The following is a 54,358-nucleotide window of genomic DNA, read 5'->3' on the forward strand; positions in this document are numbered from 1 at the left end:
ACCGCCAAAAAGCACGGCTTCACCTGCCTGCTCCACGAAAAGCCCTTCGCCGGCATCAACGGCTCCGGCAAGCACGTCAACTGGTCCATCGGCAACGCCACCCAGGGCAACCTCCTCGACCCCGGCCAGACACCCCACGACAACCTCCAGTTCCTCCTCTTCTGCGCCGCCGTCATCCGCGGCGTCCACTGCTACGGGCCATTGCTGCGTTCGGTGGTGGCCACGGCCGGCAACGACCATCGCCTCGGCGCCAATGAGGCCCCGCCAGCGATCATCTCGGTGTACCTCGGCAGCCAGCTCGAGGACGTGTTCAACCAGATCCGCGAGGGCAACCTGCAGAGTTCCGCCAAGGGCGGCGTGATGACCCTGGGGGTCGACACCCTGCCGGAATTCACCAAGGATCCAGGCGACCGCAACCGCACCTCACCCTTCGCCTTCACCGGCAACCGCTTTGAGTTCCGCGCCGTTGGCTCCGGCCAGTCGGTGGCCGGGCCTCTGGTGGCGATGAACACCGTGCTGGCCGACTCGATCGGCTGGATCGCCGACCGGCTGCAGAGCCAGCTGGACAGCGGCACATCCCTGGGCGAGGCGGCGTTCAACGTGCTGCAGCAGGTGATGCGCGAGCACGGCGCCGTGGTGTTCGGCGGCGATGGCTACTCCAGTGAATGGCACCGCCTGGCCGTCGAAGAGCGGGGCCTGGAAAACCTGCGCAGCTGCGCCGATGCCCTGCCGGTGCTGCAGCGCCAGGACGTGCGGGAGCTGTTCGAGCGCCAGGGCGTGCTGAGTCTGGTGGAGCTGGAGAGCCGTTTCGAGGTGTACAGCGAGCAATACGTGCTGGCCATCGAGGTGGAGGCGAAGCTGGCCCTCCAGATCGCCCGCACCCAGGTGTACCCGGCGGCGGTTCGCTACCTGGGCGACCTAGGCAAGGCGCTGCAGGAGCAACAGGCGATGGGGCTCCACCCCAACCTCAGCCTGCGCAACCAGCTGGGCGAACTGCTCGAGCAGCTCAACAACGGCTGCGAGGCCCTGGAGCAGGGCCTCGGCAACGCTCCCCACGGCACCGAAGCCCACATGCGCCACTGCGCCGACACCCTGATGCCCCTGATCGGATCGCTGCGCGCCGCGGTGGATGGCCTCGAGCGCGTGGTGGACGACGAGCTCTGGCCCCTGCCCAGCTACCAGGAGATGCTGTTCATGCGCTGAGCTGTCACTGCGGGAACACATCAATACTCGCCCGTTCGATGTAGCTGGGGTCGGCCATGGTGTCGACCTCAAACCAGGTCCAATTGGCACTCGGCTCCGGGATGCGGCTCCCCAGCGGCCACTCGATCCGACGGCGCTGGTAGGTGAGACCAACGCAGGTGAGGGCCTCGTCATCCGCCATCAGCGACCACAGCACGTGCACCTCACCCCGGTCGTAGCTGATCGGGCTCTGCTGCACTCCGTGCTCTGGCAGCCAGCCCGGCAAAAGGGTGACGTGGGTGCGGTTCTCCCAGCAGAGGTAGGTGCCGTTATCCGTGGGATAGAACCAGCAGGTTTCGTTGGCCGCTTCCGCCAGGGGGAAACGATCCAGCAACTGCACGTCCTGCACCTGCAGGGGAGGTCCATCGACCGGGCGCGGGGCCTGGCCCTCAGGCCAGGCTGGGCCCCTCAGGGCATACACCCCGATCCACAGGGAGGGAACCTCCAGCAGGGGCACCACCGCATCGCAGATCAGGGAGCGATGCTCCGAAGCAGCAGGTAGGGGGTCCTCGCCCCGGATGGTGGCGCAACCCGTGGCCACCAGGTCATCCAGGTTGCCCTGCCAATGATCAGGAAGACGGAACAGGCGCAGAGCGCGGCCCCTGTCGGGCCCCTGTCCCTGGGCAGCGACCAGATCGGACCAACCGAGACCGTCGCCGGGAAGCTGCCCGTCCCGAGCGAGCACAAAGGCGAGGGAGTGGAGCATCGGACCGAGTTGGTGCAAAACGGCAATGTCATCGGACCCTAGAAGCGCTGGGTCGCTGCAGTGGTGCGCTCCGATGCCAGCCGGGACCGATGACTCCGATCAGACCCGCAACACCAGCTCGATGATCAGGAATCCCACCAGGGCCGCAAGAGCGAGCAGGGACGGCACCCGCATGGGTCTGGACAGCCCGAACTTCTTAAGCAAATCCTAAGGGGGATCGCCCGGGGTTGGTCCGTCCCAGGCCTGAGAGACTGCTCCAGACAGATCTTGTAACCCTTCTGCTGATGTCCAGCCGTGACGGCAGCCACAGCACAGCCCTCAGCCTGCTGCTTCTGCTGGGCCTGGCCATCGGCCTGCACGTGTATGCCATACGGGTGAAGGACGTTCAGCCCTCGCGCCGGCTGCCGGTGACAAGCTTGAGCCCGGATGGATCCAATCCCGTTGCCGGCTCCCAGTCGAGCCGCATCGAGCGGTTGATTGAGCAGTAAGGCCCCGGGAGGGCACCCGTGACCGTTCAACGCTCGAAGGCGAGCCCCACCAAGGATCGGGCGTCTCCCCTCACCTGCCAACAGCCCTTGACGGGCCGGTAGCCACACCCCCGGCCATGGGCTTGGGTGATCAGCACACCATGGCTTCCCGGCGCCAGGTTCAGACGGGGGTCAACCCAAACGGCCACGCCCCCGGCACTGAAATTGGCGATCTCCACAGGAATGGCGGGCAACACCCGGCCTTCCCACTGCAGCCAACCCTCCATGGGCTGCTCCACGGGCCAGCGCTGTCCCTCCCGCTCGTTGGCGGGAACAACCCTGTAGCGCCTGCGCCGAGCCCCCGCTTGCAGACCAGGCCGTAGACGAAATCGTGCCCAAGACCCCATACAGCCTCCTCAGCGACGGACGGCCGGAGCGCACCCGGATGGACTTTTCTCAACCTTAGACCCACTCGAGCCCAAGAGGGTCGAGCGAAGCGCGCTGAAGACCGGATGGTCCGCCAGCTCGCGGCGCACAACCAAAAAGCCCCCCTGCAGCTCGCAAGCCGCCAAACCATCCCATTCACCCATCGCCGCCGGTTGATGCTTGGTGAGCCAGCCATCGATGACGCGCGATTCCACCAACCTCCACGACCGCTCCTGCGGAGCCGTCTCGGCAGGGACGGCAATCCAGCCACTGGACGCCAGGCGAGGCAGAAGGCCTTCGAAGCCTGGAGCGAGCTCCAACCGCAGCTCCGAGCCCCGCAACAGCCGGTGCAACTGGTGAACCTCCCGCTCCAGATCGAGCAACACGGTGGAACCGCCCAGTCGCCAGCCTGCTGGATCCCGAGCCAGGGTCACCCCAAAGGCCTCAGCGGCCTCTTGGGCACGACGCGAAATCGAAGACTGATGGCAACCACAGAATTCAGCCGCCCGATAGCCACTGTTGAGCCATATCAGAAAATCGAGGGCATCCAAAGCCTCCGGGGTAACCAAGAATGAAGAAGTCGAGCTGCATCACTATAAACAGATAGAGAAAATTGGCGCCTAAATGTATCGAGAGATGCCCAAGTTGCTAATATAGTTATTCGCCAAGTGAATACACGCTTGCCTTTGCCGGATAACGAGCCGCCTGGGCTGGAGGGTGGCGGGTGGCGGGGCCCGCCCCGCGGGTTTGCGATACTGCGCCCGAGTCAAGAGACACCGTGCCGCAGTCGCGGACCGGAGGATACGGACCCCCATGGCCAAGGACAGCCAGCCTCCCTTCCGGGCCCCAGGTCGGGATCGCCGTGGAGAGGCGGATCGACGCGCAAGCCGCCGGGACGACAGCAAGGGCTCAGACCGCCGGGGAACGCCTCGACGGGCCTATCTCCGTCGCCCCGCTCCCATGGGGAGCGGGGCCATGCAGGGTGAGCTCGTCGATGCGGCGGGGGGTCGCTGGATCTTCAAGGTCTGGGACCTGGGAGAAGGAGGCGTGTGCGTCTTCACCCAGACCAGCATCGACAACCTGGACGGCAGCAGCATCCAGCTGACCATTTTTGATCGCTTCGAACGGATCGATCACCGGATGGAAGCCCGGCTGGCCTGGCAAGCCCAGGAAGGCATTACCTATTTTCTCGGCCTGGCCTTCGAAACACCGATCGAGTCCGGGCTCTTCTACGACCGCTACCTGGCCCCCACCAAAAGCTGAGTTCTTGGCCTGGCACGCCATGGCCGAAAGTGGGGGAATTGCCTCTCGCATCCCATGGGTCTCGTCGCCACCGCCCCGTCCGTCCGTCAGACCCCGACGGCCGCGGATCCGGATGCTGAGCACAAGGGATTCGGGGGATCCGGCCCAGCCCGCTCCGGCCGCCGCAAGGGGGGGCGCAAACGCAGTCCAGCCCTCAGCAAGGCCGACTGGGGCCCCCTCGGCAAACATCCGGATCTCGACTCCATCGTGGCGCGGCAACGGCTGGAGCTCCCCCTGGCCGGACGCCTCAGCTCCAGCGAGGTGAACCGAGCCTGGAAACGGGCGGCGGCGGCACACCATCCCGACCGCGGCGGCAGCCACGACACGATGCAGCGGGTGAACGGGGCGCGGGACCAACTGCTGGGGCGCCAGGAGGACTGATCCCCAGAACACCCCGGAGCGGATCAGATTGGGATTGAACCTCCCAGCACCACCCCATCAGCCCCCCAACCCCAGGCACCGCGCCCCCCCGAGACCCCACGCCCCTGGTGCTCGTGCACGGGCTGCTGGATAGCCCCCGGGTGTTCAACGCGCTGAAACAGCGCCTGGGCGAGCAGCGCCAGCCCCTGCTGATCCCCGATCTACCGCTGCGCCTGGGGCTCACGCCCGTGCCGGAGGCCGCCGAACTGCTGGGCAGTCACATCGAGGCGGCGTTTGGGCTGGAGCAACCCGTCGACCTGCTGGGCTTCTCCATCGGCGGGGTGATCGCCCGCACCTGGATCCAGCTGCTGGGCGGCCATCGGCGCACCCGTCGCTTCATCAGCGTGGGCAGCCCCCAACAGGGCACGCTTACAGCCCAGCCCTGGCCTGGGAGGCTGCTGGCGGGCATCGCCGATCTGAAGTGGGGCAGTCCCCTGCTGGAGCAGCTCAACGGCAACCTCGACACCCTGGCGGGCGTGGAGTGCTGCAGCTTCTATTCCGCCATCGACCTGGCGGTGCTGCCGGGCTGGCGGGCGGTGCTGCCACTCGGGCGCACCCAGATGTTGCCGGTGTGGGCCCATCCCCAGCTGCTGCGTGCTCCCCAATCGGTGCAACTGCTGGCCGAAGAACTCCTGCGGCCATGACCACTCCCCTGTCACCCCTGATGGCCCTGCTCACCAGCATCCTGGGCTGGCTGCTGTGGAGTGGGGTGGTGGGGGCGCTGGCCAATCGCCTGCCGCTCCCCTGGCTGGCGCGGAGCCGGGTGCTGTGGCAACGGCCCTGGCCGGAATCCCTGCAGAGCTATGAACGGCGCTGGGCGATCCGCCGCTGGAAACCCTGGCTGCCCGATGCCGGCAACGCGCTGCCCAATGGGGTGGCCAAGGCCAGCTTGGTGGGCCGCGATCGCCGCAACCTGGAACGGCTCGTGCTCGAAACCCGGCGGGCCGAGTTGGTGCACCTGGCCCTGTGGCCGTTCTGGATCGCCACAGCCCTGTGGCTGCCGCCGCTGGGGGTGCTGATCAATCTGGGCTTCGCCACCCTGTTCAACCTGCCCTGCCTGTGGGTGCAGCGCTACAACCGCCTGCGGCTGCAGCAGCTGCTCGGCCGCCCCTGAGCTGGATCCAGCCATCAGGGGCCCAGATCGGTGGCCGCCAAGGCCAGTTCCACCACCAGGCCGGCGTCTTCACTGTGCTGGCCAAGCCGCAGCCGGTGGGGCCCCGCCTCGAGCCAGAAGCGGCTGGTGGCCTCATCGAAATAGGCCAACCGGCGCAGGGGAATCGCCAGGCTGAGCCGCTGGCACCCGCCAGGCTCAAGGCTCACCCGGCCAAAACCCACCAGGGTGCGCCGGGGGCGTTCCAGCACAAGCCCCGGTGGTTCGACGTAGACCTGCACCACCCCCTCACTGGCCATGGCCCCGTCGTTGTGCAGCGTCACCCCAACCCGCAGCGCCGGGTGGGGACCACCGGGGCTGAGCTCGGCCTCCGCAGCGCTGAGGCGCAGGGCGGCGTAGGAGAGGCCGAAGCCAAAGGGAAAGGCGGCCGGATGGCCGTCGCGCTGGAGCCGGCGGTAGCCGTGCCAGAGGTCGTAGTGCACCTGGGGGGCCCGGGGCTCGAACGGGGGCAGGTGGTTGGCGCTGGTGGGGATGGCGAAGGGCAGGCGCCCGGAGGGCGACACCGCACCAAACACCACATCAGCCAGGGCCTCGCCGCCCCGCTCGCCCGGATACCAGAGCAGCAAAATCGCCGGCACGGCGCGGCGCCAGGCCTCCATCAGGATCGCGCCGCCGCCCATCAGCACCACCACCGTGCGGGGGTTGGCCGCCACCACCGCCTCGATCAGGGCCACCTGCGCGGCGGGGAGCTCCAGCTGGGTGCGGTCGCCGGCGGCGAAGTCTCCCCCCTGGCGGGCAGAGCCGTAGCTGGTGAGGGCCGCAATCGCCCGGGCCACCGGCGGCCACCAACGGCGCAGCAGGGGGTGGGGGGCCGGCATCTGGCGCAGGATCGGGGCGATGTCGCCGGGGTGGATGTGCTCCCCCTCCAGGCGCCAGTCCAGGCCGAGCACCAGCAGGGCCGTGTCACAGCGAGCCGCCAGGGCAATGGCCTCCTGGAGATGCTCGCCGCTGGCGTGGTGCACCGCTCCCGGCGCAGCGACCGCCCGCAGCCCCTCCAAGGGCGTCACCACCACCCCCGGCTCGGGCCGGGTGTCGGAGGAGCCCCGGTCGCCCAGGTTGGCCACCGCGGCGAGGGGGCCGATCACCGCCAGGGAGCGGGCCGGATCGAGCGGGAGCAGGGCCGGCGCGCCATGGGGAGCACGTTCTGGAGCCTCGTTTTGGAGCAGCACGATCGCCTTGGTGGCCGCCTCCCGCGCCAGGGCGCGGTGCTCGGGGCAGCCCCGCAGGCTGACGGGGTAGGTCCCCTGCGGCACCGCCAACTGCACCCGCAGCTGGCGCAGCACGGCGTCGTCAATCCGATCCAGGCAGAGGCGTCCATCGGCCAGGGCCTGCTCCAGGCCGCCGGCAAAGATCATCCGGAACGGCATCTCCAGGTCCTGGCCGGCCCGCACCGCCGCCACGCCATCGCGCACCCCGAAGATGAAGTCGGTCACGACGAAACCGCGGAACCCCCAGCGCTGCTTGAGGATCGCCGTGAGCAGCTCCGGGTGCTGGCCGCACCATTCGCCATTCACCCGGTTGTAGGCGCTCATCACCGAGCCCGCCCCCGCCTCGACGCAGTCGCGGAAATGGGGCAGATACAACTCATGCAGCACCCGCTCACTCACCTGCACGTCCACCAGGAAGCGGGAGCTGTCGATCGAGTTGAGGGCCAGGTGTTTGACGCAGGCCACGGCATGGCGCTGGATGCCGCGGGTGCAGGCTGCCCCCAGATCGCCGAGCAGCACCGGATCTTCACCGTAGGTCTCCTGGGCCCGGCCCCAGCCGGGGTGGCGCAGCAGGTTGACGCACACCGCCGCCAACCAGTTGGCGCCGAAGCTACGGGCCTCCCGCGCCATGGCCTCGCCGATCCGCTCCTCCAGGTCGACGTCCCAGCAGGCACCGCGGGCGATCGGCGGCGGGAAGGTGGTGGCGCCACCCTGGAGCACCACCCCCCGCGGGCCATCGACGAACTGCAACCCGGCCAGACCCAGGCGGGGCACGGCCCCGGCGGGCCAGGGATGGACGTGGGAGGCATCGCGGCTGGCGATGTCCACCATGCCGGGCCAGAAGTCGGTGTCGCCCTCGAGCAGGGCGAGCTTCTCGGCACTGCTGAGCTGAGCCAGCACTGCTTCGGCCCGGCGCTCGGCCGCTTCAGCCCCAACCTCGGGCGACACCGCCATGGGGGCTCCCTGCTGCCCTGAGGCTAGGAAGGCCGGATCTCGCCGGCCAGGACACAACAACGCCCGGAGCGCGAGCCCCGGGCGTTTGTCTGCTCAGCTGGAGTGCCGACCCTCGGGGGTGCGGGCGCAGCTGCGCGAGGTTTGTGCTTGGTAATCAGATCGTGGGATCTGAGGGTCTTCAGTTGTGGGTCGGAGCTGCCGGCGCTGGCACCTGGGGCCAGGTGACAAGTGGGACTTCCCATTTCGGTCCGGGGCACCTAGGGCGGTGCAGTGGACGGGTGGACGCGAGGACGTCAAACCCAGAGAAGCCAGAGATCCGTCGAGAGTGTTGGAGCAGGGGCCGGATCGTCAGCGCGCTCCTGTCTGATGCTCAGGGGGGGTGTCTTCCATCAATGGAGCCTCCGAATCCCGATGCACAAACAATCGCGCCGGCGGACCGAAGAGGCAAGGCCGCCGACCCCAGCGGCAATGGGTCTTCACGAGCGCACATGGGACTTCATGAAGAGAGCTTCACCGAGTGGGAGCGCCCAGCCCGGCTGGGTCTCGCCAAGGGCCTCAGGACTGGCCGGATCGTTCTATGGGTCGCCTGAGATTCGAACTCAGGACCAATCGGTTAAAAGCCGAGTGCTCTACCGCTGAGCTAGCGACCCGCGCCCGTTGGGCACGTAGGGAACGTATCACCCAGGGGCGACCTCCTCCAAGGGGGCGGGGACGCCGGGAGAATGGGGAGCCCTGGTGCCACAGCGGATGAGCAGCGTTGCCTGGGCCGCTCACTGGCCCGAACCCCGGATCCACCCCGAAGCCTGGGTGGCCGCGTCAGCGGTGGTGATTGGCGATGTGCAGCTGGCGGCCGGCGCCAGCCTCTGGCCCACGGCCGTGGCCCGCGGGGATGTGTGTCCGATCGTGGTGGGGGAGGGCAGCAACGTGCAGGACGGCGCCGTGCTCCACGGCGATCCAGGCCAGCCCGTGCGCATCGGCACCGATGTGACCATCGGCCACCGGGCCGTGATCCACGGTGCCACCCTCGAAGACGGCTGCCTGATCGGCATCGGCGCCATCGTGCTCAACGGCGTCACGGTGGGGGCCGGCGCCCTGGTGGCGGCGGGTTCGGTGGTAACCCGCGATGTGCCCGCCGGCGCCCTGGTGATGGGGGCCCCGGCCCAGGTGAAACGCGAGCTCAGCGCCGAGGCCCAGGCCGATCAGCGCCAGCACGCCCGCCGCTACAGGGAGTTGGCCCGGGCCCATGCCGCCCGGGTCCAGGGATGACAGCCGATCAGGCACGGCAACGCAGATGACGACAAATCCCCAGGCGGGCGGGCCGCAGACACGGCGCAGTCCTTAAGATCTCCCCATCTCGTTTCCCTGCCTTCCATGGACGCTCGGCTGGTGCTGGTTGCCGCTCCCATCCTCCTGGCCGCCGGTTGGGCCGTGTTCCACATCGGCCGCGCCGCCGTGGGCCAGCTGCAGCTGATGCTCAAGCGCGCCCGCGCCTGATCGTTTGCGTCCAGAACTGCTCGTCATCGGCGCCGGTCTGGCGGGCACGGAAGCGGCCTGGCAGATCGCCAGTGCCGGTTTGCCGGTGCGGCTGGTGGAGATGCGGCCGTTGCGCCGTTCCCCCGCCCACCACAGCGCTGAATTCGCCGAGTTGGTGTGCAGCAACAGCTTCGGCGCCCTGAGCAGCGACCGCGCCGCCGGCCTGCTGCAGGAGGAGCTGCGCCGGCTGGGCTCCCTGGTGATCCGCACCGCCGATGCCCATGCCGTGCCCGCCGGCGGCGCCCTGGCGGTGGATCGGGGCCGCTACAGCGCCGCCCTCACCGCCGCCCTCGAGCAGCACCCCCTGGTGACGGTGGATCGGCGGGAACACACCGAGCTGCCCGGCCCCGGCGAGATCGCCGTGCTGGCCACCGGCCCGCTCACCAGTGAGCCCCTGGCCGAGCAGCTGCGGGCCTTCACCGGCCGGGCCGACTGCCACTTCTTCGATGCCGCCAGCCCGATCGTGGAGGGCGAGAGCATCGATCTCTCCGTGGCCTTCCGGGCCTCCCGCTACGACAAGGGCGACGCCGACTACATCAACTGCCCGATGGACCGGGAGCAGTTTCTGGCCTTCCGCGAGGCGCTGTTGGCGGCGGAGCAGGCCGAGCTCAAGGACTTCGAAAAAGAGAGTGCGACGTTCTTCGAGGGCTGCCTGCCGATCGAGGAGCTGGCCCGCCGCGGCGAAGACACGATGCGCTACGGCCCGCTCAAACCGATCGGCCTCTGGGATCCCCGCTGGGGCGATCTGAACGACCGCGACGTGCGCCGGGCCAAGCGCGCCTACGCCGTGGTGCAACTGCGCCAGGAAGACAAGGACGGCCGCCTCTGGAACCTGGTGGGCTTCCAGACCAACCTCAAATGGGGCGAGCAGAAGCGGGTGCTGCGGCTGATCCCGGGACTGGAGAACGCCGAGTTCGTGCGCTTCGGCGTGATGCACCGCAACACCTTTCTGGAGTCGCCCCAGCTGCTCGATCCGAGCCTGCAGTTCCGCCAGCGGCCCAGCCTGCTGGCCGCTGGCCAGATCACCGGCACCGAGGGCTACGCGGCGGCGGTGGCCGGCGGCTGGCTGGCCGGCACCAATGCCGCCCTGCTGGCCCAAGGCCTGGAGCCGATCCAGCTGCCGCCCACCACCATGATCGGCGCCCTCACCCACTTCATCGCCGAAGCCCCCAGCGCGAAGTTCCAGCCCATGCCCCCTAACTTCGGCCTGCTGCCGGAGCTGCCCACACGGATCCGCGAGAAGCGCGCCCGCTATGGCGCCTACCGCGACCGCGCCTTGGCGGATCTGGCCCCCTTCCTAGGGTCGGCCACACCTGCCGCTGCCCTCCGGTGACCACCAGCCCCGCTCCCACCTGGGATGTGATCGTGATTGGCGCCGGCATTGGTGGCCTCGTCACCGCATCACAGCTGGCCGCCAAGGGGGCCAAGGTGCTGGTGCTGGAGCGCTACCTGATCCCCGGCGGCTCGGGCGGCAGCTTCAAACGCGAGGGCTACACCTTTGATGTGGGTGCCTCGATGATCTTCGGCTTCGGCGAGAAGGGACACACCAACCTCCTCACCCGGGCCCTCGCCGATGTGGGCCAGCACTGCGCCACGGTGCCCGATCCGGCCCAGCTCGAGTACCACCTGCCCGGCGGCCTGAACGTGGCCGTGGACCGCGACTACGAGCGCTTCCTGGCCGACCTCACCGCCCTGTTCCCCCACGAGGCCCAGGGCATCCGCGCCTTCTACGACGCCTGCTGGCAGGTGTTCCGCTGCCTGGACGCGATGCCGCTGCTCTCGCTCGAAGACCCCGCCTACCTGGCGAAGGTATTCTTCCGGGCGCCCTTGGCCTGTCTGGGCCTGGCCCGCTGGCTGCCGGTGAACGTGGGCGACGTGGCGCGGAAGCACATCAGCGATCCGGCCCTGCTCAAGTTCATCGACATGGAGTGCTTCTGCTGGAGCGTGATGCCGGCCGACCTCACGCCGATGATCAACGCGGGGATGGTGTTCTCCGATCGCCATGCCGGCGGCATCAACTACCCCCAAGGCGGCGTGGGTGTGATCGCCGAGAAGCTGGTGGCCGGCTTGGAGAGCCATGGTGGCGCGATCCGCTACAAGGCCCGCGTCACCAAAGTGGTGATCGACAACGGCGCGGCCGTGGGCGTGCAGCTGGCCAGCGGCGAAACGATCCGCGCCCGCCGCGTGGTGAGCAACGCCACCCGCTGGGACACGTTTGCCGGCAGCCCCGGCAGCGAGGGCGCCGTGGCCCAGCCCCTGGTGGATGCCGCCCACACGCCCGCGGCGGAAACCACTTGGCGGCGGCGCTACAAACCCTCCCCCTCCTTTCTCTCCCTGCACCTGGGCATCGATGCGGCGGTGGTGCCGGAGGGCTTCCATTGCCACCACCTGCTGCTGGAGCGCTGGGAGGAGATGGAGGCGGAGCAGGGGGTGGTGTTCGTGTCGATGCCGACCCTGCTGGATCCCGGGCTAGCGCCGGCCGGGCGCCACATCCTGCACAGCTTCACCCCCAGCTCCATGGAGCCCTGGCAGGGGCTGAGCCCAGGGGCCTACCGGGCCAAGAAGCAGGCCGACGCCGACCGGCTGATTGAGCGCCTTGAGGCGATCCTGCCGGGCCTGAAGGGCGCCATCCGCCACCGCGAGGTGGGCACCCCCCGCAGCCACCGGCGCTTTCTCGGCCGCATGGGCGGTAGCTACGGCCCGATCCCGGCCCTGCGGCTGCCAGGCCTGCTGCCCATGCCCTTCAACCGCACCGGCATCACGGGGCTCTACGCCGTGGGCGACTCCTGCTTCCCCGGCCAGGGGCTCAATGCGGTGGCCTTCAGCGGCTTTGCCTGCGCCCACCGCATCGGCGCCGACCTGGGGCTCAACCCCTGGCGCCTGCCTGCCTAGGCTGAGCCCATGGGGCAATCGGGTGGCCCGGTGGTGGGCGGCACAACCAAGGCGATCGCGCAGCCGTCTACGGGCGCAAGGTGCCAGTCCCCGCGAAGGCTATGGCGTTCATGGATCAAGGAAGAGCAGATCAGCTGGCGCCAGCGCGGCCCTTCACGCACTGCCGTGATCCTGTTGGTGATGGTCACCCTGGCTGGGGTTGAAGGGCTCCGCAGGATCCAGCTGACCAAAGACCGAAGCGTCACCAGCCAGACGATCGGCCTGGAAAAACTCGAAGCCGAATTCCGGGACGCCGAGCGAACGGCCCGGGATTGGGGCTGGTGGGATGACAGCTATGCCTTCATTGAGGGGAGAAACCCCTCCTTCCCCTCCGAAGACCTGGCCACCAGCAGCCTCTTTGACGACGGGGCTGCCATGGCGCTCTACGACGCCCAATCCCAACGCCAAGCGCTTCGGGTGGGCCTGAGCAGCCCGAACCGGCCCCCTGATCCACGGCTGGTGGGCTGCATGGACTCCACGGCCCGCACCCGGCGCCACCTGGGACTCCCCGGCATCCGGGTGATCTGCTCCGGCGAAGCCAACAACCTCTACGTCGGCTATGCGAGCACGATCAGCACCAGCGACAACAGCCGATCCAGCGCAGCCACCCTGGTTTACCTCAACCCGCTGGTTGAAGCCCAGTTCGGCAGCCACCTGAAAAACGAGCTCAACCGGATCCAAGCCCAGCTGCAGCCCCTGCCGCCAGCTGGAGCGATCGCCACGGGAGTGGCCTTGACGCCGCTCCAACCCCAGACCTTCAGCAACAACGGCCGCCTGATGGGGGTCAGACCCGCCAATAGCCAGGCGGAGCTGCGCCGGGAACTGACCGATCTGCTGCTCCTGCTAACCGGCGGAGGAGTGATTGCCCTGGCCCTGCGGGTTCGCTGGAAATTGGCCGAACGACGGCAGAAATTGCTGCTGCGCCAACAGGAACGCTGGGGCACCCAACGCATCCGACGCACGCACCGCGCCCTGATTGAAATCCTTGATTTCAAGGCCTCCCCGTCAGAGCCTGCCGCAGATCCCAGCCCAACCAGCCCACTTCCTGACAGCACCTTGATCTTCAGGGGGATGCTGCAAGGGGAACGGCGCCACCCTGCCTCGCCCCGCGCCAGCCAACCGGTCGATGGGTCGTCCGCAACCAGCAAGGAAACCGCTGGTCGCCAAGGCGTAAACATCCAGATGATTGCCAATCGGTTTGAACAGATTCTGGGCTCCGCCCGAGATCTGGCCATGCACGATGCGCTCACCGGCCTGGCCAACCGCCGCTACTGCATCGAACACCTGGAAAGAGAACTTGTTCGTCTCAAAGAACAACACGTCCTGCTGAGCTTGCTGTTTATCGATATCGACAAATTCAAAAGCATCAACGACACCTATGGCCATCGCATCGGCGATCAAGCCCTCTGCAAGGTGGCCAACCAACTCCAGGCCCTCTGCCGCCAGGGTGACTTTCTGGCGCGCTACGGCGGCGACGAGTTCATTCTCATTCTCAATCCGGGCGACACTCCCAATACAAACCACGAATCCCTGGGTCTGCAGGCCCAACAGACAGCCCACCGGATCCTCGAAGCCTTTGAGAAGGGTCAAGTGGATTCCGTCTCGCCCTACCGACTCAGCCTCAGCATTGGGATCACGATCAGCGACCCACACCAGTTCAGCAGTGAAGACATCATTCGAAAAGCAGACCTGGCGATGTACAAGGCAAAGGCATCCCAAGGGGAACATATTCACCTGTTCACAGCAGAAAATGAGTCCAATCCCCTCAGCGACCATCGCCTATTTACCGCACTGCAACTGGCCTCAGGAGCCTCCTATGAATCGTCGAGGCCAGACTCCTTCCACATTTTGTTCCAACCGATCGTCAACGCCGCAGGCGAAGTGCTAGCGGTTGAGGCGCTAGCCCGCTGGGACCACCCAGACCTGGGAGAAATCCCCCCAACTCTGTTTATCCCGGTCGCCGAACATTATCGCATCATGGGTCGCGTCGGCCGCCAGTTAATCGAAGCCTCATTAGGGACCTTCAAGCAGCTGATCCAGGCCCTGCAGATCACTCCAAAACAGCTCAAGCTGGCAATCAACGTCAGCCCATCCCAACTGACGGATGCATCCTTTTCAGGCCACTTGATCAACGCCATTTCGGCCCAAGGACTATCTTGCCACCACATCATTCTCGAACTCACTGAAACCGCCATCTTCAACTCCACAGCCGCGGTTGAGACCAATCTGCGCCAGTGCCGTGAAGCGGGGATGCGGATTTCCCTCGATGACTTTGGAACGGGATTCTCCTCGATGGGTTTGTTGCTGTCTCTGAAGCCCGACGAGCTGAAGATCGATCGCAGTTTTGTGATCGGAGTACTCAACGATTCCTATGCGGAACAAATCGTGGAACTGCTCCCCAAGCTCACGAACTCCGTCTCCATGGCCCTCATCGCGGAAGGAGTGGATACAGACGAGAGCTTTCAACGGCTGCAGCAACTGGGTGTGGACCGATTCCAGGGCTATCTCTTCTCGGAGCCCCTGGACGTCGCCTCCCTGGTGGCGCGCATGGGGGGAAACCGACTCACAATCTCCCTTCCCGCTCCATAGCCTGGGCCATCTCGTCTCCATGCAAGGCATGCCCGGCATCCCGACCCCCAGTTCTGAGGAGCTCGCCCGCTACCTGGAGCAACGGGGCGAACTTGGCAAGCCCTGGATGCTGCAACTGCTGCGGCTCACCAAGCTCAAGGAGGCCAAAGACAGCATGGATCCCGATGCCTACCTGGCGAGCCTGCAGGAAGCCCATGCCGACCTGATGCGCCTCGGGGAGTTCTGGAAAGGCCGGGAGCAGGAGGTTTTCAGCGGCCGGTACCAGCCCCCCGAGCTGATCGAACCCCTGCCCGGATCCCCCGAGGATCGATGACCACCCCGCAGGTGGAGGGGGAGGAGCGCTACCCGATGGCGCCCCTGATCCGCTTCACCCTGATCAGCCTCTACCTGGCCCTGGTGGCCCCCCTCCCCGTGCTCGCCAGCGGAGCCCTGCAGGCCGCCCTCTGGCTGGCCCTGCCCCTGGGGCTTGCACTGGTGGTGGCCGCCACCAGTGAACGGGTGGAGCTCAGCGGCAGCACCATCCGGGTGGGCCACCCCCGCTGGTGCGCCTGGTTGCTGCGCCGCGGCTGGAGCCTGCCCTGGAGTGCGATCCAGGGGCTCACGCCAGTGGCCACCAGCCAGGGAGGCCGGGTGTTCTACGTGCGGGCGGCAGACGGATCGGCCTACCTGCTCCCCCAGCGGGTTGCCGCCTTCGAAGAGTTTCTGGGCCGCTTCGGCCAGGAAACGGGCCTCGACGTCAGTTCCATCGGCCGGATCAGCCCGCCCTGGACCTACCAGCTGCTGGCAGTGCTGAGCGGCGCCATGCTGCTCGGGGAACTGGTCTGGCTGGCTTGGGCTGCTGGAGCGCCAAGCTGATCAAGCCAGGCCCCGATCAGGCCAGGCTGTTCTGGGGCTGCCGCACCGAAGACTCTTCCTCGGCCTGGGCTTCAGGCAGGGTTTCAAGGCTGAAGCGATAGCCCTGCTGGCGCATCGTTTCGATACCACCCCCCTCTCCCAGCCCGGCCTGCTCCAGCTTGCGCCGCAGGGTGAGCACCTGGGTATCCACGGAGCGAGGGCCCCCGCTGAAGGGAGGCCAGGCCATGCGCAGCAGCTCCTGACGGCTGCGCACCACGCCAGGAGGCATCAACAGGGCGCAGAGCAGGGCGAATTCCCGGGGGCTGAGCTCCACCGGTTGGTCGCGCAGGGTCACCTGGCGCAGCAACACATGCACCTCAAGGGGACCCACACACACCCGCTCCTGCAGGCCAGTGCCGCTGCGGCGCAGCAGGGTGCGGCAGCGGGCTGCGAGTTCCTCGAGGCCGAAGGGCTTGCGCAGCACGTCGTCGGCGCCGGCATCGAGCAGGGTCACCACGGGCTCGGAACCGGTGCGGGCCGTCAACACCATCACCGGGCAACGCAGCTGGGCCGCCAACCGCAGGGCCGAGCTTTCATCCAGTAGCTCAGCGCTGATCAGCAGATCGGGAGACTGGTCGTGGCAGACCTCGAGGGCTTCACGGGCTGTGGCCACCGCGGCCGCCAGATGTCCGTCCTGTCGCAGGCGTTGGGCCAGAACGGTCCGGAGGGTCGCGTGGGGGTCTACCACCAGAACCCGCTGGGGCTGACCTCCGGCCTGGGATGGGGACAGGCTGGCTGAAATTGGCGGGGACGTTGAGCTGATGGGATCCAGTGAAGTAGTCCCCTCAGGCTAACGGGGTGGGCCAGACCAATCGCGTATCAGCCGATGCGCTTGCTCAGACCCTGACGATCGCACCCCCTAGCCCGGAGGGTCAGAATGGGTGGAGGGTTGTTGACCCCATGACCGCGCTGCACCATCCGGACGCCATCCGCCACTTCCAATCGCTGTGTGATGCCTGCCAGGAACTGGCCCATCGCTTCCACAGCCCCGCGGAACTGCGCCTGTACGCCGACGGCTACCTGCACGCCCTGCGGCGCACGGCCGTGCTGGATCCCCTCACCCAGCGCCGGCTCGAGGAGCTGATTGACCGCTGGATTCAGGATCCGTCCAGCTTCATCGGACCGGACGGGGACCCGCGCAGCCTGTACGAAAGCGAGCGCTACTGATCTGGGGCCTCAGCTGGCCAGGGCCACCTCGAGCTTCTCGCGCAGCTCGCCCGAGTTGTACATCTCGATCAGGATGTCGGATCCACCAATGAATTCCCCTTTCACATACACCTGGGGAATGGTGGGCCACTCGGAAAACTCCTTGATGCCCTGACGAATCTCCGGATCGGAAAGCACATCGAAGGTTTCAAACGGCACCCCCACCGAGTGCAGGATCTGCACCACGTTGTTGGAAAAGCCGCACTGGGGCATCAGCTTGCTGCCCTTCATGAAGACGAACACCGGGCTGGTCGCCAGCAGCTCTTCAATGCGTTGACGGGTGGTGGCTTCCATGAACTCAGGCAGGAGTGGAGGTTTGCAAGGCCAGGGCGTGGATCGCTTCGCTGGCCAGTTCCTGGCGCAGGGCGCCATACACAAGCTGGTGCTGCTTGACCCGGGTGAGGCCGTTGAAGGCTGACGACACCACCGTCACCTGCAGGTGGTCGCCCCCGCCGGTGAGGTCTTCAACCTCTACGGAGGCATCGGGCATGGCCAGGGTGATGGCCGCCTTCACCTGGTCGGGATGCACCATCGGGGAGAGCATGCGGCGAACGACGGGAATCTAGAGCTCACTTCCCGGGAGCGGCCGCATCCCCGGCGGTGTAAGGCGTGGCCGCGAAGCCGATCTCCACCAGGTTTTGGTAGGCCTTGCGGCCTTCGGGGTTGGCCGGGGTCATCACCTTGACGACCTCCACCAGCAGCGGAACGGCCACCTCGGGCTGGTTCTGGCGGCGGAACACCGCCGCCAGCCGCAGGTTGGCCTGGGCCATGGTTTCCAGGGCCTCACGGCCCTTCTGGTCCATCTCCCGGGGAATGCGGGCATCCAGGCCCCGGAAGGAGCCACTCAAATCGCGGTAGAAGCCCAGCAGCCGGCGACAGGCATCGCGGGCCTGGTCGTAGAGCTTGCGGGCTTCGGCGAGGTTGCCGTTGGCGGCGGCGGCATCGCCCCGAGCCAACAGGGCTCGCACCGCATCGAGGTTGAACGGACTACCCGAGGACTCCAGGGCCCGTTGGGGATCCTGTTGGGCCTGAACAGCACCCGGGACCAGCGGTGCCGCGAGGGCCAGCGCGGCCAACAGGGAGCCGCAGAACAGGCGGGACGACCTCAGCACTGGGAGCAAACACATGCCGCCAAACTCTAGGGGGACAGCCCAAGGGCGCCGCGGGCCCGGGCCTCTGCGGCGGCCATCGCCAGCGCCAGGTGGTCGGTGAACGCGACGGCTGCCTCGCGTCCTTGCCCCTCCAGGGTGAGCGGCGGGCCGAAGCAAAGTGCCGCCCCATCCCCCCAGCGGGGCGGCCGATGGCCATAGGCAAGGCCCACCGGTACCACGGGCACCGTGACCCCCCGGCCGGCAGCCAGCAGGGCCAAACGGGCCAGGCCCTGGTGCAGTCGCAGGGGCGCCTGCTCCCGCACGATGCGACCCTCGGGAAACACCACCAGCTGCTCACCGGCCGCCAGCAGGTCGACCGGATAGCGGAGGCTGGCCATCGATGGACGGCCCTGGTTGACGGGGAAGCAGCCCAACCGATGCAGAAACCAGCCCTGCAGGCCGCGCATTTCGTCCACCGTCACCATGAAGCGGCAATCGCGGCCGGTGACGCGACGGCCTGCGGCGTGGGGCAGCAGCAGGGCATCCCAGCGGGCCCGGTGGGTGGGGGCCAGCAGCACGGGGCCCGCATCGGGGAGGTGCTCCCGGCCCAGCACCCGCACCGAGCGGAAGAAGAGGCGCAGGGCGATGTCCTGGCTGGCCACCATGGCCAACGGCGACAACCAGGGGCTGATGCCGTTGCACAGACCCCGCTCCCGCACCTGGGGAAGGAAAGCCGTGGAGCCGGTCTGCGCCGCCAACAACCGCATCAAAAGGAGGTTTTCTGACGCTAGGGGCCACGGTCGCCGTCCAGCTCGGAGCACGGGCAGTTGGGGCACCGCCCAGGGAAGCTCCATAGGATTTCGGCCACACCCTTCCCCCGCCATGGCCAGCCTCGGCGTCAACATCGACCACCTCGCCAACGTGCGCCAGGCCCGCCGCAGCGTGGAACCCGACCCGGTGACCCATGCCCTCCTGGCGGAGCTGGGCGGCGCTGACGGCATCACCGTGCACCTGCGCGAAGACCGCCGCCACATCCAGGACCGGGATGTGGAGTTGCTGCGGCAGACGGTGCGCAGCCGGCTCAACCTGGAGATGGCCGCCACCGCCGAGATGGAGGCGATCGCCCTGCGGATCCGGCCCGACATGGTGACCCTGGTGCCCGAGAAGCGCCAGGAAGTGACCACCGAGGGCGGCCTGGATGTGGCCGGCCAGCAGCAGGCCCTCACCGGCCTGGTGGGCCGGCTGCAGGACAGCGGCATCGGCGTGAGCCTGTTTGTCGATGCCGACCCCGCCCAACTCGAGGCCAGCCGGGCCACGGGAGCCCGCTGGGTGGAACTGCACACCGGCCGCTACGCCGAAGCCGATGGGCAGCAGCAACCCGGGGAGCTAGCCCGGCTCACCGAGGGCAGCTTCATCGCCCGCAGCCTCGGGTTGCGGGTGAATGCCGGCCACGGCCTCACCTACCAAAACGTGGAGCCGGTGGCCGCCATCGAGGGAATGGAGGAGCTCAACATCGGCCACACGATCGTGGCCCGCGCCCTGGCCGTGGGCCTGGAGGCGGCAGTGCGGCAGATGAAGGCGCTGATTCAGAATCCCCGCCGCGACCCCCTGTTCGGCAGCCGCCAGCCATGAGCACCTATCACTTCATTGCCGCCAGCGAGGCGTTCCTCACCGTGGAGGAGCCCCTGGAGGAGGTGCTGCGGGAGCGGGTGCGCCACTACGGCGAACAGGGCAAGGCGATTGATTTCTGGCTGGTGAAACGTCCTGCCTTCCTCGAGGCCCCCGAACTCGAGCCCATCGGCAGTGCGGTGCCCAGGCCGGCCGCTGCGGTGGTGTCCACCGATGAGAAGTTCATCACCTTCCTGAAACTGCGCCTGGAATTCGTGGCCTGCGGCCGCTTCGAGGCACCCAGCACCGCGATTCCCGACGCCCTGGCCAGCGCGGCCTAAAACAGCCCCAAGAAGCGCTTGCGCGGAGCCTCCTCACCGGGTTGGGCCGGCTCGGCCTTGCCCTGGCCGCCGTCCTGCTGGTAGCGGGGCTTGTTGTCCCCGATGGTGAGCAGGGCCTCCTTGTTCTTCCACCACACCCAGTCGCGGATGGGCGGCGTGTTGGCCAGCTGTTGGCGGGTCAAACCCAGCCCGAGCTTGGCGGAGGCATCGAGCAGCACGTCAAGCATCTCTTCACCAGAGCTGCAGCGGGCCAGGGCCTCATTGGTGCGCTTGGCGCCGTTGAGGGCCTTCACCAGGGCATTCACCCGCTGTCCCACCGGCAACGAGGCTGGGTTCATCGGGATTTCGGCAGCGCTGGGGGCGACCGTACCAGCGATGGCCGGCCAGGGGGGGCTGACAAGGAGCCGGTGGGGAGGCAAGACTGGATCCAACGCGATGGACCGATGACGTCCCCCTCCCGTGCCTGCCACCATTGGGTGATCGGGGACGTCCACGGCTGCGCCGACTCCCTCGAACGGCTGGTGGCCCTGCTTCCGGTTGGGGATCGGCTGGTGCTGTGCGGCGATGTGATCAACCGGGGCCCCCAGATCCGGCGCACCATGGAACTGGCCTGGGGCCTGGTGGAATCGGGGCGGGCGGTGTGGCTCAAGGGCAACCACGAGGCCGACCTGGTAGCCGCCCTGCACCAGGGCAACTGGATGGCCCACCGGGCCCTGGCGGGCTGTGACACCTACCGCCAGCTGGGCGATCGCCATTGCCGCATCTGGGAGGAGCGCCTCGACCAGCTGCCCTGCACCTACGGCGGTCCGGGCTGGGTGGCCACCCACGCCGGCTTCGATCCCACCAGCTGGGAACCGGACCTCTCCATCCGCATGCCCTTCTGGCAGGCCTACGACGGCCGCTTCGGCGATGTGGTGATCGGCCATACCCCGGGCCCCCACGTCCGGCGCCTCGGCCAGATCGTGATGGTGGACACCGGCGCCTGCTACGGCGGCGACCTCTCCGCCTACTGCCCCGAAACCGGCGCCATTCAGTCTGTTCCCGGCCTGCGGGACCGCGGCATCACCGCCTTCCGCCAGCAGCTGGCGGGCTGCCTGCCCTGATGGCCCACCGCTGAGCCCACGCCTTGCTCACCGTTTTCCGGGGCAACCGGGCTGAACATCTCGCCGACCTCCTGGCCGCCCAGCTGCGGCTGAACCCACCGGGCCCCTTCGAGACGGTGCAGGTGGTGGTCAACACCTGGCCCACCAGCCGCTGGCTGGGGGAGCAGCTGGCGGTGGGGCTGGGGGGCATCGCCGCCAACATCCGCTACCCCTTTCCCGGCAGCCAGCTGCGCCAGATCGTGCAGGCCCTGCTGGGTGACGGCAGCGGCGACACCGACCCCTGGCGCGCCAGCCAGCTGGTGTGGCCCGTGCTGGAGCTGCTGCCGGAGCTGGTGGAGCAGCCGGAAGCCGCCGCCCTGCGGCACTGGTTGGGGCGCCGCCAGGGCCACGACCAGGAGCTCGACCTGGCCCGCTGGCAGCTGGGTCGCAGCATCGCCGATGCCCTCGACGACCTCGCCCTCTACCGCCCGGAGCTGCTGGAGAACTGGTGGGACGGGCGCACCCCAGCCGAGGGCGAGAGTGCGGCCTGGCAGCGGCTGCTGGTGCTGCGGCTGGGGGAGCGCCTGGGTGTGAAGCCCTTTGGCCTGCGGGTGCTCGAGGCCATCGCCCTGCTCCAGGAAGGGCCCCCACCCGCCGGCAGCCTGCCCAATCCCCTGCGGCTGTTTGGCCTCAGCAGCCTGGCCCCGATCCAGGTGCAGCTGCTCCAGGCCCTCAGCATCCACACCAACGTGGACCTCTACCTGCTCACCCCCTGCCGCGACCTGTGGCAGCGCTGCACCAGTCGCCGGCGGGTGCTGAGCGACGCCATCGCCCTGCGCCAGCCCCTCGACGGCGACTGGCTGCTGCAGGCCTCCGGCCTGGAGGCCCGCTTCGGGCGTCTGGGGGGCGAATTCCAGCAGTTGCTCGAGGGCAGCGGCGACAGCCGTGAGGGCCAATGGGAGGAGAGGGATCTGTTCGTGGCACCCGCCGCGAGCCATCGCGGGGAAGGACCTGCGCCCCTGCTCCACCAGCTGCAGCAGCAACTGGCGGATCCGGCTGGACACCCCCAGCTGCAGCGGGCCGCGGGAGACAGCTCCCTGGAGTTCCACCGCTGCCCAGGCCCCCTGCGCCAGGTGCAGATCGTGCGGGATCGGATCCTGCAGCTGATGGCCGCCGACCCCACGCTCCAGCCCCGGGATGTGCTGGTGATGACACCCCAGGTGGATGGGCTGGCCCCCCTGGTGGCCGCCGTATTCGGCGACGGCGAGGCGACGGGCGTGTCGCTCAACTGGCGGCTCACCGACCGCAGCCAACAGAGCGACGCCAGCCTCAGCCGCAGCCTGCTGGAGCTGCTGCGGCTGGCGGGGGACCGGCTCACCGCCTCGGCCCTGGAAACCCTGCTCGAGAGTGCGGTGCTGCAGGAGCACTTCCAGCTCAGTGGGGCCGAACTGGCGGCGCTCCATCCCCTGCTGCAACGCTGCGGCTTCCACTGGGGCCTCGATGCCGCCGAGCGGGGCGGCCTGGCCTGCGGCAGCCTCGCCTGGGCCATCGACCGGTTGCTGCTGGGCCTGGTGCTGCCCGAGGAGCCCGGCCTGGCCCCGGCCGACACCGCTCCCCTGGCCAGTGGGGTGAACGTGGAGCTGCTGGGCCGCTGGCTGCACCTGCTCAACCGGCTGCGCCACTGGCTGACGGAACTGCGCCGCCCCCGCCGCTGCGACGCCTGGGCCCACTGCCTGCGGGCCCTGCTGAACGATCTGTTCGGCGAGGGCGGCAGCCAGGCCTGGGAGCTGCCGCTGGTGCTGGCCGCCATCGACGACTGGCAGCGGGCCGCCGCGGGCTGCGCCCTCGACCTGGCCGCACCGGTGGTGGCGGCCGTGCTCGATGAGCGCCTTGCCGCCGATTCGGGCCGCTTCGGCCACCGCAGCGGTGCCCTCACGATCAGCGCCCTGGAGCCGATGCGGGCGATTCCCCACCGGGTGATCGTGTTGATGGGACTGGATGCGGGCACCTTCCCCCGCCAGAGCCAGCGGCCGGGCTTCCACCTGCTGGAGCAGCAGCGCCGCCTGGGCGATCCCAACCCGGCCGACCAGGACCGCTACGTGCTGCTGGAGGCCCTGCTCTCGACCCGGGATCACCTGCTGGTGACCTGGAGCAGCCGCGACCCCCGCAGTGGGGAGGAGCTGCCGCCGGCCACCCCGGTGCGCCAGTGGCTGGAATGGCTGCAGGGCCAGCTGCCCTGCCAGGGCGAGGGCCTGCTGGTGGACCATCCCGCCAACCCCCTCGACCGGGCCAATTTCCAACCGATCAGCGAACGGCCCCCGGGCAGCTGCGACCGGCGTCTGCTGGAGGCCCGCCAGCTGCTGGACCAGCCCGCCGCCCTGGCGCCCCCCTTAGCCCTGGCGGCCAGCGCGCCCCCCGGACCGCCCAGCCTGGAGATGGAACGCGAGGAGTGGGACGCCACGGCCGACCTGCGCGAATGGCTGCTGGCCCCCCAGGCCAGCTGGCTGCGCTCCCTGGGGCTGCGGCCCCGGGAATGGGCCGACAGCCTCGACGACCTCGATCCCCTCAGCCTCGATGAGCGCAGCCGGGCCGCCCTGCTGCGCCAGGCCCTCAGCGACCCCGGGGCGGCGAGCCTCGACGCGCCCGAAACCTGGCTGGAGCGCCACCGGGGCACGGGTCTGCTGCCGCCGCTGGCGGCCGGACAACTGGAAGCCGGCGGCCTCAGCCGGCGCTGGCACAGCCTGCACACCACCCTGGAAGACCTGGGGCCCGAACGCCGGACCCTGGCCCAATGGCAGGACTGGCAGCAGGACCTGCTCTGGCGGGGCTCCTCCCTGGTGGTGCTGCACCCGGCCCGCCCCCGCAGCCCCCAGCGCCTGGAGCTCTGGCTGGCCCTGCTGCTGGCCGCCGCCGCCGATCAGGCCCCGGCCGCCGCGGTGCTGGTGGCCCGGGGCGAGCGGGACTTCGGGGTGGAGCTGCGCCTGGTGCCCCCCGATGGGGCCATGGCCCGGCAGGAACTGGAGCGGCTGGCGGAGCTGCGTGAAGCCTGGCGCCAGCGCTGCTGGCCCGTGCCCCCGGAAACCGGCTGGACCCTGCTGGAGAAGGGCGCGGACCAGGCGATCGAAACCTGGGAGGGCACGGAGCGATCCCGGGGCGAACGGCAGGAGCCGGAACAGGCCCTCTGCTTCGGAGCCGAGCTCAGCGGCAGCGCCCTGCTGGCCAGTGGTGAGGTGGCCGCCCAGGCCGAGATCCTGCTCGGCCCCCTGCGGGAGCAGCGGCCATGACGGCGATCCCGGCGCCTGAGCAGCGCTTCGAGGCCAACAGCTTTCCGCTCGAACCTGGCCTACGCCTGCTGGAGGCCAGCGCCGGCACCGGCAAGACCTTTGCCCTGGCCCAGCTGGTGCTCCGCTACGTGGGCGAAGCCGAACTGGACCTGCGCCAGCTGCTGGTGGTGACCTTCACCGACGCCGCCGCGGCCGAGCTGCGCGATCGCATCGGCCAGCGGCTGCAGCGGGCCCTGGCGGGCCTTGAGAATCCCGAGCTGGAGGCACCCGACCCCACCCTGGCCGCCTGGCTGGACCAGCAGCGGCCCCGCAGCGACCGACTCCGGGCCCGGCTGCTGCTGGCCCTCGAGGAGCTCGATGGCGCCGACATCACCACCATCCACGGCTTCTGCCGCCGCACCCTGCAGCGCCACGCCCTGGAGGCGGGCCTGCCCCCGGAGCTGCAACTGGAAACCGACAAGGGCACCCTGGTGCGGCAGGTGGCCCACAACTACTGGCAGCAGCAGGTGCTGCCCCTGGCCAGCCACCTGGTGGCGGGACTGCAGACGTGGGTGAAAGGCCCGGACACCCTGGAAGCCCTGCTGGGCAGCCTCGATGGCGACCCCGCCCTGCAGCTCGACCCCCTGCCAAGCGGATTCGCGGTTGAAGCCCCCCTAGCCGACCAACTCGAGGCCCTCTGGGCCGAAGCCTGGGGCCGGTTCCAGGAGCGCTGGAGCGCCCACGGCCGGGACCTGGAGGCGAGCTTCTGCAGCGCCGCCGCCGCCTGGCGGGAGCAGGGCGTCAAGACCACCACCCCCTACAACCCCAACCCCCGCAAGGACCGCTGCGGCCTGGTGGATGGCTGGATCGCCGCCCAGCCCCCCGGGGGCGACTACGGCGCCACGGCAGGCCGCAACGGCGGTGCGGAGGGGTTGCTGCGCGACTACTTCCACCCGGGAGCCTTCCTCAAGGTGGCGCGGGGCATCGAGGGCCAGGCCGGGGATGACGGCAAGGACGCCCGGGAGCCCTCCCTGCCGGAGCGCCCCCTGCTGGAGGCGGTGGCCCAGCTGCTGGAGGGGCCGGCGGAGGCGATGGTGCTGCATGCCTGCCATTGGGGCCGGGCCGAGCTCAACCGCCGGCGCCGCCAGAGCGGGCGCCTGGGTTTCGCCCAGTTGCTGGAGGGGCTCGACCCCGGGGAGTTGGCCACGACACCGCTGCTGCAGGCGGTGGGGGAGCGCTACGCCGTGGCCCTGGTGGATGAATTTCAGGACACCGACCCGGTGCAATGGCGGATCCTGGCGGGGGCCTTCCAACCCGAGCGCCACCGGCTGGTGCTGGTGGGTGATCCCAAGCAGGCCATCTACCGCTTCCGCGGCGGCGACCTGCGCACCTACCTGCACGCCCGCCAGGCCGCCGAGGCGGGCGCGGGCCTGAGCAGCCTCACCGACAACTACCGCTCCAGCCGGGCCCTGATCGCCGGACTGAATGGGCTGATGCAGCCGGGCCTGCGCCGCACCGGCCTGGCCGTGCCACCGGTGCGCGCCCAACAGGGTGAAACCAACCTGGCGCTGGCGGCGGACGAACACCCCCTGCAGCTGCTCTGGCTCGGCGGCGACCGGTCCGCTGGAGAGAAACCACCCAGCCGCACCGCCCTGGAGCGTGAGCTCCCGGCTCGAATCGCCAGCTTCACGGCCAACCTGCTCAACCGCGGGCTGAGCGAACAACGGGAGGCCAGCAGCCGGCCCTTGGGCCCCAACGACATCTGCCTGCTGGTAGGCACCCACCGCCAGGCCGACGCCCTGCGCGGCGCCCTCGAGGGCTGCGGCATCGCCAGCCGGCTGGTGAGCCAGGGGGATGTGTTCGAAAGTGCCGGAGCCACGGCCCTGCAGCGGCTGCTCGATGCCCTGGCCGAACCGGGTCAGGCCCACCGCCTGCGGCTGCTCGCCGCCTCCCCCCTGCTGGGTTGGAGCGCCGCCGAGATCGCCGGCGCCGGGCCAGAGGAATGGAGCACCCTGGCCGGCCGGCTGGCCCAATGGGCCGCCCAGCTCCCCCGCCGGGGCCTGCTGGGGGTGCTGGCCAGCCTGCTGGAGCAGCGGGGCCTGGCCCGGCTCTCCCTGGGGGGGAGGCTGCTGGCCGACCTGCAGCAGTGCGGTGAGCTGGTGGCGGCACGCCTGCACGCCGACCAACTGGGCCCCGCGGCCGCGGCCGACTGGCTGCGGCGCCTGCGGCTCGACCCCGACCAGGACGTGCCCGACGCCCACCAGCCCCACAGCGACGTGGTGGACGCGGCCGTGTCGGTGGTGACGGTGCATCGGAGCAAGGGACTGGAATACCCGGTGGTGATCTGTCCCTACCTGTGGCAGGCCCCCGGCGGCGATCGGGGCGGCCAGGGACGGATTGGCGTGCGCTGGCGGCCTGCGGACGGCGACCTGGAGCGCCGCGAGGCCGTGCTCGACCTGCACCTCAACGGCAACTGGGGAGCGGGCTATGGGGCCCGCCGCCAGCAACGCCAGGCCGAACTGGAGGAACGGGAACGGCTGGCCTATGTGGCCGCCACCCGGGCCCGGCTGCTGCTGGTGCTCGCCTGGGGGCCGGTGCAGGGGCAGCAGGGCAACCCGCTCCATCCCTGGCTGTTCGACCAGGAGGATCCGCCGGGTCGCGACCACGACCCCTATCGAGACGGCAGCGATGCCGACTGGCGCGAGCGGCTGGAGCAGGGAATCCGCCGCCGCGGCCTGCCGCTCAGCCTGATCGATCCCCCCGCCAAGGGCCTGCGGATCCGGTGGCAACCCGCCTCCAGCCCCACAGGAGAGCCCCTAGCGCGGGGCCCCGTGCCCAGCCAGCCATTCGACCCCACCTGGGGCCGCAGCAGCTACACCAGCTGGACCCTGGGCAGCCACAGCGCAGCACCCCAGGCCGTGGAGGAGGGCCGGGAAACCGATGCCCTGGTGGCCGACCTCGAGGCCGGCCCGCCGAGCAGCGAAGACGGCAGCCAACCCTGGCCCGCCGATGGCCCCCTGGCCGACTTCCCCCGCGGTGCCCAGGCCGGGGATTGCCTCCACCGGATCCTGGAGCAGCTCGACTACTGCCAGCCCGTGGCGGCCCAGGCCGACCTCTGCGCCCGGGAGCTGCAGCGGGCCGGCATCGCCGAAGCCCAGCTGCAGGCGGTGGTGCAGGGTCTGGAGCAACTGCGCCAGACCCCCCTGGGCGGGGCGTTGGGGGGCTTCCAGTTGGCCCAGCTGACGCCAGAGCGGCGCCTCAATGAAATGAATTTCGACCTGCCCCTGGGCCTGGTGCGGGCCCGGGCCCTGGCGCGCCCCTTCAAGGACCATCCCAAGGGCTGGTTTGGGGCCACCTATGCCGAGCGCCTGGCCGAGCTGGACGTGGCGAGCCAGGGCTTCCTCACCGGCTCGATCGACCTGGTGTTCCGCCACGGCGAACGCTGGTGGGTGGCCGACTGGAAGAGCAACTGGCTGGGCGAACGGGACGGCCAGGGCCAACCGCTGCGCTGCGGCCCCCATCACTACGCCCCTCCCGCCATGGCCGAGCTGATGGCCGCCAACCACTACCCCCTCCAGGCCCACCTCTACCTGGTGGCCCTGCACCGCTACCTGCGCTGGCGCCTGCCCGGCTATCGCCCGGAGCAGCACCTGGGCGGCTACGTGTACGTGTTCCTGCGCGGAGTGCCCGGAGCCACCAGCACCACCGGCGCCGTGCCGGGGATGTTCCTCGAGCAGCCCCCCCTCGCCCGGCTGCTGGCCCTCGACCAGGTTTTGGGAGGAGCCCGATGAACGCCCCCCAACCCACGGACCAGCCCGCCTGGATCCAGGCCCTGGCCGCGGCCCTCGGTGAAGCGGTGCCACGGCTGCATGGCGCCAACCCCGATCCCCTGGTGGGGGAGCTGATCGAAGCCCTGGCCGTGGCCCTGGCGGAGGGCCAGTTGGAGATCCCCGTGCCCAGCGCCCGCCATCGCCAGGCCCTGGCCGGCTCGCCCCTCTGCGCCGCCCCCCACGGCCCCCTGGCCCTGGATGGCGATCGGCTGCTGTGGCGCCGCTGGCAACGCCAGCGGGACGGGGTGCTGCAGGCCCTAATCGCCCGGGCCCAGCGGCCGCTGCAGCCCGCGGGGGAGGCCGCCCCCGCCGACGGACTGGATCGGGATCAGCAACGGGCCGTGAGCGCGGTGCTGCGGTACGGCCTGGTGCTGCTGGAAGGGGGCCCCGGCACCGGCAAGACCAGCACCGTGGCCCGCATGCTGGCGGCGGTGCAGGTCCAGCAACCGGGGAGCCGCATCCACCTGGCCGCCCCCACCGGCAAGGCCGCCGCCCGCCTGCGGGCCGCCCTGGCCAACGCCAACCTGCAGCTGCCCTGCAGCACCCTGCACCGGCTGCTGGAAAGCCGGGGCGAGCGGTTTGGCCGCAACCGCGACCATCCCCTGGCCCTCGACCTGCTGGTGGTGGATGAGGTGTCCATGGTCGACCTGCCGTTGATGGAGGCCCTGCTCGACGCCCTGCCCCAGGACTGCCGGCTGGTGCTGGTGGGCGACGCCGCCCAGCTGCCGCCGGTAGGCCCGGGCCCGGTGCTGCTGGACCTGCAGGCCCCCGAGCGCCGCCAGGCCCTGGGGGACGCCGCCATCGGCTTGCGCACCACTTACCGCAACAACGGCGCCATCGCCGCCGTGGCCGCCGCCCTGCGGGCCGGGCACGACCCCCTCGAGGCCTGGCTGCCCTCCCTGCTGGAGCCGCTGCCAGCCGATGCCAACCTGCGCTGGCTGGAGGCCCCGCCGCGCAGCCTGCCGGCCGCCCTGCTGGAACGGCTGCGGCGGCACCAGGAGCAGCTGGAGCAGCGCTGCCGGACTTGCCCGCCGGACGATCCCGCCGCCGCTGCCGCCCTGCTGGCCGCGCTCGAGGCCTGCCTGGTGCTCACCCCCCTGCGCCGCGGTCGCTGGGGGGTGGAAGCCATCCACCAGGCCCTCCTGGGGGAGGCCGCCAGCCGCTCGGCCCAGCATTGGCCTGTGGGGACCCCGGTGTTGTGCCGCCACAACCTGGTGGAGCTGGGGCTGGCCAACGGCGACGTGGGCCTGGTGATGGAACAGCCCGGCCGATCCACCGGGGAGCGCCGGCTGCTGTTCAGTGCTCCGGGACAACCCGAACCGCTCTGGATCCATCCCGCCCAGCTTCCGGATGCGGAACCGGCCCTGGCCCTCACCGTGCACAAGGCCCAGGGCAGTGAGGCCGATGAGGTGTGGGTGCTGATGCCCGACAAGGGCCGGCCCCAGCGGCGCCTGCTCTACACGGCCCTCACCCGGGCCCGGCAGCAGGCGCGGCTGATCACCCCCTTGCGGGCGCCGGCCGCGAGCGCCAGCCTGGCGCCGTGACCCATCCCGAGCCCACCAACCCCGACGGCCGGGCGGAACGCCCTTGGGGCTGGTTCGAAACCCTGGCCAGCGGCGACCACTACCTGGTGAAACGGCTGCTGATCCGCAGCGGCCGGCGCCTGAGCCTGCAGCGTCACCAGCACCGCTGCGAACACTGGGTGGTGGTGGCGGGCAGTGGAGAGCTGCAGGTGGGTGAGGTGCTGACGGCTGCGGTGCCGGGCACCACGGTGTTCATTCCCCAGGGAGCACTGCATCGGGCCCAGGGAGGCCACACCGACCTCGAGATCGTCGAGGTGCAGCGGGGGGATTGGCTCAGCGAAACCGACATTGAACGCCTGGCCGATGACTTCGGCAGGCTCTGAGAGGCCGCCAGCACGAGTGATAAAGTTTTGGTTCAGCCTTTTTCAAGGGCAGGGCAGTTTTGTTGAGTGCAGGCGAGAGCCTCTGAAGACCGGGTTCGGCCGCGCAGCGTTCAGCTGATCAGCCATGGCCCATCCCTTCAGCGTTCTGGTCTCCATTGGGTTTCTGCCGGCCTGCGTTCAAGGACTTCAACCAGGCCAAATTGAATCCAGTGACCGAACTTTCCAACGGCGGCAGTTTCACCTGCTCCGTCGAAATCAATGCGCCCCTCGAGGCCACGCCTGAGCGGGAACCCTCCAACGCCGAGGGCTTTGCCCGCTTCGGCTTCGGGCCCGAACTGCTCAAGGCCCTCGAGACCCTCGGCTACCAGGACCCCACCCCGATCCAGAAAGCCGCCATCCCGGAGCTGATGCTGGGCCGGGACCTGGTGGGCCAGGCCCAGACCGGCACCGGCAAGACCGCAGCCTTCGCCCTGCCGATGCTGGCCGCCCTCGACCCCCAGGAGCGCAAGCCCCAGGTGCTGGTGCTGGCCCCAACCCGGGAACTGGCGCTGCAGGTGGCCGATGCCTTCAACAGCTATGCCGTCAATCTGACCGGCGTGCGCACCCTGGCGATCTACGGCGGTGCCGATTTCCGCGACCAAATCCACCAGCTCAAACGCGGTGTTCAGATCGTGGTGGGCACCCCGGGCCGGGTTATGGACCACATGCGCCAGGGCACCCTCGACCTCTCCAATCTGCGGGCCCTGGTGCTCGACGAGGCCGACGAAATGCTGCGCATGGGCTTCATCGACGACGTCGAATGGGTGCTCGAGCAACTCCCCCAACAGCGTCAGGTGGTGCTGTTCTCAGCCACCATGCCGGCCGAGATTCGGCGCATTTCCCAGAAATATCTCAACTCTCCGGCTGAGGTCACGATCAAGCAAAAGGCTGCGGACGCCAGCCGCATCCGTCAGCGCTTCTTGATGGTGCACGCCCCCCACAAGCTGTCCGCCCTGGAGCGGGTGCTTGAGGCCGAAACCAGCGAAGGTGTGATCATCTTTGCCCGCACCAAGGCGATCACCATCACGGTGGCGGAATCCCTGGAGCAGCACGGCTACGACGTGGCCGTGCTCAACGGCGACGTGCCCCAGGCCCAGCGGGAACGCACGATCGAACGGCTCAAGAGTGGCCAGGTGGACGTGCTCGTTGCCACCGACGTGGCTGCCCGCGGTCTCGATGTGGACCGGATCGGCCTGGTGATCAACTACGACATCCCCTTCGATTCCGAGGCCTACGTGCACCGGATCGGCCGCACGGGGCGGGCGGGCCGCAGCGGCGACGCCATCCTGTTTCTCACCCCCCGGGAGCGACGCTTCCTGGGCGGCCTGGAGCGGGCGGTGGGCAAGCCGATCGAGGAGATGGACGTGCCCAGCAACGCCACCATCAACCAGAACCGGCTCGATCGGATGCGCGCCCGGCTCACCGGCTGCCTGCAGACGCCGGCCAGCAGTGAGCAGGAGCGCGCCCTGCTGAGCGAAATCCTGCAGCGGGTGGCCCAGGAACTGGGCTCGAGTCCGGACCAACTGGCCCTCGCCGCCCTGGAACTGAGCCTGGCGGGTAAACCGCTGCTGCTGCAGAGCGAGGAGAACTTCAACCAGGTGCGCCAGAACGGTCCTGCCCGGGATGGGGGCCGCGAATTTGGCCGCGACCGGGGCCGGGGTCGCGAGCTCGGCCGCGATGGGGATCGGGGCCCCCGGGGTGACCGCCCCATGGGACCGCCGGAAGATCACATGGAGCGTTTCCGGGTGGAAGTGGGCTGGCGGGACCGGATCAAGCCCGGCAACATCGTGGGTGCCATTGCCAACGAGGCCGGTCTGAACGGTCGCTCCATCGGCCGCATCCAGATCTTTGACACCCACAGCACCGTGGACCTCCCCAAGGGCATGCCCGATGAGGTCTTCCAAGGTCTGCGCCAACTGCGGGTGATGAACAAACCGCTGCAGATCTCCCGCCTGCAGGGGTAATCCCTCGGGGCAGCCCCACCCGCCTGCACCAGGCCACCCACCATGCGTCCCCGCACCCTGCGATTGGCCCCCGTTGGCCTGCTGCTGCTGGGCCTGATTGCCTGGGTACCGGCGGGTCAATCCACCGGCGTGGCGGAGGTGGTGAAGGCCTTCTGCCTCTCGGCCTATCAAGCCGACCTGAAGAAACAGGGGAAGGCCCTGCCCCTGGCCCAGATCGACCGAACCTGCGGATGCGTGGGGGAGCGGGTGGCCCAGGGCAGCGACGTGGAGGAAGCCCACGACGCCTGCGGGCGCCACTCGGACCAGCGTGCCGTGAGGGCTCCCTCACCGCAAACCGGCCCGGGGACCATCAACTAGGCGCAGAGACGGGTCACCTCGCCAAGGCTGATACTCGTGACCTCGGCGAGCGAGAGCCGCTCGACAGCGGCGATCAAAGAGCTCTGCACAGCGGCACTTTCACTGCTGACCAGGCTCTGCAGCAGGTCAAAGCGATCCTGGGGAGCCAGCTCGCCGTCCTCGCGCCAGGCGAGGCTCCAGGGGACAGGTGCTGTCATCACGGAGTTCGCGGTTGATCAGGGTTTGCTGACAATGGGCCATGATCGGGGATCACGGAGCGGACTACAGGGTGTCTTCAGAAACCGCTTCATGGTTCTCCATGATCCAGGCCTCCCTGGCGAAGACCGGCGCGGCAGAACGGTAAGGTTGGCGGTGATTCCTAGGCGTTCTGGCCCCTTCCGGCACCGTTAGCTCCTGCTGGCATGCCCGAGGTCCCGCAGCATCAACCGAATCAGTTCCAGGATTTGCTCCATTAATGACCATTTACGTTGGCAACCTCTCGTTCCAAGCCGAACGGGAGGACCTGCTTGATCTCTTCGGCCAGTACGGAGAGGTGCGCCAGTGCAGCCTGCCCCTCGACCGGGAAACCGGCCGCAAGCGTGGCTTCGCCTTTGTTGAACTCGCCGATGACGCGGCGGAACAGAAAGCCATCGACGACCTCCAGGACGTCGAGTGGATGGGCCGCATGATCCGCGTCAACAAGGCCACGCCCCGTGAGGGCGGTGGTGGTGGTGGCGGCGGCCGCGGTGGCTACGGCGGCGGCGGCAACCGTGGTGGCGGTGGCGGTGGCGGCTACGGCGGCGGTGGCGGTGGCTACGGCGGCGGCGGTGGGGGCTACGGCGGTGGGGGCGGCGGCGGCAACCGCTGGTAAGTCCCTCGGCCTGGTCCCGTTCCCAGCCAAGAACCCCTGGTCGTGGAGCCTTCCACAGCCAGGGGTCTTTTGTTGGCCGGAGACCAGGCCCTTGGGGGCGGGAGTGCTAGCGGAGCAGCTGCGGCAGCTCCTGCTCCAGTTCATGGAGTTGGTCGTCTTGCCAGGTCCGCTGACGCAGGGCTGCGCCCGGCAGATCGGGGATGGGCTCACCCTCGCGGGGCTCTGGCAACCAGGCCTTCAGATGGCGACGGCGCACCTTGGCCGTCCAGCGATGAAAGCGGTTGAACGCTCTGCTTTTCGTCATGGCACCTCCAGGGGAGATGCCTTCGGTCTACGCCTGCCGCACCCAGCCAACCAGGGAAACGCCAAGATCTTCACCAACGAATCCCGCCCGGCCATGTCGCCCCAGCCCATCGCCGGACGCCCCCCAGCCCTGGAGCGGCTGCTGCGCACCCTGAAGCCCCACCGGCGGCTGGTGTGGCAGGCCTCCAGCTGCTCGGTCCTGAACAAGCTGTTCGACCTGGCCCCCCCAGTGCTGATCGGCCTGGCGGTGGATGTGGTGGTGCAACAGGACACCTCCTGGCTGGCGTCCCTGGGCGTCACCACCGTGCCGGGTCAGCTGGGGGTCCTGGCGGCCCTCTCCTTCCTGATCTGGAGCGCCGAATCCCTGTTCGAATACCTTTATTCCCTGCTCTGGCGCAACCTGGCCCAGACCGTGCAGCACGAGCTGCGTCTGGAGGCCTACGGCCACCTTCAGCAGCTGGAGATGGGCTTCTTTGAAGCCAGCAGCAGCGGCCGGCTGATGGCCGTGCTCAACGACGACATCAACCAGCTGGAGCGCTTCCTGGACCAGGGAGCCAATGAGATCCTGCAACTGATCACGACGGTGCTCGCGGTTGGGGGCGCCATGATGGCCCTTTCCCCCCTCGTGGCTGGGGTGTCCTTCCTGCCGATCCCCGTGATCCTGTGGGGGTCGCTGCGCTTCCAGAAGCGCCTGGCCCCCCGCTATGCCGAGGTGCGTGACAAGGCCGGTGATCTGGCCAGTCGCCTGGCCAACAACCTGGGCGGCATGCTCACCATCAAGAGCTACGTCGCCGAGGCCTGGGAGCTGGAGCGGCTGGCACAGGACAGCCAGGCCTATCGGCGCAGCAATGCCCGGGCGATCCAAATCTCGGCGGCCTTCATTCCCCTGATCCGCTTCGCGATCCTGTTTGCCTTCCTCGCCATCCTGGTGATTGGGGGACTCCAGGCCTGGCGCGGCACCCTGGCGATCGGTACCTACTCCTTTCTGGTGTACGTCACCCAGCGCTTGCTCTGGCCCCTCACCGGCCTGGGGCGCACCCTCGACGACTACCAGCGGGCCATGGCCTCCACCAACCGGGTGCTCGACCTGCTCGACACCCCGATCGCCATCCCGGGGGGGCAACACCCCCTGCCCCTGGAGCAGGTGCGGGGCGCCATCCGCTTCGAGGCGGTCACCTTCGGCTATGCCGGCCGGGAGCCCCTGCTCCGGGATTTCAACCTGGACATCCCCGCCGGCAGCACCCTGGGGATCGTGGGAGCAACCGGCTCGGGTAAGAGCACCCTGGTGAAGCTGCTGCTGCGCCTCTACGCGATCCAGGGCGGCGACATCCTGCTGGACGGCACGCCACTCCAGTCCCTGCGCCTCGATGACCTCCGACGCGCCATCGGTCTGGTGAGCCAGGAGGTGTTCCTGTTCCACGGCAGCGTGGCCGAGAACATTGCCTACGGCAGCTTCGACGCCTCACCCGCCGCCATCGCCCGCGCCGCGGAACTGGCGGAAGCCGCAGCCTTCATCGACGCGTTGCCCCAGGGGTACAACACGGTCGTGGGCGAACGGGGGCAGCGTCTCTCCGGTGGTCAACGCCAGCGCATCGCCCTGGCCCGCGCCATCCTCAAAAACCCACCGGTGCTCATCCTCGATGAGGCCACCGCGGCCGTGGACAACGAAACCGAGGCCGCCATCCAGCGCTCCCTCGACCTGATCACGGCGGAGCGCACCACCCTGGTGATCGCCCACCGGCTCTCCACCGTGCGTCACGCGGATCGGATCGTGGTGATGGACCGGGGACAGATCGTGGAACGGGGCTGCCATGAACAGCTGATCGGAGCGGAGGGTCCCTACGCCAATTTGTGGCGGGTGCAGGCCGGCCTGCGCACCGGCGAGCCCCTGCGGCTGTAAGGCCCTGATCGTGCAATAGCTTTTGGGGGATGAAAACCCCTCCGGCCAAGCGGCCCCGAAAGCGAGGAAACCGCAGCGCGGTGCTGCTGGCGATCGGGGTTGGCCTGGGCAGTGGTCTGCTGCTGGCGAGCCCGCTCTCCCAACTGCTCAGCGACACGGCCTCGGGAAGCAACACCGCGATCACCAACCCCTTCGCGGCCTGGAGTGGCATCACCAACCAGGACGTCCTTTTGCTCGGCACCGATGTGGGTGGCGGCAACACCGATGTGATCGCCAGCCTGCGGGTGGATGGCGGCATCACCCGGATCACCCAGGTGCCCCGCGACACCTACATCGAGGCCGAGGGCTATGGCCCCCACAAGATCAACGCCCTCTACAGCCTGGGCGGCACCGACCTGCTCAAACGGGAGCTGGCCCGCAAGCTGGGCCGGCCGATCACCCACCACGTGGTGGTGAACCTCTCCGCGATCCGGCGCATGGCCGATGCCCTCGGCGGCATTGAGGTGGATGTGCCGAAACGGATGGCCTACACGGACAACAGCCAGGGTCTGTATATCGACCTGCAACCGGGCCTGCAGACCCTGAAGGGACGGGACCTGGAGGGCTTCCTGCGCTTCCGCCACGACGAAATGGGTGACATCGGTCGGCTGGAGCGCCAGCAGCTGGCCCTGCAGGCCCTGTTCCGCAAACTCACCCGACCGGAGCACCTGGTGCGCCTGCCGGTGCTGCTGGCGGCCGCCGGGAAAGACCTCAAAACGGATCTGGGCCCCATGGAGCTGGGCGGGCTGATCACGGCCATGGGCACCACCCAGCTGGAAACCAAGCGCCTCGGCGGGCGGCCCTTCTATCGCAACGACATCAGCTACTGGGAAGCGGATTGGCCCCAACCGGTGCTGGACGGCTCGAGCAGCGAGGGAGACTCCGCCAACGAGGGACGCTACCGCTTCCTGTTCTGATCCACTTCTGGATCGATGGTCGGCCTGGTGCTGCCATTGGTCCGCTGGGACAGGGTGATCAGGGCCAGCACCAGGGCCGCCCCGGCCAGCAGGGGGGTGGAGGCCGCCACCGTGACGCCCAGGGCGGCGGTGAACCAGATCGAAGCGGCGCTGGTCAGACCACGCACCTCCGGCACGCCTGTCTTGTCGCCACTGGGGGGCACCAGGATCTCGCCCGCCCCCAGGAAGCCAATTCCGGTGGCGACCCCCTGAATGACCCGGCTGCGGGCCTGGGGATCGGGACCGGCCGCCAGCACCATCAGACAGGCACTGAGCCCCACCAGCACGTGGACGCGCAGGCGATTGGGGTGGCTGGTGTTGCCGTGGTGGGCGCGGTTCATGCCCACGGCAAGGCCGCACAGCACCGCCAGACCGAGGCGCAGCAGGATCTGCAGGTCCAGGGTGAAGGGCAATGATCCGCAGCCAGTCACACCATCATCATTTCCACTGGACAAGAACGCCAGAATCGGCCCAAGGATCTGACCCGTGTGCCGCGCGCTGCTCTCCCCCCCTCTGCCCTGCGCGCTGCCCTCAAGATCGCTCTGGCTGCAGCCCTCGCCGGCGCCTGGGCCATCAGTTTTCGTGACGTGCGCTTTGTCTGGTACCCGCTGCTCGCAGTGGTGATGTGCATGGACGAGACCGAAACCCGGGTGCTGGCCGCAGCCCAGGGTCGCGTGTTAGGCACCATCGCCGCCGGGGTGGTCAGTTTTCTGGTGCACACCCTGATGGGCGGCTGGCTGGGGCTGACGGTGTCATTGCTGGTGGTGGTGCCCCTGCTCAGGCTGTTGGGCTGGCAGGCCGGCCTGGCCACGGGAATCGTGATGAGCTCGATGCTGTTTCTGGTGGCTGATTACGCCGAGCTCAACTGGATCTACGTGCTCAACCGCACCGCCGACACCCTGGTGGGGGTGGTGGCCACCCTGGTGGTGAATGCCCTGTTCTGGCCCATCAACCGGCTGGCGGAGATGGGTCAGTTGGACCAACAGCTGAGGGGGGTGTTGATCCAGCGCCTCGCAGCGATCCGTCAGCAACTCAAGGATCCGATGGCTGAAAACGGCCGGGTCTCCCAGGCGATCGTGGGCAGTCGCCTCTGCCAACAGCTCAACCAGCTGGTGAACGATGAGCTGCGCAGCAACCCCCACGGCGCTGCCGAGCGGCTGCACTGGCGCCAGCGCAGCCTGCTCTGGGAACGGGTCAACCACCACAGCCTGCAGCTGCAGCGGCTCGGCCAACTGTTGCCTCCAGGGGCCCTGGCTTCGGCCGCGACTCCCTGGCTAGAGAGGCTTCCGGCCCTGCTCAGTCAAACCCCCGGAACGGAGGTGTTGGATCTGCCCGAACGCCAGCGGCTCACCGACCTGGCCCAGGCCCAGGGCCTCCCCCCCCTGCTGTTGCTGGCCCTCGACGATGAGCTGCAACGGCTCACCTGCAGTGCCCAGAGCCTGGCCCTGGCCAGTCGGGGGGATGCCATCCGGCCATGAACGCCCCACCCCTGATCACACGCACTGACCTGCGGATGGCGCTCACCGCCGGGCTCTCGGCCGGCTTCGTGATCATGCTTGGGCTTCCCGATGCCTTTTATGCGCCGTTGGCCGTGGGGGCGGCCCTCGGAGGCACCGTGGGCGCCACCCAGCTGCTGGGTACCCAACGGGTGTTGGGCACCGTTCTCGGCGGCCTGATTGTGGCGATCGGTTTCAACACCATGAGCCAGGCCATGCCCCTGCCCCTGGGGGTGGCTCTGGCCCTGGGCCTGACACGGATCTTCGGAGGATCCCTGGGCCTGCGCTCCGGTTACAAAGTGGCCGGCCTCGTGGTGTCCATGGGCTGGACGGTCCACCACACCAACCTGGCCAGCTGGATTCCCACCCGACTGGTGGTGACCCTGATCGGCGTGTTGGCCGCCTGGCTGGCCGTGAGCTGCCTCTGGCCCAGCCGCGCCCTGACCCAGCACCAGGACCACTCTCGCTCGCTGTTCAGCGCAATCGCCACCCTGTTGCGGGAACGGGCCAGCCTGTTGTTGGAGGAACGGGAACTGGAGGCCAGTGCCCGTCTCCAGCGTCGCAACCAACTGTTGAAAGCGACGCTCCAGCTCCAGAACCTGCGCCAGGAAGCGCGCCAGGAGCTGGGCCCCGACCGCATGGGTGAACGGATGGAACGCCTCTGGGACCTCCAGGAACAATGGCTCAGCGCCGTGATCGGCCACTACCGAACCATGCTGCGCTTGCCGGTGGTGCCCCTAACAAGCCCCGGCCTCAAAGCGCTCCTCGAGGCTGAGCACGCGCTCCTCCAAAACCTGGCCGACCAACTGACCGGCTGGGCCCAGTCCTGGCCGGAGCTGCCACCGCCAACCGCCAAAACCACCCCAGGTCCAGACCTGGAGCTGCTGGAACAGGCTGAAGCAGCAGCTTTTCAGGATCCGCTCGCCACAGCAGTCTTGCTGAGCAGCAGCGGTGGACGCCGGGCCATCACCTGCCACCAGATGGTTGAGGCGACCAGGAGCTTCGAAACCGCCTGGGCTGCCGTGCCCTGAGCGGCCTGCCTGGAAACGGCATCGAGCCCCCAAGCTGCCGCCCCGGAAGCTGAACACCCCCGGGGCCGATGGGCCACAGTGCCCATCAAACTCAGTCGAACCAGGCGCTGATCGGCATCATCGTGGCACTGCGCAACTGCGCCCTGGCCCTGTTGTGGCTGGGTCTCACCCCGGGCGTAATGCCCACGGCCGCGCTGGGTGCGCCGCAGCCTGCCCCAGGCACCGAACGGCTGGAGCGCAGCTGGCAAAAGCTCGATGCGGAGCTGCAAGCCCTCGATCGGCTGCTTCCCAGTGAGCCCGAGCCCCCGGTGGGGGATGTGCTCAGCACGCCGCCGCTGCCCGCCAATCTGATCCGCGCCAACCAGGCCCCCAGCGGCCCGATTCAGCCAGCAGACAGCGTCGCCAGCCCCCCCCTAGATCTGCCCACCCCCCAGCAGCTCCAGGCCGCCGGTGTGGTGAGCCTGAGTCTGGAGCAGGCCCTGGCGATCGCCTTTGCCAACAGCGCCAGCCTGCAGGCCCAGCGGGAGCAGGTGGCGGCAGCCCTGGCGAGCTTCCAGGCGGCCATGGGCAGCTACTGGCCCACGATCAGTGCCTTTGCCGCCGGCGGCTATGAGGGCAGCCGCACCACCACCACCGCCAACAAACCCAACGACAACCTGGGCTTCGGCCCGCAGTTCGCGCCTAACGGCCTGCTCACGCCTACAGGCCCGACGGCCGGCGCCTTCTACGTCCCCGATGGCGGCTCCGCGGGCGTCACCTCGGGCGAATGGGGCGGCGAGGGGGGCTTGCAGCTCAACTACGCCCTGCTCGACTTCGCCCGCACCCCCACGGTGCGAGCCGCCCGCGCCCGCCTCGAGCAGCTGCGCAACAGCTACGCCAACCAGCTGCGTTCCCTGCAGCTGCAGGTAAGCGAGGCCTACTACCAGCTGCAACAGGACGAACAGCTGGTGCGCATCTACGACGCCAACCTGCGCAACGACCTGCTGATCCTGCAGGACAGCCTTGATCTCAAGCAAGCCGGGCTGGTACCCCGGCTCGACGTGCTGCGACGCCGGGCGATCGCGGCCACCGACGAGGAGACCCTGATCCAGGCCCTGGCTGACCGGGCCGTGGCACGCCGGCAGCTGGCCGTGCTGCTGAACCTGCCGGCCAACGTGACCCCCAGCCCCAGCGATCCGATCGTGGTGCAGCCGCGCTGGCCCCTCGATCTGGAGGCCAGTCTGCTGGCCGGGTACCGGGGCAATCCCGAGCTGGAAGCAATCCTGGCCGCCCGTACGGCCCTGGCCCAGCAGAGCCAGGCCACCGCCGCAGGCCTCCTGCCGAAACTCTCCCTGTTTGCCAGCGGCGGGGGCAGCAGCTCCCAGACCAGCCTGGGCGACTTCACGATTGGTGGCGGCGGCTGCTGCGGCTCCACGGTCCTACCTCTGAGCACCACCAACGGCTGGGACTGGTCGGTGGGACTCACCTTCACCTGGCTGCTGTTCGATGCCGGCACCACGGCCGCTCAGGCCCGGGCCCTGGCCAGGCAGGAAGCCGCCACCGCCCAGCAGTACGCCGCCAGCCGCAACGACATCCGCCTGCGCATCGAGCAGGCCTTCTTCAACCACGAGGCCAGCCTGGCCAAGCTCAGCTCGGCCCGCCGGGGCGTGGCCGCTGCCCTGGAGGCCTTCCGCGACGTGCGGCTGCGCTATCTCACCGGGCTCGACAGCGAGCTCAACCTCTCCAACACCCAGGACCGGCTGATCAACAGCCTGGTGCAGCGCCTCAACGCCACCGTGGACGTGAACATCACCTACGCCAAGTTGCTGCGAGAACTGCTGCCGGTGCCGCGCGACCCCGCCCTGCCGATCCAACCGCAGTTGCAGCTCCCCAGCAGCAGCCAACCCTGAGCGGGGAGCACGCCATGGCCGCCGCATTGCCGAGCTTGAGCCCCCTGGGCCGGATGAGTCTGCGGATCTGGCTGGCTGCGACGCTCACCATCGGGATCCTGCTCTGGTCGGGACGGGGGCACGTCCTCGGGGCCGCGCTGGTGATGGCGGTGCTGTTCGTCAACGAAAACGACCTGATGCCGGCCCGCAGCATCGGCCAGCAGGTGGCGGGGGCCTTGGTGGGCATCCTGACCGCCCAGGTGGCCCATGAGCTCTCCACCAGCTGGCTGACCCTCGGCATCGCCCTGCTGCTCACGGGAATCCTGGTGCGCAGCCTGGGGCTGCTGAAGGGCTTGGGAACGGGATACCTGAGCTGCTGGGCCCTGGAGCTGATGCACCGCGGCAACCAGGTGAATTGGGCGGTGATCTTCGATCTGGCCTTTGCGGTGGTGGTCGGCATCCTCATGGCCCAGATCGCCACCTGGGCCGTATGGCCGCGGCGACCCATGCAGCAGCTGAGGGCCCTGGACGCCGGAATCGCCAGCCAACTCGCCACCCAGATCCGGGCCATGCGGCACTGGCTGACCAGTGGCGGGCCACCCCCACCGGCCCTGCGCTCCCAGGATCTGCTGCCCAGTATTCAGATGTTGGAGCAGCTGCGCCAGGGGAACCCGGGCTTCGCCATGCCCGCCCAGACCCAACGCCTGCGGGTGCGCTGGGCCCAGGCCGGCAGCCTCTGGCGACTGGTGCTGCGCCAGTGGCTGCTGCTGGAGCCGCTGCTGTTGCAGCTGAGCACACCGCTGCCACCGGATTCCGACCCAGGGCTGCTCGCGTTCTCGCTCGCCGATCTGGCCGAGCGCTTGCAAAGCGATCCAGCCGCCGCCCCCACCGCGGTCCTGGCGACCACCCCTGGGCATTGGCTGGAGCAGGCCAGCCGCCTGGGTGCACCCCAACCCCTGGCGCTGGCCATCGGCCAGCAGTGCCAGGAGCTGCAGAAACTGCTCCACAGCCGGACCCTGCTGAGCCAAGCGCTGGCGGAGCTCTCGCCCCCCGCACCATGAACGGCACAGCCCTACGGGACAGCCTGCGCCTCGCCGTCACCGTGACGGTGGTGAATGGCTTTGCCAGCCTCACGGGCCTGCCGTTTGGGCTCTATGCCTCCCTGGCGGTGCTGAGCGTGACCGTGGGCAATTACGGCAACACGCTCGAACTCGGCCGTCAGCGGCTGGTTGGCACCGCCATTGGCGCCATGGTGGTGTTCTTCGGCTACCGGGCCTGGGGCCATCTGCCGCTGATGGTGGCCCTGCCGCTGGCGCTGCTGCTGGCCCGCCTGATCGCCGGTTCCCTCAGGCTCACGGTGGGCTACGGAGTGTGCTGCTTCGTGGTGGTGATGGGCTGGCTCACCCACGACCAACAGCTCGGGACCTGGATTCCCCTGCGCCTGCTCTGGACCGCGTTCGGCATCCTGATGGCCCTGCTCAGCCTGCGGCTGTTCTGGCCTTCGCGGGCCCGGATCCAGCAGCGGGAGGGACTGCTGCAGCTGCTGGTGGATCTGGGCCACGCCCTGCTGGAGGCGACGCAGCACAGCCGCGACCTGGTTCACGAGATCCGCAGCCTGCGCGTCAGCCTGTTGCGCCTGCGGGATCAACGTCAGGGAGCCCTGCTGGAACTCGGCTCGCTGGCGAGCCGGCACCCAGCGGCCCGGATGTGGGCGCTGCTGGACCAGGCCAGCGAGTCCCTGTTGCTCGATCTCGATGAGCTGCGCCGCCTTCCCAGACCCAACTGGCAGGACTGGGGGCTGCAAGGCGACAAGGAGGCTGGTCGGGCCTTTGTGGAGAGCGTGGCCCAGCGGCTCCTGGGCTGGCAGCAGATGCTGGGCGGCTCCCACCAGCTGCAGCCTCCCCCGGATGCCCCCCGGCCAACCCTGCCGCTCGTCATGTTGCGATCCCCCGAATCCCGCACCGCCTATCAGCAACTCAACCCCGAGCAACTGCAGCGGGTGGCCTCGCAATGGATGGTGCTCAACCGCATGGACGTCACCATCGCCGACACCGAACGGCAATGGCGAGAGCTCGTTGAGGCGTCGCCATGAGCCGGGCCACCCGGCGTTCTGGATTCAGGCGTCGGGCCGCGACGACCACCAGCGCTCCACGCGGTAGAGCAGCACCACCACCAGCACCACCAACCAGAACCACAGCTCCGGGGGGTTGGCGTTGAACAGAATCAGCAGCAGCACCACCTCGCTGACCAGCCAGGGAAACTCCTGACGCAGCAGCGGGTTGCGGATCGAGGGGAGGCGCGGTTTGGCGGTCAATGGAGGACTCAGGGCACGGTGTTGGGTTGGCGCAGGAACGGCCGGTTCCAGCGCAGGTCGATGCCGGACGTGCGGTAGCCACCGGTGAGCGAGCGCAACCCCGGGATCACATAGCTGATCGGCGACCGCCATTCCACGTAGGCGTGGGTCGACACGGTGAGGCCATCGCGGATCGGGAACACCCCACTCCCTCCGGAGAGGGTCCAGCGGTAACCATCGACGCTGGCGGGATCACGCTCCAGCTCAATTTCGCTGCGCATCACCGGACCGTTCTTGGTGAGTTCCTGGGCCAACTGCTGGTTGCCGATGGTGGTGGAGATGTCGTCCTCGGTGGCAGGCAGGGTGAGCACCTGTTTCACCTTGCCCACGATGCCCCCGAAGCGGCCGCGCTGGTTCCACTGCGGCACCACCTCCACCGGCAGTCCCAGGGGCAACCGACGGGCATCGGCGGGCGCGAAGTAGGCCACCACCCGCAATGGGCGGTCTTTGGCACTGGGTTGCTCCGGCCGACCGATCGTGCCCAGCCGCTGGCCGGTGCCGACGGTCTGACCCGCAATCACCTGCAGATCGAGCACCGTGCCGTCGCGGTCGGCCTGCACCTTGCCGTCGTAGGCGATCTTGGCCTCGGTCACCTGGATCTGACGCTTGAGGTCGTCGATCTGGTAGCGGCGCTGCAGGGCCTGGGTTTCGATGTTGAGCTTCACCTGCTGGTAGTTGGTCACCACGTTCTTCTCGTTGATCTTCACGTCATCGAGATTCACGCTGGTGCTGGTGAGCCCCTGCTCCGCCGACACCACTTCAGTGGACAGTGGAGCCACCACCTCACGCTTGGCCAGCCAATCCAGGTTGCGCAGTTTCTTGGCGTATGTCGACTGGAGTTCGCCGTAGCGGCGGCGATCGTCGGACAGCTTGGCCAGGGACGTGTCCAGGGCCCGCTTCTCGGTGAGCAGTCGCAGGGCGTCGCGCTCATCGAGCCGGGCATTGTGGCGCTCCAACTGCCGCAAGTTGCCACGCTGCTGGTCGAGCTGGCGCTCCAGCACCGGCAGATACAGCTGCATCAACACCTGGCCTCGCGCCACCGGCTGCCCTTCCTTGACGAACACCTCCCGCACCTGGCCGCCAGCACGGGCGTTGAGGATGCCGGCGTTGTTGGGATAGATGAGCACGCCCATGCCTTCCACCTCAGTGGGCACGGGCCAGAACAGGGCCCAGAGCACCAGCACGCCGCCCACTCCCGCCAGGGTCACGCCCACCTGGCTGTGATCGCTCAGCCCCTGCCAATGCCCCTGCATTCGCTGAAGCGGGCCCTGGGGACCGGGCTCTGCAGCGGTGGGCGGGGCTTGGGTCATGGCGCCCAGCTTGCAGGAATCAGGTGCCCCTGTCAGCCCCCCGCTGATCCGGCCAGCCCAGACCCAGCTGCTGGAGACGCCGTCTCGCCCAATCCGCCCGCGCCCCTGCCGCCCCCAGGGCCTGGGCCACCAGCGGGGCCAGCACCGGCACCTGGCTGAAGCCCGCACTGAAGCCAGTGAACACCCACAACCCCGGCGCCGCCACCACCGGCCCCACCAGGGGGACACCCCCGCTGCAGAAGGCCACGGGAGCCTGATGCAGGCGACCCGGCAGCTGGGCCAGGGCAGCCGCCCAGGCCTGGTCCGCCAGGCTGCGGCGCAGCTGCCGTTCCACCTCGGCGGGCGGCGGCGGCGCACCGAGCTCTAGGCCCGGCCGCACCAGGGTGTGCTGGCCCAGCAGCGCCCCCGTACCCCGGGGCACCAGGCCACCATCCACCAGCCACTCCGGTTGGCCCAGGCCGGCGGCGCGGCGCTCCAGCTCGACCCGGCCGAAGCGGGCCGGCAGCCAGGCAACAGCAGGCCCCGGAAGGGCCGGATTGCAAGCGAGCTCCAGCACGGCTGCCCAACTGCTGCGCAGGCGCGGCGGCAGGGCAGGCCACAGCTGGCGGCAATGGGCACCTGCGGCAAGTACCAGCTGCGGAGCCTGCAGGCTGGTGCCGTCACGGAACTGCAGCTGCCAGCCTGAGCTTGGATGGGGCTCCAGGGAATCCACCTGACCGGCCAAGCAGCTCACGTCCGCCGCCGCCAGCACGGGTGGCAAACGCGCAGCCAACACGGCGGTGTCCACCCGGGCAAAGGGAAGCGGCAACCGGGCACTCAGGGCCCCCAAGCTGGAGCCGCCGCCATGGACCCGCAGGCGGCAGGGCCGCCAGCCCAGATCCCCATGGCGCCCTTGCAGGAGGCGCCAGCGCCTGGAAGCCCCTGCCGCCAGGCGGGCCAGGGGGGTGGGTGCCAGGGGCCACCCCGGCAGGGCCCCATAGCTGAGGGCAGAAGCCGAGGAGAGGCCAGCAGGGGCGGGCGCATCCACAACCGTGACCACTGCCCCCAGCTCCCGCAACGCCAGGGCCAGGAGGCCCCCAGCCACCCCGCCACCGACGATCACCACATCGGCCGTGGCCGATGCCGTCACACCAGCAGGGTGAACGAGGTGACCACCTGGTGGAACATGTCCTTCACCTTGGCCCAGCGGATCTCGTTGGTGCTAGCGGCAAAGGTGTAGAGCCGGCCCCGGTCAAGCACCACGGTGGCCAGCTCGTGGCGGTCGCGATCGTCAAGGTGCACGGCGTACTCCAGGTCATAGAAGGTGCGAGGCCCCTCCTGGCGCTCGGACGCCTCCACCAGCTCGGCGGCCCGGCCGCTGCCCTCGGGGGCGATCACGGTGCGACGCAGCTGCTCCCCGACAGCCACCGCACTGCCGAGCTTCTCCAGGTCGTTGGTGGGGTTCACCTCGGAAATCACCAGGCTGAGGGTTTCATCGCTGTTGATCAGGTCGTGAAACACCACCTGGGGGCCGCCGCTCACCTGCACCCGGGTCCAGCCGGTGGGATAGAGGAAGGCGTAGCGCCCATCGGGGCTCTGGAAGGAATTGAGGCCGGCGGCCGTGGCGCTGCAGGCCACCAGGGCCACCGCCAACACCAGGGCAACCAGACGGGGCAAAAGGGTGCGACAAAGGGCCACGTTGCGGGAGACAGCCATGGCTGCAGACGGATTGCGTGGCGCCATTCTGCTGGGCCGCCAGCATGGGCTCGGATCCCAGCCCCTCCGCATGCCTCGCAAGCCCACCTGGGTCGACCGACAGCAACGCCGCCGCGACTCCCCCTTCTTCCGCCTGCTGGATGGCTCCTTTGTGTTCCGCCTCAGCCTGGCGGCGGCGGGGGCCCTGGCCCTGTTGATGGTGGTGAACAGCTACGCCACCTGCCGCAACCACCGTTGGGCCCAGGGGTGCCTATGGCGCGATGCGGAGGCGCTGATCAGCGTGGGCAATGTGGAATCGCTGAGCATCGTGACCGCCGCCTTCCTCTACATCCTCGAAGGCCACAAACGGCGGCAGCGGGACAACCTGGAGGCCTACGAGCTGCTGAAAACCTGCAATGAATCCAGCGCCCGTTGGCTGATGGGGCGCATCCAGGCCCTGGAGAGCCTCAATGGAGCTGGATTGCCGATCGACGGCCAGCAGCTGGCGGGCTTTGACCTGCACAACCTCCAGGCCCCCCATGGCCACTGGCATCAGGTGAACCTGGAGAACAGCGTGCTGCGCAACGCCAACCTGGCCGGCACCGACCTCACCGGCTCCAACCTGCGCGGGGCCGATCTGCGCGGAGCCAACCTGCGCGACGCCATCCTGGACGGGGTCGATCTCACGGGGGCCCAACTGGACGGGGCCGACCTCACCGGGACCAACCTGGAGGGAGCGGGGAGCCCTGTCGGTTGATTGGCGGTCCCGCCTAAATTCAGGGCACTTGCGGCGAATCGCTGAGCGGCTTCACCCGCCCGTTGGCCCGGCTGATCGACCAGTTCGAGCGCCTGCCCGGCATCGGCCCGCGCACGGCCCAGCGCCTGGCCCTCCATCTGCTGCGCCAGCCCGAAGAGCAGATCCGCAGCTTTGCCGATGCCCTGCTGGCGGCCCGCAGCCAGGTGGGCCAATGCCAGCGCTGCTTCCACCTGTCGGCCGAGCCCCTCTGCGAGATCTGCCGCAACGCCGAGCGGGGCAACGGCCAGTTGTGTGTGGTGGCCGATTCCCGCGACCTGCTGGCCATGGAGCGCACCCGGGAGTTCAAGGGGCACTACCACGTGCTGGGCGGACTGATCTCCCCCATGGATGGCATCGGTCCCGAGCTGCTCCAGGTCCAGCCGCTGGTGCGCCGGGTGGATGCCGAGGGGATCAGTGAGGTGATCCTCGCCCTCACCCCCAGCGTGGAGGGCGACACCACCAGCCTGTACCTCGCCCGCCTGCTCAAACCCTTCACCACCGTGAGCCGCATCGCCTACGGATTGCCGGTGGGCAGCGAACTGGAATACGCCGACGAAGTCACCCTGGCGCGGGCCTTCGAAGGACGGCGCCAGGTGGAGTGACCAGGACAAACACCCTGCCATGACGCGCCGATCCCGCTACACCACCATCGCCCCCGCCGAGCGTTTGCCGGCGTGGTTGCGACGCCCCGTGGGTCCTGCCTCGGCGCTGGAGGCCGTTCAGGGGGTGGTGAAGCAGCAGCGGTTGCACACAATCTGTGAGGAGGGACGCTGCCCCAACCGCGCCGAGTGCTACGCCGCCGGCACGGCCACCTTCCTGCTGGGGGGGCCGATCTGCACCCGCAGCTGCGCCTTCTGCCAGGTGGACAAGGGGCAGGCCCCCGCCCCGCTGGATACGGGCGAAGCGGAGCGGGTGGCCGAAGCGGTGGCCAGCCTGCAGCTCTCCTACGTGGTGCTCACCGCCGTGGCCCGCGACGACCTGGCCGACCATGGCGCCGGCCTGTTCACCGCCGCCATGGCGGCGATTCGGCGGCGCACGCCTGGGGTGGGCATCGAAGTGCTCACCCCCGACTTCTGGGGCGGGCATCGCGACGAGGCGGAGGGATTGGATGCCCAACGGCGCCGGCTGGCCACCGTGCTGGCTGCCGCACCGGCCTGCTTCAACCACAACCTGGAAACGGTGGAGCGCCTCCAGGGCGAGGTGCGCCGCGGTGCCACCTACCGCCGCTCCCTGGGGCTGCTGGCCGCTGCCCGCGCCCTGGCGCCCACCATTCCCACCAAGAGCGGCCTGATGCTGGGACTCGGCGAAAGCCAGCAGGAGGTGCTGCAGACCCTGCGGGACCTGCGCAGCGTCGATTGCCAGCGCCTCACCCTGGGGCAATACTTGCGGCCATCGCTCTCCCACATTCCGGTTGCCCGCTACTGGACCCCGGCGGAATTCGAGGAACTGGGGGCGGCGGCCAGGGAGCTGGGATTCGCGCAGGTGCGCAGCGGCCCCCTGGTGCGCAGTAGCTACCACGCCGCCGACGGCATCGGCAGCAGCTGAGCCACGCCGAGGTCTGGCCTGGCTGCCGTCCTGGCTCCAGTCCGGCGGACAGCGCCTCGGCAGAGTCCTACTGATCGCCCTACTGGCGGGCAGCACCCCCGCAGGGCGCTGTGAGATGCCCGCCAAAGAGACGCTGGTGCAGGCCGAGGGACCCGACCTCAACGGCCTGCTGCAGCTGCCCGGCTGGCTGGACCTGCAACTGCAGCTGCAGGCCCAGCCGCTCGCCAATCCGGCCGGAGGCGATCGCCGGGGCGCCAGCTGGATGCAGCAGCTCAGCCTGGACGTGGTGGCGGGGCCGGGGCTGGCCAAGCCGGTGGAGCAGTGGAGCGAGGCCGACCACTGGCGCAGCCATGTACAGCTGATGCTGTTCAGCGGCAACCCCAACTGGGGCGAGGAGATCGGAGCGGCATTCCCCTTGCAGAGCACCGCCCACCCCACCGGGCTCTGGCTCACGGAAGCCAGCCTGGAGCGGCAGATGGGGAGCGGCAACGTGGCCGTGAAGGCCGGCGTGCTGTCAATCAACCCGGGCTTTGTGGAGGCACCGGTGCTGAATGCCTACGTGCACTCGGCCCTCAACAACACCCTCAACCTCAACGTAGAGGTGCTGCCGATCAACCCCTACGTCGCCCCGGGGCTGCAGGTGAGCTGGCGTCCAGAGCCCTCGGGCCGATGGGGCGAGCTGCGCTACGGCGCCTTCCTGCTCGACCCGCAGTACAACCTGGCGGCCCTGTTTGGCGTCGATCCCGACGAGAACCAGCTCAACGGCCACTCCCAGCTCCTGCAGTGGTCGTTTGATCGCCTGCCCGGGGCGGAGGCCCTGCAGCAGCCCATCCAGCGGGGAGAGCAACGGATCGCCCGTCAGCTGCCGCCGCCCCTGCTGCAGATCGCCGGCGGCTACTTGGACAACCGCACCACGGGCAATCTCAACACCGCCCTCGCCACCACCCTCACCCTGGCGGCACCGGTGCCGCTGGGTCTCGACAACCGGCTCTGGCTGGGCGTCAACGCCGGCTTGGAGTGGGACACCAACCCGGTGCCGCTGTTCCTCAGCGGCGGCTGGCTGAGTCAGGGGATCATCCCCAGCCGGCCGCTGGATGTGCTGGCCCTGGGCGTGGGCAGCAGCCGCTTCAGCCCCAGCCTCTCACCCGGCCAGAGCAGCGAAACGGTGCTGGAGCTCAACTACAGCTGGCTGGTGAACGCCAACCTCAGCCTGCAGCCCGTGCTGCAGCTGATCCTCAATCCCGACGGCAGCTCTGCCGATCCGATCCTGGCACTGGGTCTGGGGCTGACGCTGCAGTTCTGAGTCAGCCCAGCAGCAACCGATAGGCCGCCTCCAGCCGGTGAAACGCCTCGGCGTCGCCGCCCAGGTCGGGGTGGTGGGCCTTGGCCAGGCGGCGGTAGGCCCGCTTGATCATCGCCACACTCGCCCCGGGCTCCAGGCCGAGCTGCCGCAGGGCAACCGAGCGGGGGTCTGGCGCCTTGGCCTGGGCTTTGGCCTCAGCCTGGTGGTGGGACTGGGTGTGGTTCTCGGTGCGGGTACCACCACGGCGCTGATGCCGGCGCTGGCCCAGCCGCGCCTCCCGACGCAGCAACTCCTCCACCACCTGCAAGGGGGCGTCGCTCAGCCATTCCGGGGCCCGGAGGCCGTAGAGGGCGAAGGCGGCCCGCACGGCCCATCGCACCCTGCTGTGGGGCCCCCGCAGCGCTTCAGCCAACTCGGTACCCAGGCCAGGGGAGCGGCGGTCGAGCTCCTGCTCCAGGCTGAGTTCCGGATTCCACCAGCCACGGCGCAGCTCCTCAATCACCCCGCGCAAACCGGCCGGCGGCCCGATCCGCAGGGCCTGCCACTGGGGATGGGCAGCCATCGCCTCACCCCAGCGCTCCACCAGGTGGGGCGTGAGGCCATGGACAAAACGGGGCTCCGCCCGGCTGGACTGCTGCAGCTGCTCCAGCCGGCGGCGCAGGGCCCGCACCTCCCGGCGCAGGGAGTCGTTCTCGGCCAGCAGGGCCTCCACATTGCTCGTGACCGGCGGACCGTTGGAGCCGGGCCGCCAGCGACGGGGATCAAAGCCCATCCAGCCCCCCCAGACCGAGCCGGCGGGCGCTGCGTCCCAGCCCCTCCCGGCAATCGCCCCGCATCAGCAGACCGGCGCCGCCCCACACCAACCGGGGAGCCAGGTCTGCGGGCCCTGCCCCCAGGTCGCGCAGGGGCAGGAAACCCAGTTGGCGGAAATAACGCACCAGCCGGCGGTGCTGGGAATCGCTGTCGCGGATCGCCAGGATCGTGGCCTGGCGGCAGGGGGTGGCCTCCAGCGCCCAGGCAAAGCTGGCGGCGCAGATCAGCGGGCCGACGGCAGCCGTGTCCTGGCCCTGCACGCGCAGGGTGTCGAGGCGCAGGCCTGCGGCGGTGGGCAGGGCCCAGCCCTTGAGCTCCCCCAGCAGCTCCAAGCCACCCCGCCCCACCTCACTGGTTAGCCGGCGCGCCACGCCGACCCGCAGGGTCCAGGCCAGCCCCAGCGGACGGCCCACCTGCAGGCGCAGCAGCAGCCCCCGCCGAACCGCCTCGGCCTCCAGGGCCTCAAGACTGGGCTGGGGCAATGGCGCGCTCATGCCGCAACCCCGCGCGCCTGGCCAGCCAACTCCGGGGCGAAGGGCGCCGCCAGCAGCACCGCCTCCAGGGGCAGGGCGCCATAGAGATGGGGAAAGCGCTCGGCAGCGGCACCCGCCTGGGAATCAGCCGGCTCCCGGCGAACAGGGAGACCGGCGTTGGCCAGACGCTGGGGATCGACGGTGAGCAGGAGCAGGTCAGGCGCGGGCACATCGGCATAAAAGCGGGCGGCGGTGGCCAGCACCTGGTGGGCCTCACTGAGGTGAATGAACCCCACCGCCTCCAGGCTCAACCCCCGGGTGGAGCGGCTGTAGAGGCCGTCGGCCTTCGCCGCCTGCCACTCCTCCCGCAAGGCCAGGTGGTAGAGCCACTGGGGGGAGCGCCAGGGGGAGCGGCCACTCCAGGGCGCTGCCATCACCGCGGCCAGCTCCGGACCCTGCAGAAAACGCCCCAGCCAGTGCTGCAGAGCCGGGAGATCAGCCAAGGCATCAAAGGCCGGCGGATCGGCCAGGCGGAACTGGCGCACGAACGGCAACAGGGACCAGTCCGCCAGGCTGGGGCGGCTGCCCAGCAGCCAGCCCCCCGGAGCCAGGCGCCGCTCCCAGTCCCGCAGGATGGCGAGACCAGCGCGGCGATGGGGCTCGGATGGCTCGCCGGGGTAGCGGTTGGGGTATTTGAAGCGGTCGAGATGGTGCTTGAAGGGGCCGTCGTTCTCGGCGATCAGCGCCTCCATCTCCGCCACCTCATCCCCACGCCAGCCCGCCAGCCAGCCGTGGGGATCGCCACGCTCCAGGGCCCAGTGCTGGATCGCCAGGCTTTCGTCCAGCACCCGCTGGCCTGCCACCAACACCGGCACCGTGCCCTTGGCCGAGGCTGCCAGGAGCTCGGGCGGCTTGGCCCGCAGACTCACCTCCCGCAGCTCCAGATCCACTCCGGGCTCCCAGCCCGCAGCCGCCAAGGCCAGCCGCGCCCGGATGGCATAGGGGCAGCGCCGAAAGCTGTAGAGAACCGCAGGTCCTGGCTTCACCACCTCACCGCTCCGGTCGCGGCGTGGGTCCACCGAGATGGCACTCGCCTCGGTGACGGGCCCGCTCCATTTGGCGCTGGCGTTCGGCGAAGCGTTGCCGATCGGAATCGCTGAAACGCTCGAGGCAGTGGCGGCAGCTCACCCCCGCCACGTAACTGGCCAGCTGGCGATCGGCGGGTGAGAGCGGCAGGCCGCAGGCATGGCAGAGGCTGTGATCGCCTGGTTCGAGCCGGTGGTTCACGGCCACCCGGTGGTCAAACACGAAGCACTCGCCCTGCCAGCGGCTGCGCTCCTCCGGGATCTCCTCCAGATAGCGCAGGATGCCCCCTTCCAGGTGGTGCACCCCCTCGAATCCCCGTTGCTGCAGATAGGCCGTGGCCTTTTCGCAGCGGATGCCACCGGTGCAGAACATGGCGATCGCCTTCGGCTGGCGCTGCTCCACCAGGGGCCGCAGTTCCTGCTCCACCCAGCGGGGAAACTCGCGGAACGTGGTGGTGCCCGGATCCAGGGCCCCCTCGAAGCTGCCGATGGCCACCTCGTAGGTGTTGCGGGTGTCGATCACCAGGGTGCCCGGGTCGGCGATCAGGGCATCCCAGTGCTCGGGCGGCACGTGGGTGCCCACCGCCGAGGCCAGATAGGGCTGCACCTGGGGCTCACCCATGGTCACGATCTCGCGCTTGAGCCGCACTTTGAGCCGGTGGAACGCCTGGGTGCCAGAGCGACTGAACTTCGCCTCCAAGCGCTCCAGGCCGGCCACCTGCCGCAGCCGCGCCAACAGCGCCTGCACGCCGGCATCCGCTCCGGCAATCGTGCCGTTCACCCCCTCCGGCGCCAACAGGATGGTGCCGCGCACCCCCTGGCCTTCCGCCAGGGCGCCGAGCTCCCGCTGCAGGTGTGGCAAGTCCCCCAGGGCGGCAAAGCGGTAGAACGCCGCCACCAGCTCGCTCATGCGGTCACCCGCACTCCGGCAGCGGCCAGCAGCTCCCGATCGGCCTCCACCGCCGGATTGCCGGTGGTGAGCAAGGTGTCGCCGTAGAAAATCGAATCGGCCCCCGCCAGCAGGCAGAGGATCTGGGCCTCCCGGCCCAGCTGCTCCCGGCCTGCACTGAGACGCACCCGCGCGTGGGGCATCAGGATCCGGGCCGTGGCCACCATCCGCACCAGCTCGAGCGGATCCACCGGCGGCAGGTCTTCCAGGGGCGTGCCCTCCACCGCCACCAGGGCATTGATCGGCACGCTCTCCGGGTGGGGATCGAGATTGGCCAGCACCTCCAGCAACCCGGCCCGGTCAGCGTCGGTTTCGCCCATGCCGATGATGCCGCCGCAACAGAGGGTGATGCCGGAGCGGCGCACCCGGGCCAGGGTTTCCAGGCGTTCCTGGTAGGTGCGGGTGGTGATGATCCGGTCGTAGTGCTCGGGGCTGGTGTCGAGGTTGTGGTTGTAGGCCGTGAGCCCAGCCTCCGCCAGGCGCTCGGCCTGGGAGTCGCTGAGCATGCCGGCGGTGACGCAGGCCTCCAGCCCCAGCTCCCGCACGCCACGCACCATCGCCAGCATCGCTTCAAACGGCGCCCCATCGCGGATTTCGCGCCAGGCCCAGCCCATGCAGAAGCGATGGGCACCGGCCTCCTTGGCCGCCCGGGCCCGCGCCAGCACCGGCTCCACCTCCAGCTCAGGGCGACCGGCCACGTCACTGCTGTTGTGCAGCGACTGGGGGCAGTAGGCGCAGTCCTCCTCGCAGCCGCCGGTTTTGACGCTGAGCAGGGAGGCCAACTGCACGTGGTAGCCCGGATTGGCCGCCCGGTGCACCTGCTGGGCCTGCCAGAGCAGGTCCATCAGGGGCAGCTCCAGCAGCGCCTGGATTTCGGAGCGGGACCAGTCGTGACGGGTGATCAAGGGCATTCAGCAGGAATCGACACCGCCGAAGCGGCGCTGGCGGCTCTGATAGTCGCGCAGGGCGCCCAGTAGGGCGGCCTCGTCGAAATCGGGCCAGAGCACATCGGTGATGTGGATTTCGGCGTAGGCCAACTGCCAGAGCAGAAAGTTGCTGATGCGCCGCTCGCCGCTGGTGCGGA

Annotated in this window: 57 protein-coding genes, 1 tRNA gene and 1 pseudogene (1 of these 59 cut by a window edge); 35 read left to right on the plus strand and 24 right to left on the minus strand. The window is 69.2% G+C overall.

Annotation, left to right across the window (positions count from 1 at the left end):
• Positions 1-1,203 (plus strand): annotated as a pseudogene (locus H6G16_RS09270) (glutamine synthetase type III); the annotation flags it as partial.
• A gap of 4 nt (positions 1,204-1,207) precedes the next feature.
• Here the strand turns inward: H6G16_RS09270 and H6G16_RS09275 are convergent.
• Positions 1,208-1,948 (minus strand): hypothetical protein, encoded by a 741-nt coding sequence (locus H6G16_RS09275; RefSeq protein ID WP_190390046.1) that lies wholly within the window; start codon positions 1,946-1,948, stop codon positions 1,208-1,210.
• A 284-nt stretch (positions 1,949-2,232) separates the two neighbouring features.
• Between H6G16_RS09275 and H6G16_RS09280 the strand changes: the two genes are divergently transcribed.
• Positions 2,233-2,436 (plus strand): hypothetical protein, encoded by a 204-nt coding sequence (locus H6G16_RS09280; protein WP_190390047.1) that lies wholly within the window; start codon positions 2,233-2,235, stop codon positions 2,434-2,436.
• A gap of 26 nt (positions 2,437-2,462) precedes the next feature.
• On the opposite strand, the gene H6G16_RS09285 is transcribed toward H6G16_RS09280, so the two are convergent.
• Complete coding sequence (locus H6G16_RS09285) at positions 2,463-2,714, minus strand: hypothetical protein (RefSeq protein ID WP_190390048.1); 252 nt, start codon at positions 2,712-2,714, stop codon at positions 2,463-2,465.
• 117 nt (positions 2,715-2,831) lie between these two features.
• Positions 2,832-3,275: a hypothetical protein gene (locus tag H6G16_RS09290; RefSeq protein WP_190390049.1), complete on the minus strand. Its 444-nt coding sequence runs from the start codon at positions 3,273-3,275 to the stop codon at positions 2,832-2,834.
• 541 nt (positions 3,276-3,816) lie between these two features.
• On the opposite strand from H6G16_RS09290, the gene H6G16_RS09295 reads away from it, so the two are divergent.
• The 4 genes from H6G16_RS09295 (at position 3,817) to H6G16_RS09310 (ending at position 5,677) form a co-directional block, all read left to right on the plus strand.
• Positions 3,817-4,104, plus strand: coding sequence for a PilZ domain-containing protein (locus H6G16_RS09295; protein ID WP_190390050.1), 288 nt, complete (start codon positions 3,817-3,819; stop codon positions 4,102-4,104).
• A gap of 54 nt (positions 4,105-4,158) precedes the next feature.
• A complete protein-coding gene (locus H6G16_RS09300; RefSeq protein WP_190390051.1) occupies positions 4,159-4,524 on the plus strand; it encodes a molecular chaperone DnaJ in 366 nt (121 codons plus the stop codon).
• A gap of 113 nt (positions 4,525-4,637) precedes the next feature.
• Positions 4,638-5,207 carry an alpha/beta hydrolase gene (locus H6G16_RS09305; RefSeq protein WP_190390163.1) on the plus strand — a complete coding sequence of 190 codons (570 nt, stop codon included), beginning with the start codon at positions 4,638-4,640 and terminating at the stop codon, positions 5,205-5,207.
• Positions 5,204-5,677, plus strand: coding sequence for a hypothetical protein (locus H6G16_RS09310; protein WP_190390052.1), 474 nt, complete (start codon positions 5,204-5,206; stop codon positions 5,675-5,677). The genes H6G16_RS09305 and H6G16_RS09310 overlap by 4 nt, the downstream gene beginning before the upstream one ends.
• Positions 5,678-5,691: 14 nt before the next feature.
• Here the strand turns inward: H6G16_RS09310 and H6G16_RS09315 are convergent, their stop codons facing one another.
• Entirely contained in the window at positions 5,692-7,896 is a 2,205-nt protein-coding gene (locus H6G16_RS09315) for a glycoside hydrolase family 3 C-terminal domain-containing protein (protein WP_190390053.1), read from the minus strand.
• Between the two features lie 578 nt (positions 7,897-8,474).
• Positions 8,475-8,546 (minus strand) — tRNA-Lys (locus tag H6G16_RS09320).
• A gap of 97 nt (positions 8,547-8,643) precedes the next feature.
• On the opposite strand from H6G16_RS09320, the gene H6G16_RS09325 reads away from it, so the two are divergent.
• The 7 genes from H6G16_RS09325 to H6G16_RS09355 all read left to right on the plus strand — a co-directional run bounded on the left by H6G16_RS09325 (position 8,644) and on the right by H6G16_RS09355 (position 15,804).
• The gene (locus tag H6G16_RS09325) at positions 8,644-9,162 is read left to right on the plus strand and encodes a gamma carbonic anhydrase family protein (protein WP_190390054.1); all 519 of its coding nucleotides are present in this window, start codon (positions 8,644-8,646) and stop codon (positions 9,160-9,162) included.
• 105 nt (positions 9,163-9,267) lie between these two features.
• On the plus strand, positions 9,268-9,390 hold the full coding sequence (locus H6G16_RS09330) for a photosystem II protein Y (protein WP_190390055.1): 123 nt from the start codon (positions 9,268-9,270) through the stop codon (positions 9,388-9,390).
• A 4-nt stretch (positions 9,391-9,394) separates the two neighbouring features.
• A complete protein-coding gene (gene trmFO, locus H6G16_RS09335) occupies positions 9,395-10,762 on the plus strand; it encodes an FADH(2)-oxidizing methylenetetrahydrofolate--tRNA-(uracil(54)-C(5))-methyltransferase TrmFO (protein WP_190390056.1) in 1,368 nt (455 codons plus the stop codon).
• Positions 10,759-12,321: a carotenoid isomerase gene (gene crtH, locus H6G16_RS09340; RefSeq protein ID WP_190390057.1), complete on the plus strand. Its 1,563-nt coding sequence runs from the start codon at positions 10,759-10,761 to the stop codon at positions 12,319-12,321. The genes trmFO and crtH overlap by 4 nt, the downstream gene beginning before the upstream one ends.
• A gap of 180 nt (positions 12,322-12,501) precedes the next feature.
• Positions 12,502-14,949 (plus strand): bifunctional diguanylate cyclase/phosphodiesterase, encoded by a 2,448-nt coding sequence (locus H6G16_RS09345; protein WP_242036345.1) that lies wholly within the window; start codon positions 12,502-12,504, stop codon positions 14,947-14,949.
• A 28-nt stretch (positions 14,950-14,977) separates the two neighbouring features.
• Entirely contained in the window at positions 14,978-15,262 is a 285-nt protein-coding gene (locus H6G16_RS09350; RefSeq protein ID WP_190390059.1) for a hypothetical protein, read from the plus strand.
• Positions 15,259-15,804: a hypothetical protein gene (locus H6G16_RS09355; protein ID WP_242036329.1), complete on the plus strand. Its 546-nt coding sequence runs from the start codon at positions 15,259-15,261 to the stop codon at positions 15,802-15,804. Before H6G16_RS09350 ends, H6G16_RS09355 begins: the two co-directional genes overlap by 4 nt.
• Before the next feature lie 16 nt (positions 15,805-15,820).
• On the opposite strand, the gene H6G16_RS09360 is transcribed toward H6G16_RS09355, so the two are convergent.
• Entirely contained in the window at positions 15,821-16,573 is a 753-nt protein-coding gene (locus H6G16_RS09360) for a response regulator transcription factor (RefSeq protein ID WP_190390165.1), read from the minus strand.
• A 170-nt stretch (positions 16,574-16,743) separates the two neighbouring features.
• Between H6G16_RS09360 and H6G16_RS09365 the strand changes: the two genes are divergently transcribed.
• Positions 16,744-17,010 carry a DUF6761 family protein gene (locus H6G16_RS09365; RefSeq protein WP_190390060.1) on the plus strand — a complete coding sequence of 89 codons (267 nt, stop codon included), beginning with the start codon at positions 16,744-16,746 and terminating at the stop codon, positions 17,008-17,010.
• A gap of 9 nt (positions 17,011-17,019) precedes the next feature.
• On the opposite strand, the gene grxD is transcribed toward H6G16_RS09365, so the two are convergent.
• From grxD to H6G16_RS09385, 4 genes are read right to left on the minus strand one after another with little or no spacing between them, the layout of a single operon-like run.
• A complete protein-coding gene (grxD, locus tag H6G16_RS09370) occupies positions 17,020-17,343 on the minus strand; it encodes a Grx4 family monothiol glutaredoxin (protein WP_190390061.1) in 324 nt (107 codons plus the stop codon).
• 4 nt (positions 17,344-17,347) lie between these two features.
• Entirely contained in the window at positions 17,348-17,581 is a 234-nt protein-coding gene (locus H6G16_RS09375) for a BolA family transcriptional regulator (protein ID WP_190390062.1), read from the minus strand.
• A 37-nt stretch (positions 17,582-17,618) separates the two neighbouring features.
• A complete protein-coding gene (locus tag H6G16_RS09380) occupies positions 17,619-18,176 on the minus strand; it encodes a tetratricopeptide repeat protein (RefSeq protein WP_242036330.1) in 558 nt (185 codons plus the stop codon).
• 11 nt (positions 18,177-18,187) lie between these two features.
• Positions 18,188-18,898: a lysophospholipid acyltransferase family protein gene (locus H6G16_RS09385; RefSeq protein ID WP_242036331.1), complete on the minus strand. Its 711-nt coding sequence runs from the start codon at positions 18,896-18,898 to the stop codon at positions 18,188-18,190.
• Between the two features lie 124 nt (positions 18,899-19,022).
• Here H6G16_RS09385 and H6G16_RS09390 point away from each other — a divergent pair, with 124 nt between their 5' ends.
• Both H6G16_RS09390 and H6G16_RS09395 read left to right on the plus strand, forming a co-directional pair.
• The gene (locus H6G16_RS09390) at positions 19,023-19,772 is read left to right on the plus strand and encodes a pyridoxine 5'-phosphate synthase (RefSeq protein ID WP_190390064.1); all 750 of its coding nucleotides are present in this window, start codon (positions 19,023-19,025) and stop codon (positions 19,770-19,772) included.
• Positions 19,769-20,089: an MgPME-cyclase complex family protein gene (locus H6G16_RS09395; RefSeq protein ID WP_190390065.1), complete on the plus strand. Its 321-nt coding sequence runs from the start codon at positions 19,769-19,771 to the stop codon at positions 20,087-20,089. The genes H6G16_RS09390 and H6G16_RS09395 overlap by 4 nt, the downstream gene beginning before the upstream one ends.
• Here the strand turns inward: H6G16_RS09395 and H6G16_RS09400 are convergent.
• On the minus strand, positions 20,086-20,427 hold the full coding sequence (locus tag H6G16_RS09400) for a hypothetical protein (protein ID WP_190390066.1): 342 nt from the start codon (positions 20,425-20,427) through the stop codon (positions 20,086-20,088). The genes H6G16_RS09395 and H6G16_RS09400 overlap by 4 nt on opposite strands.
• Positions 20,428-20,532: 105 nt before the next feature.
• Between H6G16_RS09400 and H6G16_RS09405 the strand changes: the two genes are divergently transcribed.
• The 7 genes from H6G16_RS09405 to H6G16_RS09435 all read left to right on the plus strand — a co-directional run bounded on the left by H6G16_RS09405 (position 20,533) and on the right by H6G16_RS09435 (position 32,530).
• Positions 20,533-21,192 (plus strand): metallophosphoesterase, encoded by a 660-nt coding sequence (locus H6G16_RS09405; protein ID WP_190390067.1) that lies wholly within the window; start codon positions 20,533-20,535, stop codon positions 21,190-21,192.
• Positions 21,193-21,215: 23 nt separating this feature from the next.
• On the plus strand, positions 21,216-24,455 hold the full coding sequence (locus H6G16_RS09410; protein WP_190390068.1) for an exodeoxyribonuclease V subunit gamma: 3,240 nt from the start codon (positions 21,216-21,218) through the stop codon (positions 24,453-24,455).
• Complete coding sequence (locus tag H6G16_RS09415) at positions 24,452-28,225, plus strand: UvrD-helicase domain-containing protein (protein WP_190390069.1); 3,774 nt, start codon at positions 24,452-24,454, stop codon at positions 28,223-28,225. Before H6G16_RS09410 ends, H6G16_RS09415 begins: the two co-directional genes overlap by 4 nt.
• The gene (locus H6G16_RS09420; RefSeq protein WP_190390070.1) at positions 28,222-29,808 is read left to right on the plus strand and encodes an AAA family ATPase; all 1,587 of its coding nucleotides are present in this window, start codon (positions 28,222-28,224) and stop codon (positions 29,806-29,808) included. Before H6G16_RS09415 ends, H6G16_RS09420 begins: the two co-directional genes overlap by 4 nt.
• Complete coding sequence (locus H6G16_RS09425) at positions 29,805-30,170, plus strand: phosphomannose isomerase type II C-terminal cupin domain (RefSeq protein WP_190390071.1); 366 nt, start codon at positions 29,805-29,807, stop codon at positions 30,168-30,170. The genes H6G16_RS09420 and H6G16_RS09425 overlap by 4 nt, the downstream gene beginning before the upstream one ends.
• A gap of 254 nt (positions 30,171-30,424) precedes the next feature.
• Complete coding sequence (locus H6G16_RS09430; protein WP_347238854.1) at positions 30,425-32,173, plus strand: DEAD/DEAH box helicase; 1,749 nt, start codon at positions 30,425-30,427, stop codon at positions 32,171-32,173.
• Positions 32,174-32,215: 42 nt separating this feature from the next.
• Complete coding sequence (locus H6G16_RS09435) at positions 32,216-32,530, plus strand: hypothetical protein (protein WP_190390073.1); 315 nt, start codon at positions 32,216-32,218, stop codon at positions 32,528-32,530.
• Here the strand turns inward: H6G16_RS09435 and H6G16_RS09440 are convergent.
• Positions 32,527-32,727, minus strand: coding sequence for a hypothetical protein (locus H6G16_RS09440; protein WP_190390074.1), 201 nt, complete (start codon positions 32,725-32,727; stop codon positions 32,527-32,529). The genes H6G16_RS09435 and H6G16_RS09440 overlap by 4 nt on opposite strands.
• A gap of 257 nt (positions 32,728-32,984) precedes the next feature.
• Between H6G16_RS09440 and H6G16_RS09445 the strand changes: the two genes are divergently transcribed.
• Complete coding sequence (locus H6G16_RS09445) at positions 32,985-33,380, plus strand: RNA-binding protein (RefSeq protein WP_190390075.1); 396 nt, start codon at positions 32,985-32,987, stop codon at positions 33,378-33,380.
• 106 nt (positions 33,381-33,486) lie between these two features.
• Here the strand turns inward: H6G16_RS09445 and H6G16_RS09450 are convergent, their stop codons facing one another.
• Positions 33,487-33,684, minus strand: a complete 198-nt coding sequence (locus H6G16_RS09450) for a hypothetical protein (protein WP_190390076.1) — start codon at positions 33,682-33,684, stop codon at positions 33,487-33,489.
• A 93-nt stretch (positions 33,685-33,777) separates the two neighbouring features.
• On the opposite strand from H6G16_RS09450, the gene H6G16_RS09455 reads away from it, so the two are divergent.
• Both H6G16_RS09455 and H6G16_RS09460 read left to right on the plus strand, forming a co-directional pair.
• Positions 33,778-35,583 carry an ABC transporter ATP-binding protein gene (locus H6G16_RS09455; RefSeq protein ID WP_190390077.1) on the plus strand — a complete coding sequence of 602 codons (1,806 nt, stop codon included), beginning with the start codon at positions 33,778-33,780 and terminating at the stop codon, positions 35,581-35,583.
• Positions 35,584-35,612: 29 nt separating this feature from the next.
• Positions 35,613-36,539, plus strand: a complete 927-nt coding sequence (locus H6G16_RS09460) for an LCP family protein (RefSeq protein WP_190390078.1) — start codon at positions 35,613-35,615, stop codon at positions 36,537-36,539.
• On the opposite strand, the gene H6G16_RS09465 is transcribed toward H6G16_RS09460, so the two are convergent.
• Positions 36,521-36,991: an MgtC/SapB family protein gene (locus H6G16_RS09465; RefSeq protein ID WP_190390079.1), complete on the minus strand. Its 471-nt coding sequence runs from the start codon at positions 36,989-36,991 to the stop codon at positions 36,521-36,523. The genes H6G16_RS09460 and H6G16_RS09465 overlap by 19 nt on opposite strands.
• A 75-nt stretch (positions 36,992-37,066) precedes the next feature.
• Here H6G16_RS09465 and H6G16_RS09470 point away from each other — a divergent pair, with 75 nt between their 5' ends.
• The 5 genes from H6G16_RS09470 (at position 37,067) to H6G16_RS09490 (ending at position 43,065) form a co-directional block, all read left to right on the plus strand.
• Positions 37,067-38,056 carry an aromatic acid exporter family protein gene (locus tag H6G16_RS09470; protein WP_190390080.1) on the plus strand — a complete coding sequence of 330 codons (990 nt, stop codon included), beginning with the start codon at positions 37,067-37,069 and terminating at the stop codon, positions 38,054-38,056.
• On the plus strand, positions 38,053-39,105 hold the full coding sequence (locus H6G16_RS09475; protein WP_190390081.1) for an FUSC family protein: 1,053 nt from the start codon (positions 38,053-38,055) through the stop codon (positions 39,103-39,105). The genes H6G16_RS09470 and H6G16_RS09475 overlap by 4 nt, the downstream gene beginning before the upstream one ends.
• A 68-nt stretch (positions 39,106-39,173) precedes the next feature.
• Positions 39,174-40,994, plus strand: coding sequence for a TolC family protein (locus H6G16_RS09480; RefSeq protein ID WP_242036332.1), 1,821 nt, complete (start codon positions 39,174-39,176; stop codon positions 40,992-40,994).
• A gap of 14 nt (positions 40,995-41,008) precedes the next feature.
• On the plus strand, positions 41,009-42,034 hold the full coding sequence (locus H6G16_RS09485) for a hypothetical protein (RefSeq protein WP_190390082.1): 1,026 nt from the start codon (positions 41,009-41,011) through the stop codon (positions 42,032-42,034).
• Positions 42,031-43,065, plus strand: a complete 1,035-nt coding sequence (locus H6G16_RS09490; protein WP_190390083.1) for an FUSC family protein — start codon at positions 42,031-42,033, stop codon at positions 43,063-43,065. Before H6G16_RS09485 ends, H6G16_RS09490 begins: the two co-directional genes overlap by 4 nt.
• 24 nt (positions 43,066-43,089) lie before the next feature.
• On the opposite strand, the gene H6G16_RS09495 is transcribed toward H6G16_RS09490, so the two are convergent.
• The 4 genes from H6G16_RS09495 to psbP are packed head-to-tail and all read right to left on the minus strand — an operon-like array spanning position 43,090 to position 46,331.
• Positions 43,090-43,287, minus strand: a complete 198-nt coding sequence (locus tag H6G16_RS09495; RefSeq protein ID WP_242036333.1) for a hypothetical protein — start codon at positions 43,285-43,287, stop codon at positions 43,090-43,092.
• A gap of 8 nt (positions 43,288-43,295) precedes the next feature.
• Complete coding sequence (locus H6G16_RS09500) at positions 43,296-44,636, minus strand: NHLP bacteriocin system secretion protein (RefSeq protein ID WP_190390084.1); 1,341 nt, start codon at positions 44,634-44,636, stop codon at positions 43,296-43,298.
• Positions 44,637-44,655: 19 nt separating this feature from the next.
• A complete protein-coding gene (locus H6G16_RS09505) occupies positions 44,656-45,765 on the minus strand; it encodes an FAD-dependent oxidoreductase (protein ID WP_190390085.1) in 1,110 nt (369 codons plus the stop codon).
• A complete protein-coding gene (psbP, locus tag H6G16_RS09510) occupies positions 45,762-46,331 on the minus strand; it encodes a photosystem II reaction center PsbP (RefSeq protein ID WP_190390086.1) in 570 nt (189 codons plus the stop codon). The genes H6G16_RS09505 and psbP overlap by 4 nt, the downstream gene beginning before the upstream one ends.
• A gap of 70 nt (positions 46,332-46,401) precedes the next feature.
• Here psbP and H6G16_RS13120 point away from each other — a divergent pair, with 70 nt between their 5' ends.
• The 4 genes from H6G16_RS13120 (at position 46,402) to H6G16_RS09530 (ending at position 49,954) form a co-directional block, all read left to right on the plus strand.
• Positions 46,402-47,067, plus strand: coding sequence for a pentapeptide repeat-containing protein (locus H6G16_RS13120; RefSeq protein ID WP_242036334.1), 666 nt, complete (start codon positions 46,402-46,404; stop codon positions 47,065-47,067).
• Between the two features lie 71 nt (positions 47,068-47,138).
• The gene (gene recR, locus H6G16_RS09520; protein WP_242036348.1) at positions 47,139-47,708 is read left to right on the plus strand and encodes a recombination mediator RecR; all 570 of its coding nucleotides are present in this window, start codon (positions 47,139-47,141) and stop codon (positions 47,706-47,708) included.
• Positions 47,709-47,727: 19 nt separating this feature from the next.
• Complete coding sequence (gene lipA / locus H6G16_RS09525) at positions 47,728-48,651, plus strand: lipoyl synthase (protein ID WP_190390089.1); 924 nt, start codon at positions 47,728-47,730, stop codon at positions 48,649-48,651.
• A gap of 115 nt (positions 48,652-48,766) precedes the next feature.
• A complete protein-coding gene (locus tag H6G16_RS09530) occupies positions 48,767-49,954 on the plus strand; it encodes a carbohydrate porin (RefSeq protein WP_190390090.1) in 1,188 nt (395 codons plus the stop codon).
• Between the two features lies 1 nt (position 49,955).
• Here H6G16_RS09530 and H6G16_RS13240 read toward each other — a convergent pair whose 3' ends face one another.
• The 6 genes in view from H6G16_RS13240 to H6G16_RS09560 are tightly spaced (at most 4 nt apart) and all read right to left on the minus strand, a layout consistent with a single transcriptional unit that may run on beyond the window.
• Positions 49,956-50,726, minus strand: coding sequence for a J domain-containing protein (locus tag H6G16_RS13240; RefSeq protein ID WP_190390091.1), 771 nt, complete (start codon positions 50,724-50,726; stop codon positions 49,956-49,958).
• A complete protein-coding gene (locus H6G16_RS09540; protein WP_190390092.1) occupies positions 50,716-51,261 on the minus strand; it encodes a hypothetical protein in 546 nt (181 codons plus the stop codon). The genes H6G16_RS13240 and H6G16_RS09540 overlap by 11 nt, the downstream gene beginning before the upstream one ends.
• Complete coding sequence (locus H6G16_RS09545; RefSeq protein ID WP_190390093.1) at positions 51,258-52,286, minus strand: DUF952 domain-containing protein; 1,029 nt, start codon at positions 52,284-52,286, stop codon at positions 51,258-51,260. Before H6G16_RS09545 ends, H6G16_RS09540 begins: the two co-directional genes overlap by 4 nt.
• Positions 52,287-52,290: 4 nt before the next feature.
• Positions 52,291-53,235: a rhodanese-related sulfurtransferase gene (locus tag H6G16_RS09550; protein WP_190390094.1), complete on the minus strand. Its 945-nt coding sequence runs from the start codon at positions 53,233-53,235 to the stop codon at positions 52,291-52,293.
• Positions 53,232-54,185, minus strand: a complete 954-nt coding sequence (gene bioB / locus H6G16_RS09555; protein WP_190390095.1) for a biotin synthase BioB — start codon at positions 54,183-54,185, stop codon at positions 53,232-53,234. The genes H6G16_RS09550 and bioB overlap by 4 nt, the downstream gene beginning before the upstream one ends.
• On the minus strand, positions 54,186-54,358 hold the 3' end of the coding sequence (locus H6G16_RS09560) for an isoprenyl transferase (protein ID WP_190390096.1). Its footprint extends 601 nt past the window's final position; the window shows 173 of its 774 coding nt (coding positions 602-774); its start codon lies off the right edge, out of view — the gene reads right to left on this strand; the stop codon is at positions 54,186-54,188. It abuts the gene before it with no gap.

This window comes from Cyanobium sp. FACHB-13342 (assembly GCF_014697415.1).
Classification (GTDB): domain Bacteria; phylum Cyanobacteriota; class Cyanobacteriia; order PCC-6307; family Cyanobiaceae; genus Cyanobium_A.

What these genes read in the sequence shown, in the direction of transcription:
- H6G16_RS09550 (WP_190390094.1), bottom strand. Translation starts at nt 53,235, where the DNA reads ATGAGCGAGCTGGTGGCGGCGTTCTACCGCTTTGCCGCCCTGGGGGAC.
- H6G16_RS09530 (WP_190390090.1), top strand. Translation starts at nt 48,767, where the DNA reads ATGCCCGCCAAAGAGACGCTGGTGCAGGCCGAGGGACCCGACCTCAAC.
- H6G16_RS09390 (WP_190390064.1), top strand. Translation starts at nt 19,023, where the DNA reads ATGGCCAGCCTCGGCGTCAACATCGACCACCTCGCCAACGTGCGCCAG.
- H6G16_RS09310 (WP_190390052.1), top strand. Translation starts at nt 5,204, where the DNA reads ATGACCACTCCCCTGTCACCCCTGATGGCCCTGCTCACCAGCATCCTG.
- H6G16_RS09540 (WP_190390092.1), bottom strand. Translation starts at nt 51,261, where the DNA reads ATGAGCGCGCCATTGCCCCAGCCCAGTCTTGAGGCCCTGGAGGCCGAG.
- H6G16_RS09330 (WP_190390055.1), top strand. Translation starts at nt 9,268, where the DNA reads ATGGACGCTCGGCTGGTGCTGGTTGCCGCTCCCATCCTCCTGGCCGCC.
- H6G16_RS09420 (WP_190390070.1), top strand. Translation starts at nt 28,222, where the DNA reads ATGAACGCCCCCCAACCCACGGACCAGCCCGCCTGGATCCAGGCCCTG.
- lipA (WP_190390089.1), top strand. Translation starts at nt 47,728, where the DNA reads ATGACGCGCCGATCCCGCTACACCACCATCGCCCCCGCCGAGCGTTTG.
- psbP (WP_190390086.1), bottom strand. Translation starts at nt 46,331, where the DNA reads ATGGCTGTCTCCCGCAACGTGGCCCTTTGTCGCACCCTTTTGCCCCGT.
- H6G16_RS09375 (WP_190390062.1), bottom strand. Translation starts at nt 17,581, where the DNA reads ATGGTGCATCCCGACCAGGTGAAGGCGGCCATCACCCTGGCCATGCCC.
- H6G16_RS09280 (WP_190390047.1), top strand. Translation starts at nt 2,233, where the DNA reads ATGTCCAGCCGTGACGGCAGCCACAGCACAGCCCTCAGCCTGCTGCTT.
- H6G16_RS09450 (WP_190390076.1), bottom strand. Translation starts at nt 33,684, where the DNA reads ATGACGAAAAGCAGAGCGTTCAACCGCTTTCATCGCTGGACGGCCAAG.
- H6G16_RS13120 (WP_242036334.1), top strand. Translation starts at nt 46,402, where the DNA reads ATGCCTCGCAAGCCCACCTGGGTCGACCGACAGCAACGCCGCCGCGAC.
- H6G16_RS09475 (WP_190390081.1), top strand. Translation starts at nt 38,053, where the DNA reads ATGAACGCCCCACCCCTGATCACACGCACTGACCTGCGGATGGCGCTC.
- H6G16_RS09405 (WP_190390067.1), top strand. Translation starts at nt 20,533, where the DNA reads ATGACGTCCCCCTCCCGTGCCTGCCACCATTGGGTGATCGGGGACGTC.
- H6G16_RS09455 (WP_190390077.1), top strand. Translation starts at nt 33,778, where the DNA reads ATGTCGCCCCAGCCCATCGCCGGACGCCCCCCAGCCCTGGAGCGGCTG.
- H6G16_RS09325 (WP_190390054.1), top strand. Translation starts at nt 8,644, where the DNA reads ATGAGCAGCGTTGCCTGGGCCGCTCACTGGCCCGAACCCCGGATCCAC.
- H6G16_RS09295 (WP_190390050.1), top strand. Translation starts at nt 3,817, where the DNA reads ATGCAGGGTGAGCTCGTCGATGCGGCGGGGGGTCGCTGGATCTTCAAG.
- H6G16_RS09490 (WP_190390083.1), top strand. Translation starts at nt 42,031, where the DNA reads ATGAACGGCACAGCCCTACGGGACAGCCTGCGCCTCGCCGTCACCGTG.
- H6G16_RS09415 (WP_190390069.1), top strand. Translation starts at nt 24,452, where the DNA reads ATGACGGCGATCCCGGCGCCTGAGCAGCGCTTCGAGGCCAACAGCTTT.
- H6G16_RS09445 (WP_190390075.1), top strand. Translation starts at nt 32,985, where the DNA reads ATGACCATTTACGTTGGCAACCTCTCGTTCCAAGCCGAACGGGAGGAC.
- H6G16_RS09435 (WP_190390073.1), top strand. Translation starts at nt 32,216, where the DNA reads ATGCGTCCCCGCACCCTGCGATTGGCCCCCGTTGGCCTGCTGCTGCTG.
- H6G16_RS09480 (WP_242036332.1), top strand. Translation starts at nt 39,174, where the DNA reads ATGGGCCACAGTGCCCATCAAACTCAGTCGAACCAGGCGCTGATCGGC.
- H6G16_RS09345 (WP_242036345.1), top strand. Translation starts at nt 12,502, where the DNA reads ATGGTCACCCTGGCTGGGGTTGAAGGGCTCCGCAGGATCCAGCTGACC.
- H6G16_RS09485 (WP_190390082.1), top strand. Translation starts at nt 41,009, where the DNA reads ATGGCCGCCGCATTGCCGAGCTTGAGCCCCCTGGGCCGGATGAGTCTG.
- H6G16_RS09315 (WP_190390053.1), bottom strand. Translation starts at nt 7,896, where the DNA reads ATGGCGGTGTCGCCCGAGGTTGGGGCTGAAGCGGCCGAGCGCCGGGCC.
- H6G16_RS09300 (WP_190390051.1), top strand. Translation starts at nt 4,159, where the DNA reads ATGGGTCTCGTCGCCACCGCCCCGTCCGTCCGTCAGACCCCGACGGCC.
- H6G16_RS13240 (WP_190390091.1), bottom strand. Translation starts at nt 50,726, where the DNA reads ATGGGCTTTGATCCCCGTCGCTGGCGGCCCGGCTCCAACGGTCCGCCG.
- H6G16_RS09500 (WP_190390084.1), bottom strand. Translation starts at nt 44,636, where the DNA reads ATGACCCAAGCCCCGCCCACCGCTGCAGAGCCCGGTCCCCAGGGCCCG.
- H6G16_RS09440 (WP_190390074.1), bottom strand. Translation starts at nt 32,727, where the DNA reads ATGACAGCACCTGTCCCCTGGAGCCTCGCCTGGCGCGAGGACGGCGAG.
- grxD (WP_190390061.1), bottom strand. Translation starts at nt 17,343, where the DNA reads ATGGAAGCCACCACCCGTCAACGCATTGAAGAGCTGCTGGCGACCAGC.
- H6G16_RS09460 (WP_190390078.1), top strand. Translation starts at nt 35,613, where the DNA reads ATGAAAACCCCTCCGGCCAAGCGGCCCCGAAAGCGAGGAAACCGCAGC.
- H6G16_RS09355 (WP_242036329.1), top strand. Translation starts at nt 15,259, where the DNA reads ATGACCACCCCGCAGGTGGAGGGGGAGGAGCGCTACCCGATGGCGCCC.
- bioB (WP_190390095.1), bottom strand. Translation starts at nt 54,185, where the DNA reads ATGCCCTTGATCACCCGTCACGACTGGTCCCGCTCCGAAATCCAGGCG.
- H6G16_RS09275 (WP_190390046.1), bottom strand. Translation starts at nt 1,948, where the DNA reads ATGCTCCACTCCCTCGCCTTTGTGCTCGCTCGGGACGGGCAGCTTCCC.
- H6G16_RS09350 (WP_190390059.1), top strand. Translation starts at nt 14,978, where the DNA reads ATGCCCGGCATCCCGACCCCCAGTTCTGAGGAGCTCGCCCGCTACCTG.
- H6G16_RS09365 (WP_190390060.1), top strand. Translation starts at nt 16,744, where the DNA reads ATGACCGCGCTGCACCATCCGGACGCCATCCGCCACTTCCAATCGCTG.
- H6G16_RS09380 (WP_242036330.1), bottom strand. Translation starts at nt 18,176, where the DNA reads ATGTGTTTGCTCCCAGTGCTGAGGTCGTCCCGCCTGTTCTGCGGCTCC.
- H6G16_RS09400 (WP_190390066.1), bottom strand. Translation starts at nt 20,427, where the DNA reads ATGAACCCAGCCTCGTTGCCGGTGGGACAGCGGGTGAATGCCCTGGTG.
- H6G16_RS09395 (WP_190390065.1), top strand. Translation starts at nt 19,769, where the DNA reads ATGAGCACCTATCACTTCATTGCCGCCAGCGAGGCGTTCCTCACCGTG.